Origin of the sequence: Streptomyces sp. NPDC088354 (genome assembly GCF_044753585.1) — a bacterium.
Taxonomy (GTDB): Bacteria; Actinomycetota; Actinomycetes; order Streptomycetales; family Streptomycetaceae; genus Actinacidiphila.
On the sequence record NZ_JBIVNJ010000017.1, the window covers coordinates 55346 to 110770 of the forward strand.

Here is a 55425-nt window from a genome sequence, read left to right on the forward strand (position 1 = left end):
GAACCACGTCATGCCGGCCGGCCGGGGACTCGACTGGTTCATGTCCACCCCGCCGGAGCGGACGGCGCACGTCAAGCTGAGGGTCCCGCTCAACACGCCCATGGTGGTGATGCGCACGTGGCAGGACGAGGCCGAGGTGCTCGCCGCGCTCAAGCGGTTGAGCCCGGAGCCCCCTTTCGCCACCCCGCACTGCCTGGTCGCCTTCGAGGGCGCCTCGCTGCACAGGTTCGAACCGGGAACCGCTCTGTCGCAGGTCTCGGGGCCGGGCGAACCCCTGGGCGAGGACATGCTCCGCAAGCTGGCGGAGGTCTTCGCACGCACGGCCCTCGTCGGGCGGGATCAACTGCCGGCGCTGCCGGCCGACTGGCCGGCGGACCACAAGAGCAGCGACGCCTTCCTTGACCACCTCGTCCACCACGCCGAGCACGAGGTGTACCGGCGTCACCGCCCCGAGTTCGGGGGCCTTTTCGACGCACTCGGTGTTCCGGACGATGCGCTGGCCCGTTTTCGCACGAGAGTGAGCCTGCGTACACGGGAGTTGCAGCGCAGACCGTACGCCCTGCTGCACACCGACCTCCATCGGGACAACATCGTGGTGCTGGAGGACGACGGCCTTTTCATCCTGGACTGGGAGCTCGCCACCTACGGCGACCCCCTGCACGACCTGGCCACGCACCTGGTGCGGATGCAGTACACCGACGACGAGCGCGAACTCATGAAGGGCATCTGGGAGGAGACGCTCGTCCGGCGCGGCTGTTCGGCGATGACCGCGGGGATGGACACCGACCTGCAGGCCTATCTGGATTTCGAGTACGCGCAGTCGGTCTTCGCCGATGTCGTCAGGGCGGCGGTGCGCCTCGGCACAGAGCCGGGCAGCCCGGACCTCGGGCACTCCGCCCGCATGGTCCGCCGCGCGCTGGAACGGGCGAGGGAGCCGATCGGGCTGGACGCCGTGCCCACAGAGGACGAGATCGAGAGCGCGCTGGTCGACTGGCACACGCTGCGGTACCCGGAGCGCCGCCGGAGGTGGATCTTCACGGTTTGGGCGGCCCGTAACCGGGCCGGTGCCCGCTGACACGACGGGCCGTGGGACCGACCGGGAACTGCAGGCTTCGCTGAGCCGGGTGACCTGCGTTCTGTTCGACTTCGACGGCCCTCTCGCGGACCTGTTCGCCCACCGTCCGGCCGTCCGGGTGGCCGAGACGCTCGGGCGACGGGCGCAGAAACTGGGGGTGCCCGCCGGGGTGGTCCGGGGAGTACGCGATCCCTTGCTGGTGCTGAGGAAGGCCGCCTGGCACGGTGCTGTCAACGTCATCCGTGAACTGCAGGAGCTCCTTGCCGAGGAGGAGACGAAGGCCGCGCGGTCGGCCCGCCTGACTCCGCACGCGGACGGGTTGGTGCGATCACTGGCCGCGAGTGGCCGAGAGGTGGCGGTCACCACCAATAATTCGGCCAGGGCGGCAACCGTCTTCCTGAAGGAGCGCGGCCTCTCACGGTTCTTCGGCCCGCACATCCATGGGCGGGCACCCGACCCCACGCTGTTGAAGCCCGATCCGGACTGCTTGACCCGCGCGATGACATCGACCGGCACGGAGCCGGCCGAGTGCCTGATGATCGGTGACTCGGTGAGCGATCTCGAGGCCGCGGACAAAGCGGGCGTGAGCTTCGTCGGCTACGCGCGTGCTCCGCACAAGACGGTGGCTTTGAGGAATGCGGGTGCGATCCATGTCGTGGGGTCCCTGGAGGTCCTGGTGGACATGGTGCGGCATCAGGACTCCCACTCCGTCCAGTGCGCCGGCTCGGGGTGACGGACGCCATCATGCAGTGCCGCTAACTCGTGGGGTGAAGGACATTTAACTGGACCTTGATGGTCCGGTGGCCCAGGCTCGGTCCCATGGGGATTCACGTACCGCTGATCACGCCCTTCGACGCCGACGGGCGCGTGGACGCCGCCGCGCTGGAGCGGCTCGCGCACGACGTGCTGGACGACGGGGCCGAGGGCCTGGTCGCGCTCGGGACGACGGCCGAGGTGGCGACCCTGGACGAGGCGGAGAAGGAGCTCGTCCGGGAGATCGTGGGGCGGGGCTGCCGGGAGAGAGGTGCGCGGTTCACGGTCGGGGCCGGGGGAGCCGATACGCGACGGGCGGCCGAGGAGCTGCGGGCACTCGACGCGGACGCCGCGCTCGTGACCGTACCGGCGTTCGTGCGGCCCTCGGAGGACGGCGTGGTCGCGCACTTCGAGGCGCTGGCCGAGGCGTCCGCAGCGCCGCTGGTCGTCTACAACATCCCGTACCGCACCGGGCGCACCCTGAGCGCCGACACCGTGCGCCGGATCGCGGCGATCCCCGGTGTCATCGGCTTCAAGCACGCCGTGGGCGGCATCGACCAGGACACCGTCCTCCTGGTGCGGGAGGTGCCGCTGTACGCGGGGGACGACGTCTTCGCCCCCGCCCTGCTGGCCCTGGGCGCGGCCGGGGCGATCCTGGCCTCCGCGCACCTGGCCACCGCGCAGTGGGTGGAGCTGGCCCGTCCCCACGATCCGGCACGCGGGCATGCGCTGGCGAGGCTCGCCGCCGCCTGCTTCGCGGAGCCGAACCCCACGGTGACCAAGGCGGTACTGCACGCCCAGGGACGCATTCCCACCCCCGCGGTCCGGCTGCCGCTGCTGCCTGCCGGGCGGCCGGCAGTCGAGACGGCCCTCCGGGCACTCGCCGCATCGGGGGATACTCGGGACCGTACGTACGCACTGATCGGAGAGACCGGATGAGGATCGGAATCGTCGGAGCCACCGGCCAGGTCGGCGGCGTCATGCTCAAGGTGCTGGCCGAGCGTGACTTCCCGGTGGAGCGGCTGCGGCTGTTCGCGTCGGCCCGCTCGGCGGGGCGGACGCTGCCGTGGAAGGACGGCGAGATCACCATCGAGGACGCGGCGACCGCCGACTACGCGGGTCTCGACATCGTCCTGTTCTCCGCGGGCGGCGCCACGTCCAAGGCGCTCGCCCCCAAGGTCGCCGCCGCGGGCGCGGTCGTGATCGACAACTCCTCGGCCTGGCGCATGGACCCCGAGGTCCCGCTCGTGGTGTCCGAGGTCAACCCGCACGCGATCGCCGACCGCCCCAAGGGCATCATCGCCAACCCGAACTGCACCACGATGGCCGCGATGCCGGTGCTGCGCCCGCTGCACGACGAGGCGGGGCTGACCGCGCTGGTCGCCACCACGTACCAGGCGGTCTCCGGTTCCGGACTGGCCGGTGTCGCCGAGCTCGACGGGCAGATCCGCAAGGTCGCCGACCAGGCGACGGGGCTGACCTTCGACGGCGCGGCCGTGGAGTTCCCCGAGCCCGCGGTCTACCAGCGGCCCATCGCCTTCAACGTCGTCCCGCTGGCCGGGAAGATCGTCGACGACGGACGCTTCGAGACCGACGAGGAGCAGAAGCTCCGCAACGAGTCCCGCAAGATCCTGGAGATCCCGGAGCTGAAGGTGTCCGGAACCTGTGTGCGCGTCCCGGTCTTCTCCGGGCACTCGCTGCAGGTCAACGCCCGCTTCGCGCGTCCGATCAGTGTGGAGCGCGCCTACGAGCTGCTGGCCCAGGCGCCCGGCGTGGAGCTGTCGGAGATCCCCACCCCGCAGCAGGCCGCCGGCAAGGACCCCTCCTACGTGGGGCGGATCCGCGCGGACGAGACCGTCGAGCACGGCCTCGCGCTCTTCCTGTCCAACGACAACCTCCGCAAGGGTGCCGCGCTCAACGCCGTCCAGCTCGCCGAGCTGGTCGCGGCGGAGCTGCGCGGCTGACGCCCGCGACCCCGTTGTCGCCCGATGCCCCGGCCGCGTGTGCCGGGGCATCGGGCGTTCCCGGCTCGGACGCGCTTGACCCTCACACCGTGTGAGGCCCTGCACTGGAGGGCGTCATGTTCAGCATCGGAGACTTCGCCAGGCACGGCCGTGTATCGGTCCGCATGCTGCGTCACTACGACGCCATCGGGCTGCTGCGCCCCGACCGTGTCGACCCCGCCAGCGGATACCGCTCCTACGCCGCGGGGCAGCTCGCCCGGCTCAACCGGATCATCGCGCTCAAGGACCTCGGCTTCACCCTCGAACAGGTGCGGTCGATCCTCGACGAGAAGGTCGGCGCCGACGAGTTGCGCGGCATGCTGCGGCTGCGACGCGCCGAACTCGCGGCGGCCATCGCCGCGGACGCGGCACGTCTGGCGGGTGTCGAGGCGAGGCTGCGGACCATCGAAAGCGAGGGACGGATGGCTTCCGACGACGTGGTCGTCAAGCGGGTGCCCGGCGTACGGCTGGCCGAACTCACCGCGACGGCGGCCGGGTTCGAGCCGGCGCAGATCAGCCCGGTGATCCAGCCGCTGTACGGCGAGTTGTGCCGCCGCCTGGAGGCGGCGGGGGTGCGGCCGGTGGGGCCGAGCGTGGCCCATTACGAGGACGCGCCCGAGGGCAACGGCGCGGTCGTGGTGCACGCCGGGCTCCCGGTGGACGTGGACCCCGACGCCGGGTACGACTTCGCGGTCGTGGACCTGCCCGCGATCGAGAGCGCGGCGACGATCGTGCACCGCGGGTCCATGGACGACGTCCTGCGCACCGAGCAGACGCTCGCCCGCTGGATCGACGCCCACGACCACCGCTCCACCGGCTACCCGCGCGAGTTCTACCTGGAGGCCGGCGGCCACCCCGACACCTGGGTGACGGAACTCCAGCAGCCGCTGGCCCCCGGGGACTGATCGGCCGGGCGGTCAGCCCATCGGCCGGCCCTCGCGTGCCGCGAGGTCGACCAGCTCGAAGGCCGTCCGGCCGTCCAGGGACTCGCGGACGATGTCCGCGTGCCCGGCGTGCCGGGCGGTCTCCTCGATGAGGTGGAGCAGGATCCAGCGGGTGCTGACCTTCATGCCCGGCGGGTTCCACGGTGCGTCCGGCAGCGCGACCGTCCCCTCCAGGTCGGGGAGGGCGAGCACGGCCGCCTCGGTCTCGCGGGCGATCGCGGCCCAGCGGTCCAGCCAGCCGGCGAGCGTCTCGCCGTCCAGCAGGCGGAAGCCGTTGACGTAGTCCTCCTGGCTGCCCGCCTTCTCCTCGCGGCCGAGGAGCAGGCCCTGCACCCAGACCTCCTCCATGCGGGCGACGTGCTTGACCAGCCCGGCGAGGGTCAGCTCGCTCGCGCTCGGCCGCGACGTGGCCTGCGCGTCGTCCAGTCCCAGCACCGCCCGGCGCACGCCGGCGCGCTGCGACTCCAGGTAGGCCAGCAGGGCGTCCCGCTCGTCCGTCTCGTTGCGAACCACCGTGGGCATCGTGCACCTCTTGTCCGTCGGCCGCCGGTGTCCCGGCGTTCTCTCACGTCGTCGCCTTGCGTCTTCGACGGTACGGAGCATTGCGGTCAGTTCCGGTCCGCAATGCCGTAGGTGCCTCCGGCCGGTTGCCGTCCTGAGCCGCACGACCGGGGGTCGGGGGTGCCGTACCCGTGCCGTGCGAGCCGGGCGCCGATTTTGCCGCGACGACGGCCGAACTGTTCGGGGGCGGCAGCACGGGGCATCCCGTGTGCGGCGCCCGCCGGAGGGGGTCCGGCGGGCGCCGCCCCCGGTCCCCGCTGCGGACGGAGCCCGCGCCCGGACCGGAGTCACCAGGAGCCGGCGGTCACGGTGCGATCGGGTCGTCCACCGGGGCGGGGGCGAGGCCGGCGGCCACCAGGCCGGCGAAGACCGCCTTGCCGAGGGTCTGCACCGCGGACTGGGGGCGGACCATGACCGTGAACTCCTTGATCCGGCCGGCCTCGTCGAAGTGGAGGAGGTCGATGCCGTGGATGTCCTTGCCGTCGACGGTGGCGCGGAAGAGCAGGATCTCCGAGGGCGCGTCGCCGCCGTCGCCGCTGGTGGCGGAGGTGCCGTCGAAGCGGCCGACGTAGCGGAAGTCCTCGAAGGTGCGGAGCAGGACGCCGAAGAGGCCGAGCACCATGGGCTTGCCCTCGAAGGGCGTGAACGTGACCGGGCTGTAGAACCGGATGTCGTCGGTGAACAGATCGTCGAGCCCGGCGAGGTCGCGGGTCTCCACAGCGGTGCGGAAACGGTCCGTGGTGGTGGTCGACATGGGCCTGCCGCCTTCCGGGGGCCGCGGCCCCAGTCATGGGGTTGATCAGTCAGTTTTATGACTATCACGCCCACGGCGCCGCCGGACAGACCCTGGGCCGTCCGGCCCGTGACGGCGGGCGTCACATCCCCTTAACGAGACTTTTGCAAGCACTCTGCTTGCAAAAGTTAGCACCGCGGGGCATGCTCTAAGACATGGCTTCACTGAACGTCGGCAACCTCGGTGAGTATCTGCGGGAGCAGCGCCGCAACGCGAAGCTCTCGCTGCGCCAGCTCGCCGACGCAGCGGGGGTGTCCAACCCGTACCTCAGCCAGATCGAGCGCGGGCTGCGCAAGCCCAGTGCCGACATCCTGCAGCAACTGGCGAAGGCGCTGCGCATCTCCGCCGAGACCCTGTACGTGCAGGCGGGGATCCTCGACGAGCGGGACCAGGGCGACGGCCGGGAGGTCCGTACCGCCATCCTGGCCGACACGGCGATCAACGAGAAGCAGAAGCAGGTCCTGCTCCAGATCTACGAGTCGTTCCGCAGGGAGAGCGCCGCGGTGGAGGAAGCTCGGGACGAGCAGTACGCCGCGCCGCGCGAGCGCGCGGTGAAGAAGGCGGCGCAAACGGCTGCCGCCGTGCTGAAGCCGAAGGCGACCGCCGGACCGGACGACGGGGGCGGCGGCGACGCCGCGGCCGCCGAGTGACCGGCGGACTCAACAGACGTACACGCCACCATCCTCATACGGGAGAAACCCTCATGGCGATCACCGACGACCTCGTCAAGACCCTCAAGGACCCGACCCCGCTCTACGCACTGGCAGGCACCGCCGACCTCGCGGCCGAGAAGCTGAAGGAGGTCCCGCCGCTGATCGAGAAGATCCGCAGCGAGGCCCCGGACCGGATCGAGAAGATCCGCGGCACCGACCCCAAGGCCGTGCAGGAGAAGGTGACCGCGCAGGCCAAGGGCGCGCAGAACAGGGCGCAGGCCAAGGTCAACGAGCTCTTCGGCAGCCTTGACACCGATCTGCGCAAGCTGCGCGACTCCGCGCAGGACTTCGCGCTCCAGCAGGTGGGCCGCGCCGCCGAGTACGCGGTCCGCGCCAAGGAGACCTACGACGGCCTGGCCGAGCGCGGCAAGGACGCGGTCGCGACCTGGCGCGGCGAGGCCGCCGACCAGGTCGAGGACATCGCGGTCGCCATCGAGGGCGAGCCGGAGCCGCGTCCGGCGGCGCAGCCCGCCCCGGCGCCCGCTCCCGCGCAGAACTCCGTGCCCGCCCCGGCCCCGGCCCCGGCCGACGACCGGTCCGCCTCGGCCAAGAAGCCGGCCCAGGCGAAGAAGCCGGCCCCCGGCGCCGCCCGGAAGAGCACGCCGGGCAAGCCGGCCTCCTGAGGCCCGCGCACACCCGCGCGCCTTCCCGCGCGCACTACGGGCCGGGCACGCATCGCGTGCCCGGCCCGCTCCTGTGAGCCCACGGCCCTGCGGCCCTACGGCGCTTCGCGCAGGAGGGCGCCCCCGGCTCGCCCGGCCGGGTACGGTGGGAGCCGACGACGGAGGTGGACGGCAATGCTGGTTACGGGTTTCCTGGGTGTCCTGGGCCTGGTGTCCTGGGCGCTCTTCCTGCTCGCGCTCTTCGCCCTGATCGACGCCGCGATCCATCGCCAGGACGCCTACCGCGCGGCCGACAAGAACACCAAGGCGTTCTGGCTGATCGTCCTCGCGATCGCCGCCGTGGTGATGAAGATCTTCTCGATCCTGTCGTTCCTGCCGGTCATCGGTCTGATCGCGGTGATCGTGTACATGGTGGACGTGCGGCCGAAGCTCCGCGAGGTCGCGGGCAAGGGCGGCCCCCGGCGTCGCGGCGGCAGCAGCAGCGACGGCCCGTACGGACCCTTCAACCGCTGAGCCCGCCGGGGCCGTTGACGCTCCCCGTGAACCGGCGCCGGATCAGGCGCCGGATTCCAGCAGCAGCAGCGCGACGTCGTCCGTCAGCTCCCCGCCGTTGAGTTCCCGCACCTCGGTGACGGCGGCGTCCAGCAGTTCCTCGCCGGCGAGCCCGGCGGACAACTGCCGCCCGATGAGTTCGACCATGCCCTCCTGCCCGAGTCGCTGCGGGCCCTGGCCGATCCGGCCCTCGATGAGCCCGTCCGTGTAGAGCATCAGGCTCCACGACTCGCCGAGCTCGATACGCGCCCGTTCCCAGCCCGACGTGCCGGGCAGCAGGCCGAGCGCCGGACCGCCGTGCTCGTAGGGCAGCAGCTGCGGCGCCATCCCGGACAGCGAGACCAGCGGGGCGGGGTGGCCGGCCAGATAGAGGTCGGCGGAGCGCCCGTCCGCGGCGATGTCGACCTGGCAGAGGGTCGCGAAGATCTCCTCGTCGGGCCGCTCGTGCTCCAGCACCTGCTGCAGCGTGCAGAGCAGGAGGTCTCCGCAGAGCCCGGCGAAGGTCAGCGCACGCCAGGCGATGCGCAGTTCCACGCCGAGAGCGGCCTCGTCCGGGCCGTGGCCGCAGACGTCGCCGATCATGGCGTGCACGGTGCCGTCGGGGGTGCGCACGGTGTCGTAGAAGTCGCCGCCGAGCAGGGCGCGGCTGCGGCCGGGCCGGTAGCGGGCCGCGAAGCGCAGGTCGGCGCCCTGCAGCAGCGGGGTCGGCAGCAGGCCGCGCTCCAGCCGGGAGTTCTCCTGCGCGAGCAGCCGGGTCTCGGTGAGCTGGCGCTGGGCGACGTCGGCCCGCTTGCGTTCCACCGCGTAGCGGATGGCCCGGGTCAGGTGGGACGGCTCCAGGTCGGGCGGGGTGAGCTGGTCCTGGGCACCGACGCGGACCGCCTCGGCGGCGCGCTCGGCGTCGGTGTCGGTGCCTGTGGTCAGGACGAGTACGGCGGTCCGCGGCGCCAGCCGCAGCAGCTGCCGCAGGCCGTCGAGGCCCGCGGCGGTGTCCGGGCCGAGCTCCAGCAGGATGCAGTTGACGTCGTCGCGCAGCAGCAGCCGCTCGGCCTCGGTCAGGTTGCGGGCGCGGCGGATGCGGACGCGGGTCCCCGAGACGTCCAGCAGGTCGGGGACGGTGAAGGTGCCGGAGGGGTCCTCACCGATGACGAGCAGCGTCAGGGCAGGGGAGGTCCGGCCCTCGGCGGGCAGCACTTCCTGGCGCGGCCCCGGCACGGTGGCGAACCGGTCGGTTCGCCGTTCGGTCGCGGGCATCGGCGACATCGGACCATTCCTTCCCTCCCCCCGAGGGCAACGTCCCGGAGCGGTGTTGCCACCGTCGGCTCCGAGCACACTGAAGGGCGACCATAGCGGTACCGCGTGTCCGCGGGGGAGGGCCTGCCGGTGAACCGCCCGTGTCATATGCGCCTGCGAGCTGGGGATTTCGGCGTTCGGGGGGCATTTCGGACATGAGCAACGTCACGTCCGGACGGATGTGCAGTGGCGCCCGTCACGCGGCGGTGGCCGTGCGCCGCAGGTCACCCGCGTTCGTGCGGTGGCGGCATGTTGTCCACAGGGCTGTGGACAACATGCCGCCACCGCTCTCCCGCGAAGCGGGGCCGAGACGGCGCCCTGTTCCGCGGCCGCGGCCGGGCCGACCGGCGGCCCGGTTCCTTCGACGGTGCCCGTCGGTGCTGTCACCCCCGGGCATCGTGCCTCGGGGCGGTGCTGCGCAGGCCGGGCGGCGTGGTGCCCGCAGGGCCCGCGATCAGCCGCCGGCAGGTGCCAACGCCTCCCAGCGCACGGTGACTTCGCCCTGCCGCCAGCGCGCCGCGGTGTCCGTCACCGGCCAGCCGCCCGGACCGGCCAGGCTCCCGACCGTCCGGATCCAGCGCTGTCGCGCGCCCAGCGAGGCGAAGGGCGCGGCCGCCGCCCACGCCCGGTCGAAGTCGGTGAGGAAGGCGTGCACCGGCTCGCCCGGCACATTGCGGTGGATCAGCACTTTCGGCAGTCGTTCGGCCAGGTCGGAGGGGTGTTCCAGGGATCCCAGCCGGGTCGCGAACGTCACCGTGCGCGGGCCTTCGGGGCCTATCGCCACCCACACGTGGCGGCGGCCGATCTCGTCGCAGGTGCCCTCCACCAGCAGCCCGTCCGGGGCGAGCCGGGAACGCAGCCGGTCCCACACCTCCGCGACCCGCTGCTCGTCGTACTGCCGCAGTACGTTCGCCGCCCTGATCAGCACGGGCCTGCGGTCGCCGGGCAGCGGTACCTCGAAGCCGCCGTGCGCGAAGGACAGGCCCTCGCGGGCGTACGGCGCCGCGGCCTCGACCCGCCCGGGGTCGATCTCGATGCCGACGACCTCGGCGTCCGCGCGCGCCGTCCGCAACCGTTGCAGCAGTTCCAGCGCCGTCCACGGCGCCGCGCCGTACCCCAGGTCCACGGCGAGCGGGTCCGCCGCGCGGCGCAGCGCGGGCCCGTGCGCCGCCACGATCCACCGGTCCATGCGGCGCAGCCGGTTCGGATTGGTCGTCCCCCGCGTCACTTCCCCGACCGGCCGCCTCGCTCGCATACGCCGAGCCTATGCGAGCCCCGCGGAGCCGCCGACGGCGTGGACGCGTGCGGCGGCGCCGACCGGGCAGCATCCCCGGTGGCCTCCAGGGTCGCCGGCGCGTGCCGGGACGCCTGCGGTCCGCCCCGGTCGCCGGCCGGGTCACGCTTTGGCAAAGAGGAAATGGATCTCGGCTACTGACCGGTTGTAGAGGTTCGGGGCCGGTCCGCGCGCAGGCGGCGGCCCGCCCTGAGAGCAGCGAGGAGGCACGGCGACGTGAGCCAGTACGTGGCGAGGGTCCTGACCGGTGGTGCGCACCGCCGGCTGCGCCGGCACGGTGTCGGCGGGCGCCGGCCGCGGCGCGTGGCGATGCTCAGCGTGCACACGTCGCCGCTCCACCAGCCGGGCACCGGCGACGCGGGCGGCATGAACGTCTACATCGTGGAGCTGGCCAAGCGGCTCGCCGAGGGCTCCGGCATCGAAGTGGAGATCTTCACCCGGGCCACCACCGCCGCGCTGCCGCCGGCGGTGGAGCTCGCGCCGGGCGTCCTGGTGCGGCATGTGGACGCCGGCCCCTACGAGGGACTGGCCAAGGAGGACCTGCCCGCCCAGTTCTGCGCGTTCACGCACGGCGTGATGCTCGCCGAGGCCCGCCACCGCCAGGGCCACTACGACCTCGTGCACTCCCACTACTGGCTGTCCGGACACGTCGGCTGGCTCGCCGCCGAGCGCTGGGGCGTTCCGCTGGTGCACGCGATGCACACGATGGCGAAGGTCAAGAACGCCTGCCTGGCCGAGGGCGACATGCCCGAGCCCGCCGCCCGTGTGATCGGCGAGACGCAGATCGTCACGGCGGCCGACCGGCTGATCGCCAACACGGCCGAGGAGTCGGACGAACTGATCCGGCACTACGAAGCCGACCCGCTCAAGGTCGCCGTCGTCCACCCCGGCGTCAACCTGGACCGCTTCCGCCCCGACCCGACGGGCGGCTCCGGCGGCCGCGCCGCCGCGCGGGCCCGGCTGGGGCTGCCGCAGGACGCGGTGATCCCGCTGTTCGCCGGGCGGATACAGCCGCTCAAGGCGCCGGACGTCCTGCTGCGGGCGGTGGCGATCCTGCTCGCCGAGGATCCGTCGCTGCGCGACCGGCTGGTGGTCCCGGTCGTCGGCGGGCCGAGCGGCAGCGGCCTGGCGAAGCCGGAGCGGCTGCACAAGCTGGCGGCCCGGCTGGGCATCTCCGATCTCGTGCGGTTCCAGCCGCCGGTCGGCCAGGACCGGCTCGCCGACTGGTACCGGGCCGCGTCGGTGCTGGTCATGCCCTCGTACAGCGAGTCCTTCGGCCTGGTGGCCATCGAGGCACAGGCCTGCGGCACGCCGGTGGTGGCGGCCCGGGTCGGCGGTCTGCCGGTGGCCGTGAAGGACGGGGAGACCGGCTTCCTCGTGCCCGGCCACGACCCGGGCGACTACGCCCGCGCGCTGCGCCGCTTCGTCGAGCACCCCCACCTGGTCGACACGATGGGCGAGGCAGCGGCCCGCCACGCGGAGTGCTTCGGGTGGGGCACGGCGGCGGCCAGGACCGCCGAGGTCTACGCGGGTGCGATGGCCGAGCGGCGGCGTCGCCTACGATCGCCGCATGGGTGAGCGGGAGCAGGCGGCGGCACGGTCGGCGGTCGAGCAGGCGCTGAGGGAGGCCGAGCTCGACTGGGAGACCGGCGTGTCCGGTGAGTACGTCGTCAAGCTGCCCGGCACGCGCAAGCTGTCCACCACCGTGGCGCTGGCCGTGGGCCGGCACACCCTCTCCGTCAACGCCTTCGTCGTACGCCGTCCCGACGAGAACCACGAGGCGTTCTACCGCTGGCTGCTGGAGCGCAACACCCGTATGTACGGGGTGAGTTACGCCATCGACGGGCTTGGTGACGTCTATCTCGCGGGCCGTCTGCCGCTGGTGGCGGTCGTCCCCGAGGAGGTCGACCGGCTGCTCGGCGCGGTGCTGGAGCACGCGGACGGCAGCTTCAACACCCTTCTGGAACTGGGCTTTGCGACCGCGATCCGCAAGGAGCACGCCTGGCGGACGGCGCGCGGGGAGTCGACGCGCAACCTGGAGGCGTTCGCCCATCTGACAGGCGAGGCCGATCAGTAGGCGTCCCGGACCGCGGGTCCGCCCGGTCGTGCGGCCACCCGGAGGTGGCCGCACGGGTGGCGCGACGGGAGGAGCGCGCCGCTCAGCGCCGCACGGCGCGCCGTCGCTCGCGGGTGTCGCGGACGGCGTGCACGACGAGCGCGAGTGCTCCTGTCCCGAACACCTCCTGCGCCAGCAGGCCACCTGCCGCGTACGGCACTTCCGCCAGCCATCCGACCGGGACGAACGAGAGCACGGACCCGGCGATCAGCAGGGCCGCCAGGGCCAGGCCGTACCGGGTGCGGGACATCGCCAGGGCCGCGGGCACGGCGAGGACCAGCGGGGTGAAGCAGACGAAGAGAAGCAGCGGATCGGCCCGCGCCTCCGTGGTGGTGTACGGCCCGGAGACGGTGTCGAAGACCGTCACCGCCCCCACCAGCATTGGTACCCCCAGCGCGAGGGCGACCAGCGCCATGGCCCGGCGGGCGCGGCTCGTGACGGGCGGCAGGTCGGGTGGGGCGAGGAGCACCAGGAGGGCGGCCAGCGCCAGCCCGGCCAGCGTCGTCCGGTTCTGCGCGAGCCCTTCCGCGCCGTCGGTCCAGCGGACCAGCGGCCAGGACGCGACGGCGCCGAGCAGCGCGGCGCCCGCGGCGACACGAGCGCTCGCCCAGCGGCCGGCGAGCGCGCACCCGAGGACGGCCGGCCAGGGGACATAGGCGAGCGGGGTGCAGGCGCGCTCGCCGTCCCAGGGCAGCGGGGGTATCCGCCAGACGACGAGCAGCGTCAGGCACAGCGAGGCGGCGACGGGAACGACGAAGGCCGGCAGTGCCGCCAGGAGGCGGCCGCCGGGGCGGGCGGAGTCCAGTCCGGTGCGCATGCGCAGGGCGTGGCCGAGGACGGCGGCGCCTTCGAGAGTCCCCGCACGTCGGCCCCGGTCGGACGTGACCCGGGCGATGTGCCCGCTGATCTCGGCGGCGTACGCCCGGCGGTAGGCGGGCGGATACGCGCGGGTGGTCCAGTGCGGCGGGGACGTGGTCATGCGCCTGCTCCGTCCGGTCGGGCGAGGCCGATCCCCAGGCGCCGCGCCGCCTCGTCGGCGGTGGTGCGCAGCCGCTCGGCCTCGGTGGCGAGCAGGGCGCGGCCCGCGTCGGTGAGGGCGTAGGTGCGGCGCATACGGCTGTCGATGACCTCCTCGCGCTCGACACGGACCACCCCCTCCTTCAGCAGGCGGTCCAGCGCGCCGTACAGCGTGCCGGCCCGGAGGCGGACCCGTCCCCGGGAGATCGTCTCGACCTCCTGCATCAGGGCATAGCCGTGACGGGGGGCATCCGCGAGTGCGGTGAGGAGCAGGAGCGTCGGCTCCCGCAGCGGTTGGGAGGACATACGTCGAGCATATACCGGCTGACGGTATATGGCGGTAGGAAGAGTCGCCGCGGTCACCGATCAGCCCTGACGGGCCGGGGGAGGCGCTCTCGGTGCCTTGCGCTCAGTGGTCGGCCGTCGGCCCCGGCACCCGGTCCAGGGCCGGAGGCGCCTCGACAACGGGCTCGGCCCGCAGAGTGCGTTCCCGCAGCAGCAGCCAGTACCCGGCGCCCGCCACCGTGCCGACCACCGCGCACGCCCCCCAGGCCACGCCGCCGCCCCAGCGGTCCAGTGCCACGCCGCCCAGCAGCGGCCCGGCGAAGGACGCGGCCGGCCAGGCGATGGAGTACATGCCCTGGTAGCGGCCGCGGGCGTGCGCCGGGGACAGGTCGGCGACCAGCGACATCGACGCGGGCGCGTGCAGGATCTCGCCGATCGTCCACACCGCCACGGTGAAGGCGTAGAAGGCCACCGACCCGGCGAAGGCGGTCAGCCCGAAGCCCCAGCCCATCAGCACGGTGCCCGCGGTGAGCAGCGCCGCCCGGCTGCGGCCCTCGACCATGCGGGTCAACGGGATCTGGAGCAGCACGATGAGCAGCCCGTTGAGGCCGATGACCAGGCCGTACTGGCTCGCGCTGAAGCCCTGCCGCCCCATGTCGACCGACAGCGTGGTCGAGCCCTGCTGGGTGACGGTGCCGAGAAGGAAGGTCAGCGCGACGAACGCCATGAAGCGGCGGTCGCGCAGCACGATGCCGAGCCCGGCCCGCGACGTCCTGCCCGCCGCGGCCGAGGCGGGGCCGCTCTCGGGCATGGTCTCCGGGACCTTCGCCCAGATCACCAGGGCGCACAGCAGCGTCATCACGGCGCCGCCGAGGAACAGCCAGAAGTAGCCCTGCGACGCGATGAGCCCGGCTGCCGCGGAAGACACACCGAACCCGATGTTGATGGCCCAGTAGTTGAGCGAGAACGCCCGCACCCGGTCCTTCGCGGGCACCATGTCCGCCATCATCGCCTGCACCGCGGGCCGCGAGGCGCTGCTCGCCACGCCGAGCACGGTCGCCACCGACGCGATCGCCACCTGCCCGTTCACGTACGCCAGCGCCGCCGTCCCGGCCGCGGCGCCGAGCTGCGCCAGCAGCATCGTCGAGCGCCGCCCGACCCGGTCGGTGAGCACACCGCCGACGACCGCGCCGACCGCGCCGCCCAGGCCGTACAGCGAGGCCACCAAACCGGCATAGGTCGCGGAGTAGCCGCGGTCCAGGGTCAGGTACAGGGCGAGGAAGGTCACCACGAAGGCGCCGAGCCGGTTGATCAGCGTGCTCGTCCACAGCCACCAGAAGGTCCGGGGAAGCCCCGACACGGTCTCCCGTACGGCTCGTACGACAGCGGGCACGGCGGCGACTCCTCGCGACGGGTAAGCGTAATAGGCCAAGGCGGCCTGCGCAGCTTACATGTGCCCTCCGCGGGGGGCCAAGGGGTTTTCTCCTAGACTCCAGGCATGGCTGATGCTCCGTACAAGCTGATCCTCCTCCGCCACGGCGAGAGCGAATGGAACGCGAAGAACCTCTTCACCGGATGGGTTGACGTCAACCTCAACGAGAAGGGCGAGAAGGAGGCGGTCCGGGGCGGCGAGCTGCTCGCGGACGCCGGTCTGCTCCCCGACGTCGTCCACACCTCCCTCCAGAAGCGCGCGATCCGCACCGCGCAGCTGGCCCTCGAGGCCGCCGACCGGCACTGGATCCCCGTCCACCGCAGCTGGCGCCTCAACGAGCGCCACTACGGCGCGCTGCAGGGCAAGGACAAGGCGCAGACCCTCGCCGAGTTCGGCGAGGAGCAGTTCATGCTCTGGCGCCGCTCGTACGACACCCCGCCGCCGCCGATCGCCGACGACAGCGAGTTCTCGCAGGCCGACGACGCGCGCTACGCCTCCATCCCGCCGGAGCTGCGCCCGCGCACGGAATGCCTCAAGGACGTCGTCCACCGCATGCTGCCGTACTGGTACGACGGCATCGTCCCGGACCTCCTGGCCGGCCGCACCGTCCTCGTCGCCGCCCACGGCAACAGCCTGCGTGCCCTGGTCAAGCACCTCGACGGCATCTCCGACGCCGACATCGCGGGCCTGAACATCCCCACCGGCATCCCGCTCGCCTACGAGCTCGACGCCGACTTCCGCCCCGTCACCCCGGGCGGCCGCTACCTCGACCCCGAGGCGGCCGCGGCGGCGATCGAGGCCGTGAAGAACCAGGGCAAGAAGAAGTAACTTCCGTAATCATGCCCCTCACCTGCACGTTTGGTGCGGGTGAGGGGACGTTTTTGTGCCGTGGGCCCACGCCGGGCCCTGCGTACCCTCCGGGCCTCGGAGCGTGAGGCAGGGAACCGTGGATCGCGGCGAGTGCGTCAGGTGACCGTGACGACTTCTCAGCCGTTCTTGCGAAACGCGAACCTCGACGACGTGGACAGGATCACTGACCTGCACACTCTGGCCCGCACGGCGTACTACCAAGCAGGCGGACTGTCGGACGGCGGACTCGCGTCCCCTGAGGCGCGAACCAGTCGTCGGGAGGGATGGACGCATGTTGTCCAATCAGACGACAGGGCTGTGCTCTGCGCGGAACGGGCTGGCGAAATGGTGGGCATCGCAGCGATGGGCCCTCCATACGATGCAGACGTCGATGCCGCATCTGTGGGTCAGCTCTACCAGATTCACGTCCGACCCGGCCTCTGGGGACAAGGAATTGGCGGTTGCCTTCATGCCGCTTTTGTGCAGTTCCTTCGTGACGGGGCACTGACCGCGGGCGTGCTGGAAGCATGGGAGCGCAATAGCCGAGCCCAGAGCTTTTACGCCCGGCGTGGATGGAAACCGGACGGGTGTCAGCGGCCTGGGCCCGGTGACGCGAATTACGTTCGCATGCGCCTCAGCCTTGATCCTGAGGTCAGCCCTGCGACGGGTCCTGTGGGCTGAGTCATGCTGAGCGCCTTGCGGGCGCGGTCAGTTGATGCCAGTTCCGGAGTGCTTCGTATCTATCCACGGCCGTCCGACATCGTGGCCGACCTGGAATGCAGCCCGCGCTACGGACTCCGTGGACGGTGTCCGACGAGCTCCTTGCCCTACGTCGGGCGCACCTGCAACTGCCGTGCGTGACCTGCGGGAACGTCAACTACCCGGCCCTGGGGAAACTTCACGTGGGTCATCCACCGCGAAGGCGGTCTCTTCGGTGAAGCGGGCCACGGCGGCCCGCACGTCGTTCTGCATGGCCTCACCGCCGATCAGGCGGCTGACCCGGACCATGACGCGCAGTGCGGTCGCCCAGGTGTCTGCCTGAGTGCTGAGCCAGTCGCGGGAGGAAGCGGGGCGGTTGCGCAGGAGCGCGTGGTACAGCAGGTGGCTCTCGAGGGACAGTCGCCAGGCGGCTTCGGCGTCGGTCTCCGGGTCGACAGCCGCGGCGAGAACGGAGAGAGAGCGGGCGTGCGCGGGAGCGTTCGCCTGGTCGGACACGCGGGCGGAGGCGGAGTAGGACTCCGCCCGGGTCAGCACCCGGCGCAGCACGGCAACGCCGACCACTCCGGTCGCCGCGCCCGCTGTGCGGAGCACCTCGTCGAGGGAACGGGGGTGCGGCTGTGTGAGGGTGCGCTGCTCCCGCTCCACGGCCGTCGTGGACATCTCGGCGGCGCGGGCCAGGAAGGGCTGGGCCTGTGCGGCGCGTCCGGCCGCGCGCAGATGCACGCCCTTGCGGGCCAGCGCCTTCGCGAGGTCGCCCCAGCCCTGCTCGACGACGTGCAGCACCATGTCGTCGACGGCCAGTGCCGAGGGCCAGTTCCCCTTGGCCGCTTCCAATGCGGAGGCGGTGTCCGCGGCCATGCCGATCATGTATCCGAGGTGGGCGGACGGGTCGGTGTTCACGGCGGCGAAGCCCTCGTTGTATCGGGCCAGGGCCTGTCCGGCGCAGGCCAGCGCCTGGTCGGTGTCGCCGTGGACCCGGTGGACGACCGCGGCCTGGCTCAGGACCCGCGCCAGGTCGAGGGAGCGCGGCGGCCCCTCCGCATGGACACCTCGCCGGGCGTACGCGGTCAGGGCCCGGTCGATGTCCGTCAGCGCCGACACAGGGTGCGCGGCGAGGCCGTGGGCACCGGCCCTGCGCGCCTGGACGTCAGCAACGAGCAGGTCCACATCTGGGGCCGCGGACATGACGTAGTGGTGCTCGCTGTCCTCCAGCACCTTGGCCGCCTCGTCCGGCTCTCCACTGGCCACGAGAGAGGAGCCCAGGGAATACAGCACGGCGGCGAGCTTCTCGTGCACCGCGACAGCACCCGGATGCCGTCGGAGCCGGCCTCGCAGTGTCCCCACGGCCCGCCGGTGCGCGGCAAGCGCCTCTGTGATCCGCCCCGACTGCTGCGCCGCCAGGCCCTTCCAGAATTGCTGGTCGGCCTTGCTCTCCCACCGTGCCATCGCGGCCCTCCCAGCGATCACTGCGGGGCAACTGCCCCCTCACAGCAGTTTCACGCGTCGTTCAGGTGTGCGGGCGTACAACGTGGCAATCACTGCCGGGCGTTGCTCCGCACGGTCTTCGGTGTGGCTCCCGATCAAGGAAGAACACCTGATGAGCCACCTGGATGCCCCTGTCGAGGCGGTTGAACCTGCGCACATGCGCGGCTCGGGGGCGTTGTCATCCCGGGTGCGCCCTGAACCCCCACATGTCGCCGGGGAACGCCATTGCCAGGGCCTGAGGGTTCCGGTGATCATGGGGGCATTCACGGGCCCGGCGCTGCGTGCGCGGCGGCCCTTGCGCGATCGGAAGGGGGGCGGCCTCATGGTGTGGGAGGCAGGAGCGGGCATCCTCGTCGGGGTACTGCTGATCATGCTCGGCACTCTGGCGCTGTGGACGGCGTGGATCCTTCCCCGGGTCCGGCATCGTGTCACCAGCCCTCGCCTCTACGGCCTGGGTGCCGTGGCGGCGGGTGCGTACCCCGTGGTGCAGGGTCTCGTCGCCTCCCACGTCCTGCCCGGCGCCGCCTGGGAGGTCGAGCTCTTCAGCGGCATCGGCCCTGCCATCGCCGTCGTCCTCTTCATCGCGGCCGGCCGGCACGTGCCGTCGCGCCGGCCCCCGGCCACAGCGATCCCGCGGGTGCTCAGCGGCGGGCCGGAAAGCGGTTGACGCCGGGTCCGGGGCGCCGGTTTGCTGCGGGGATGTCTCAGCTTCGGATCGAGCGGCCGCAGGACGACGCCGCGCTTGAGGACTGGCGGCGCGTGCACAACGAGATCATCCCGACAGCCGTGCTGTCCCTGGACGCCGTGCGGGAGCGGGCCGGCCGCAATCACCTGCAGGTGGCGTACCTCGGGGACGTGGCCGTGGGGTGCACGACGGTACGGCCGCCCGAGGGGGAGGAGGCCGTGGCCACGGTGATCGCGCGGGTGCTGCCGGGGTACCGGGGGCGCGGGTTCGGGGCGGAGCTGTACGCGCGGGGCCTGGGAAAGGCGCGGGAGATGGGCGCCGGGGCGGTGGAGACGGTGGTGCTTGCCTCGAACGAGGGCGGGCTGCGCTTCGCGGAGCGGCACGGTTTCGTGGAGGTCGAGCGGTACGTGCTGCCGGGGGACACCGTCCCGTTCGTGACGCTGCGACTGCCCTGACGCTCCCCGCGGCCACTGAGCCGATGAGTTCACCGCGCTCGGGCAGTCGGTACGTGTGACAGTGCTCACGCGCGCTGCGCGCAAGGGAGGTACCGATGACCACCGAGGGTTTCACCACGTGCCTGTGGTTCGACGGGCAGGCCGAGGAGGCGGCGAACTACTACGTCTCGGTCTTCAAGAACTCGGCGATCGGCACGATCGGCCGCTACAACGAGGCGGGACCCGGCCCCGCGGGCTGCGTGCTGGCGGTGGAGTTCACGGCCAACGGCCAGAAGTTCGTCGCGCTGAACGGCGGGCCGCAGTTCACCTTCGACGAGGCGATCTCGTTCCAGATCCGCTGCGCCGACCAGGCGGAGGTGGACTACTACTGGGACAAGCTCACCGAGGGCGGTGAGGAGGGCCCCTGCGGGTGGCTGAAGGACCGGTACGGGGTCTCGTGGCAGGTCTTCCCGCAGGTGCTGCTGGACATGATCGCCGACCCGGACCCGGAGAAGGCCCGCAGGGCCACCGAGGCGATGCTCTCCATGAAGAAGATGGACCTCGCCGCGCTGCGGCGGGCGTACGCCGGGGAGTGAGCGAGGCCGGGCCGAGGCCCCGTCCGGAACGACCGGACGGGGCCTCGGCCACGGGGAGTGCGCACGGACGGGGTCAGCAGTTGCACCCGCCGCAGCGGCAGGGCGCTCCGGACTGGCAGCCGCACCCGCAGCCCGCTCCGCAGCCGCACGCTCCGAGGAGCGGCAGCTCGCGGACACCGGGGGAGTGCGGGGTTCCCTCCGCGGACGACTGGTCGCGGGCGGTGGACGATGTGGGGGATTCGGGCATCAGTACCCTCCTGGTCCGGTGAACGGCTGCGTGCATGCCTTCCACCAGTGAAGGGCCTTCCCCACGGGCGCATCAACGGCGCGCGGAAGCGTTCCGCGCGTCCGTTATGTCACCGTCCCGCGGCCGTGTCACCGTCCCGCGGCCGTGTCACCGCCCCGCGGCGCGGGCCTCCCGCTTCCGCGACTAGTCCGCCGGCATCGGGACGGGCGGCGGGGTCAGCTCGTCGGGGTGCTCGCCCGTGACGAGGTAGACCACGCGCTTGGCCACCGAGACCGCGTGGTCGGCGAAGCGCTCGTAGTAGCGGCCGACCAGGGTCACGTCGACCGCGGTCTCTATGCCGTGCGACCAGCGGTCGTCCAGCAGGTGCTGGAAGAGCGTCCGGTGCAGCTCGTCCATGCGGTCGTCGTCCTGCTCCAGCTGGAGCGCCTCGTCGACGTCCTTGGTGACGATGACCTCGGCGGCCTTGGCCATCAGGCGCTGTGCCAGCTGGCCCATCTCCAGGATGGTGCTGTGCAGGTCGCTCGGCACCGCGCTCTGCGGGAAGCGCAGTCGTGCGAGTTTCGCCACATGGCGCGCCAGGTCCCCGGAGCGCTCCAGGTCGGCGCTCATGCGCAGCGACGTGACGACGATCCGCAGGTCGGTGGCGACCGGCTGCTGGCGGGCGAGCAGGGTGATCGCCCGGTTCTCCAGCTCGCGCTGGAGGTCGTCGATCTTCTCGTCGGCGGCGATCACGCTCTCCGCCAGTTTGAGGTCGGCATCGAGCAACGCCGTGGTCGCCCGGCCGATCGCGGAGCCGGCCAGCCGGGCCATCTCGACCAGGCCGTCACCGATCGAGTCGAGTTCCTCGTGGTATGCGTCGCGCATCGCGTTCCTTCCGTTCCCGATCAAACAAAGAGGATTGTCCTCCACGCCGGCACACTCATACGCTCGCCCCCGCACGCGTATCGCCCGAGCCCCGGGAATGAATCGACCCTGACACCACGGTGAACTCTTGGCAACGCACGTTCGATAAGAAGCTCCGACGGCTGTGGGTCACTCATTCCGTCCGCCTAACCTGGGTGTATGGACGTGAACGCGGCAGTTGCCGCAGCCAGTGCGATCGCCGGTCTCTGCACCGGTGTGATCGCTGTGCTCGCGTTCCGCTGGAGCGAGCGGGAACAGGCCCGCCCCACGCGCGCATCCCTGCGGCAGGACGCCGCAGCCGTACTTCCGCCGGGTGTGGACACGGTTCTCTCCGTGCTGCGCTCGTCGGCCGTCGTCCTCGACGAGGGCGACACGGTGGTCAAGGCCAGCTCCGCGGCGTACGCCCTGGGACTGGTGCGGGGCGGCAGGCTCGCCGTCGACCAGATGCTGCAGATGGCCCGAGAGACCCGGCGGGATGGCGAAATACGGCAGGTGGAACTGGACCTGCCACGCCGCGGTGCCGGACGGGGCGAAGGCCTCGCGGTGTCCGCGCGGGTGGCACCGCTGGGCTCGCGCCTGGTGCTGCTGCTCGTCGAGGACCTCACGGAGGCCCGGCGGATCGAGGCGGTGCGGCGCGACTTCGTCGCGAACGTCAGCCATGAGCTGAAGACGCCGGTCGGCGCGCTGTCCCTGCTCTCCGAAGCGGTGATGGACGCCAGCGACGACCCGGAGGCGGTGATGCGCTTCGCGGGCCGCATGCAGATCGAGGCCGCCCGGCTGACCAGCCTGGTCCAGGAGATCATCGACCTCTCCCGGGTGCAGGACGACAACCCCCTCGACGACGCGGAGTCCGTCGCCGTCGACGACCTCGTCGCCGAGGCGGTGGACCGCTGCCGGCACCCCGCCAACGCCAAGCAGATCACCATGGCCACCGGCGGCGCCCCCGAGCTGTTCATCTGGGGCAACCGCAGCCAGTTGGCGGCCGCGCTCGGCAACCTCGTCGAGAACGCGGTCAACTACAGCCCGGCCCGCACCCGCGTGGGCATCGCGGGCCGCCGGATCTCCGCGCCGGGCGGGGACCTGATCGAGATCTCCGTGACCGACCAGGGAATCGGCCTCTCAGAAAAGGACCGGGACCGCGTCTTCGAGCGGTTCTACCGGGTGGACCCGGCGCGTTCGCGCGCGACCGGTGGCACCGGGCTCGGTCTGTCCATCGTCAAGCACGTGGCCGCCTCGCACGGCGGGGAGGTCACGGTGTGGAGTGCTGAAGGCCAGGGCTCCACTTTCACCCTACGGCTGCCGGAGGCCGCGACATCCCGGGATTCCCGGGACCGCTCCGCCGCCGCCGTGCCGTCGGAGGACTCCGAAACCTCCTCCGCTCTCTACGAGTCGTTCCCTGATCACATCCCCGCTCCGGAGGTCCTCCCGTGACCCGAGTACTCGTCGTCGAGGACGAAGAGTCCTTCAGTGATGCCCTGTCCTACATGCTCCGCAAGGAGGGCTTCGAGGTCGCCATCTCGGCGACCGGCCCCGACGCCCTGGACGAGTTCGAGCGCAACGGCGCCGACCTCGTCCTGCTCGACCTGATGCTGCCGGGCCTGCCCGGTACCGAGGTCTGCCGCCAGCTGCGGCTGAAGTCCAACGTCCCGGTGATCATGGTGACCGCCAAGGACAGTGAGATCGACAAGGTTGTCGGTCTCGAAATAGGAGCCGACGACTACGTCACCAAGCCCTTCTCCTCCCGCGAGCTGGTGGCCCGCATCCGCGCCGTCCTGCGCCGGCGCGGCGAGCCGGAGGAGATCTCCCCGTCCGCGCTGGAGGCCGGCCCGGTCCGCATGGACGTCGACCGCCACGTCGTCACCGTCGGCGGCGGCAAGGTCGACCTGCCACTGAAGGAGTTCGACCTCCTGGAGATGCTGCTGCGCAACGCCGGCCGCGTCCTGACCCGCATGCAGCTGATCGACCGTGTCTGGGGCGCCGACTACGTCGGTGACACCAAGACCCTGGACGTGCACGTCAAGCGCCTGCGCGCCAAGATCGAGCCGGACCCGGGCGCGCCGCGCTACCTGGTGACGGTGCGCGGCCTGGGCTACAAGTTCGAGCCGTAAGCCGCGCGTACCACCGGAACCGGGGAGACCACCGGAACCGCGGGGCGTCCGCAACGCCGGAAGGGGCCCCGGGAGCACATCGCTCCCGGGGCCCCTTCCGCGGTGTCAGCCGTGCCAGCGGGTCACGGGGTCGGCGACCCGGTGGCGGACTCGCCGGCAGTGGAGGACGGGCTGCCGGAGGGCTTGGCCGTCCCGCTGGGGCTGGTGGACGCACTCGGGCTCGCGGCGGCCTCGCTGGGGCCGAACGAGGCGTAGTAGCCCGTCGCCGGCAGCGCCAGGGTCTGCAGCTTGACCTCGCCGGTCTTGCTGAAGTCGAAGACGACCTGCTGGAAGTCGCCGTTGTTCTTGCTCTCGGTGCCGCCCGCGAAGGTGGCGGCGGGGTTGCCGTCCCCGCCGATCAGCACGGAGCCGTGGCCGGGGACCTTGATCGGGCCGGACAGCTCGGCCTGCTGCCCGCCGACGGTCACGGACTCGAGCGTCTGCTCGTCGGCGCCGTTGTTGAACACCTTGGCGGAGATCGCGGACGAGCCGCTCGACCCGGTGGCCTGGGTCAGGACCACGGCGTTCTGGACCTCGATGTCGCCCACGCTGGTGGCCGCGTGGTCGGGCCGGACCTGCAGCGTGTCGGCGTGGTTCCCGGCCGCGCACGCGGCGAGCGGGACCAGCGACAGCGCGAGGACGGTGGCGAGGGCGCCACGTCGAAGCCAGGGGGCGCCCCCGGCCGGAGGTTGGGGGAGGCTCACGGCGGCGGCATCTCCTTGGGCAGGGTACGGAGGTACAGGTGTACGGACGTACGGGACTTACGACTTACCAAGTGCGGGCTTAGGTTACCGAGCCCGCCTCCCGGGCCCGCACCCGGCCACCCTTCGGCGGGGCGGCCTCACCCTCCCGGGTGTCCCCCGGGGCCCCTGCGACCTCCGCGGGACCCCTCCGGGCGTCCCGTTCCGGCCCCGCGGGTACTCCGCGGGAATCCATTCCGGCATTACGCCGAACGATTCCCGACATCCCGGCATGATCGATTTACCGTTGATCCCCCGGACGGAAATCCGGCGGTGCGCAAAAATGGATCACCGCGGTCCGTGGCGGCCGAACGGAGTAGCGGCAGACCCCCCGCAAGGGAGGGACAAACCCGGATGTTGTGCCCCATGATCAGGGTCTGTGTGTGGTGTGACAGGCGTGTTTCAGCCTCCCCTGATACCCGCTCCGACCTGCGAATACCGCCTTCCGCCCGCCCCGCGCAGCACGTCCCGGGCGCCCTTGTCAAGCCCCGAGATATGCCCTGACCTGCGAAAACGCCATTCAGAACCGGCCGTTTCCGTGTTACCCTGGATAGCCACGGAAGGGGTACCTGTCACATGACGTTCAAGGTTGGCGACACCGTGGTCTATCCCCATCACGGGGCCGCGCTGATCGAGGCCATCGAAACTCGCCAGATCAAAGGCGTGGACAAGACCTACTTGGTGCTCAAGGTCGCCCAGGGCGACTTGACGGTACGCGTGCCCGCGGACAATGCGGAGTTCGTCGGCGTGCGCGACGTGGTCGGTCAGGAAGGGCTGGACCGGGTCTTCGAGGTGCTGCGGGCACCGTACACCGAGGAACCGACCAACTGGTCCCGCCGCTACAAGGCAAATCTGGAGAAGCTCGCCTCCGGCGACGTCATCAAGGTCGCGGAAGTCGTGCGCGACCTGTGGCGGCGCGAGCGGGAGCGGGGCCTGTCGGCCGGCGAGAAGCGCATGCTCGCCAAGGCCCGTCAGATCCTGGTGAGTGAGCTCGCGCTCGCGGAGAACACGAATGAGGACAAGGCCGAGACCCTTCTCGACGAGGTTCTCGCGTCCTGACGCGGATTCCCGCGGTGCCCGGTGCGTCCCGTACGCCGGGCACTGCGGCGTACCCGCGGGCCTTCACGGGCCCGGGAGGTCCGCCGCCCCTCACGGCCGGCCGTCCGGTGGGCGGCGCGTCGGCATGACCGGGTGACCTGTGGAGCGGGGTGCGGGACGGTTCCCCCGTGCCGTGCGCGGCCCGATCCGGGCATCGTTCAGCGCACCGGCGCTCGTTTCGTGGTGCTCAGCGTTCGCTCGTGCGTCGACTCCCCCTGCATACTGAGTGCCGGGCCCGGGCAGTTGGCCCTGTCGGTGTCACGGAAGGGTCCGACAGGTGCTTCGTGCCCGGCACGTTGAGGCGATACCCAATTCGGCCAAGGACACAAACCTGACTACCGCCGCAGTCATTCCCGCCGCCGGACGCGGAGTCCGGCTCGGCCCCGGTGCGCCCAAGGCGCTGCGCACCCTGGGTGGCGTCCCCATCCTCGTGCACGCCGTGCGTGCCATGACCCGTGCCCGCGCGGTGTCGCTGGTCGTCGTCGTGGCGCCCGAGGACGGCGTCGCCGAGGTCAGGGCGCTGCTGGACAGCCACGGGCTGCCCGAGGCCAAGGACATAAGGATCGTTCCCGGCGGTGACACCCGCCAGGAATCGGTGCGGCTGGGGCTGGCCGTCCTCCCGGACGAGGTCGATGTCGTGCTGGTGCACGACGCGGCCCGCCCGCTGGTGCCGGTCGACATGGTCGAGGCCGTGGCCGCCGCCGTCCGCGACGGCGCCGCGGCCGTGGTGCCGGGCCTGCCGCTCGCCGACACCGTCAAGCAGATCGATCCCGCCACCGGCGCCGTCGTCGGCACCCCCGAGCGCGCCCTGCTGCGCGCCGTGCAGACCCCGCAGGGCTTCGACCGCGTCACGCTGGCCAAGGCGCACGCCACGGTCACCGGCGAGGTCACGGACGACGCCTCCATGGTCGAGCGGCTGGGCGTCCCGGTGCTGGTCGTCCCGGGCCACGAAGAGGCCTTCAAGGTCACGCGCCCGCTGGACCTGGTGCTCGCCGAGGCCGTGCTGGCACGACGGAGGGCCGCCGATGAGTACTGACCGGACGCCCGGCCTGATCCCCCAGGTCGGCATCGGCACGGACATCCACGCCTTCGAGGCGGGCCGCGAGCTGTGGGTCGCCGGACTGCTGTGGGAGGGCGAGGGCGACGGACTGGCGGGTCACTCCGACGCCGACGTCGTCGCGCACGCCGCGTGCAACGCGCTCTTCTCCGCGGCAGGCCTGGGCGACCTCGGCGCGCACTTCGGCACCGGGCGCCCGCAGTGGTCGGGGGCTTCCGGTGTGACCTTGCTCACGGAGACCGCCCGGATCGTCCGCGAGGCCGGCTTCGGCATCGGCAACGTCGCCGTCCAGGTGATCGGTCCCCGGCCCAAGGTGGGCAAGCGCCGCGCCGAGGCCGAGGCCGTGCTGACCGGCGCGGTCGGCGCCCCGGTGTCGGTGTCGGGTGCCACCACCGACGGCCTCGGCTTCACCGGCCGCGGCGAGGGGCTGGCCGCCGTGGCCACGGCGCTGGTCTACCGGGTCTAGGGCGCTCCGGCACACGTACGGGTGACGCCCGGTGTCACAACCCCGTGAAGCCGGTGCGAGGCCGTCCGCCGCAGGGGTCCCGGGCCACTACCCTTGATGCGTGACTATTCGCCTGTACGACACCAACGCGCGCCAGGTCCGTGACTTCACCCCGCTCACGCCGGGCTGCGTCTCGATCTACCTGTGCGGCGCGACCGTGCAGGCGGCCCCGCACATCGGCCACATCCGGTCGGGGCTCAACTTCGACATCATGCGGCGGTGGTTCGCCCACCGCGGCTACGACGTGACGTTCGTCCGCAACGTCACGGACATCGACGACAAGATCATCGCCAAGTCGGTCACCGAGAACCGCCCCTGGTGGTCGATCGGTTACGACAACGAGCGGGCGTTCAACGCCGGTTACGACGCGCTCGGCTGCCTGCCGCCCACGTACGAGCCGCGCGCCACCGGGCACGTCCCCGAGATGATCGAGATGATGCGCGGCCTGATCGAGCGCGGGCACGCCTACGCGTCCGAGGGCAACGTCTACTTCGACGTGCGCTCCTTCCCCGGCTACCTCGGGCTGTCCAACCAGGAACTGGACAACCTGCGCCAGCCCGAGAGCGACGGCGAGACCGGCAAGCGGGACCCGCGCGACTTCGCGATGTGGAAGGCCGTCAAGCCCGGCGAGCCGTCCTGGGAGACCCCGTGGGGGCGCGGCCGTCCCGGCTGGCACCTGGAGTGCTCGGCGATGGCCCACAAGTACCTGGGCCCCGCCTTCGACATCCACGGCGGCGGTATCGACCTGATCTTCCCGCACCACGAGAACGAGATCGCCCAGTCCAAGGCCTACGGCGACGACTTCGCCGCCTACTGGGTGCACAACGCCTGGGTCACCATGAGCGGCGAGAAGATGAGCAAGTCGCTCGGCAACTCGGTGCTCGTCAGCGAGATGACCAAGCGCTGGCGGCCCATCGTGCTGCGCTACTACCTCGGCACCCCGCACTACCGCTCGATGATCGAGTACAGCGAGGAAGCGCTGCGGGAGGCGGAGTCGGCGTTCGCTCGGATCGAGGGCTTCGTCCAGCGCGTCGTGGAGATGGCCGGTCCGGTGGAGCCGGCCGCCGAGGTGCCGCCCGCGTTCGCCGAGGCGATGGACGACGACCTGGGCGTGCCGCAGGCGCTGGCGATCGTCCACACCACCGTCCGCCAGGGCAACTCGGCGCTGACCGCGGACGACAAGGAGACCGCGGTCGCCCGCCTCGCCGAGGTCCGTGCGATGCTGGGCGTCCTCGGTCTGGACCCGCTCCACGAGCACTGGTCCGGCGGCGAGCGCGGCGAGGACCTGCACGGGGTCGTGGACTCCCTGGTCCGCCTGGTGCTGGAGCAGCGGCAGGGGGCGCGGGCCCGCAAGGACTACGCGACCGCCGACGCCATCCGCGACCAGCTCCAGCAGTCCGGCCTGGAGATCGAGGACACGCCCTCCGGCCCGCGCTGGTCGCTCGGCTCGCGGTAGGCGCCGCGCCCGGCCTCCGGGCCATCATTGATACGTACGTTCACGCAGGAGCAGCCGTACGCGGCTGTGTAGCAGGAAACAGGTGACCCATGGCCGGCAACAGCCAGCGCAGGAACCGCCGTACCGCCAACAAGAAGGGCGCGACGGTCGGCAGCGGCGGGCAGCGGCGCAGGGGCCTGGAGGGCAAGGGCCCCACCCCGCCCGCCGAGGCGCGCAAGGGGCACGCCAAACAGCGTGCCGCCAACGCGAAGGTGAAGCGCGCGGCCTCCGCGCAGTCCCGCCGCCCCTCGGGACGCGGCGCGAAGTCCACGTCAGAACTGGTCGCGGGGCGCAACCCGGTGGTCGAGGCGCTGCGCGCCGACATCCCGGCCACGGCGGTCTACGTCCAGCAGTTCATCGACAACGACGAGCGGGTGCGCGAGGCCGTCAAGCTCGCCACCGAGCGCGGTGTCCCGCTGATGGAGGCGCCCCGCCCGGAGCTGGACCGCATCACCAACGGCCTGAACCACCAGGGCCTGGTGCTGCAGATCCCGCCCTACGAGTACGCCCACCCCGAGGACCTGGCCGCGGCGGCCTTCGACGCGGGCGAGGACCCGCTGATCGTGGCGCTGGACGGGGTCACCGACCCGCGCAACCTGGGCGCGGTCGTGCGTTCGGTGGCCGCCTTCGGCGGGCACGGGGTCGTCGTCCCCGAGCGCCGCGCGGCCGGCATGACCGCGGGCGCCTGGAAGACCTCGGCCGGCACCGCCGCCCGGGTCGCCGTCGCCCGTGCGACCAATCTGACCCGCACCCTGGAGGCGTACCAGAAGGCCGGGCTCACGGTCGTGGGCCTCGCCGCCGACGGGGAGGTCGAGCTGCACGAACTGGAGCTGCTCGGCGGCCCGGTCGTCATCGTCGCCGGTTCCGAGGGCAAGGGGCTGTCCCGGCTCGTGGGCGAGACCTGCGACGTGCGGGTGCGCATCCCGATGCCGGGCGGCGCGGAGTCGCTGAACGCGGGTGTCGCGGCGGGCATCGTGCTCTACGAGGCGGCGCGCCGCCGGGCGTGACCGTTTCGATTCGGGACAAAACCGCTGGTTGACGGGCCTCGGACAGAAGAGGCCCGTCACACAGTGTCCTTATCGGGTGTCACTCGGTTAGATGAGTGTGGACACCAGAACACCCCGCACTCCTCCGGGGGGACGGGCCGCGGCACCCGACGAGCCCGTGCTCACCATGCACAAGATCGCGTCCGACCCGGCCCAGGTCATCGTCAATCACGCGAGCTTCCGCGTGCAGCTCGGCGCGTCGTCCGCGCGTGCGATGGCGAGGACCGCGCGCGTCCCGGTCATTCCCACGTCCGTGCGTCCCTCCGCCGCCGCGCAGCGCCGCGGCGCGCCGCTGGTCTGGTCCGGGCGCAGCCGCCCCGGCGACGCGGCCGCCACACAACTGCTCTCCGCCGTGAGGCAGAGCAACTCCGACAGCCTCGACGCCGGCGCCACGACCCAGGTGCTGCCGCGGATCGAGGAGCACCCGCAGCCCCTCGTCGGCGCGCCCCGCCGTCCCCCGGCGCCCGACGAGATGCTCGGTGGCCTGCGGCCCGCGCGCGGCGCCTTCGACGGCCACGACGACGCCGAGGACACCGGCGAGTTCGCCTACGCGGCGCACTACGACGTGGACGACGAGGCGCAGTTCGGCCCGGACGACGACGAACAGGACTTCGGGCACGGCCGCTCGCGCCGGGCCGACCGGGGCGAGCCGATCCGGCACGCCTGGTACCCCGGGCGCCGGATGAACCTCGGCATCGTGCTGCTGCCGCTCCGGATCTTCCTGGGCTTCATCTCCATCTACGCCGGCATGGGCAAGCTCTGCGACCCCGTCTACTTCGACGGCGGCAAGCGCGGCTCCATGGTCACCTGGCTCAACTCGCTGGACCCGTGGGCGGCGGCCGAACCGCTGCGCGAGCTCGCGCTCGCGCACCCCATCGGGGCCGGGCTGACGGTGGCCTTCCTCCAGGTGATCGCCGGTGTGCTGACGGTCTTCGGGCTCTGGCAGCGGTTCGCGGCGTCGATCGGCGCCCTGCTGTCGGCCGCGCTGCTGGTCACCGTGAGCTGGCGGACCGTCCCGGCGTACGACGCGCCCGACATCGTCTACCTGGCCGCATGGAGCCCGCTGATCATCGCGGGCGCGCCGGTCTACTCCGCCGACGGACGGCTGGCCTCCGAGGCCTGGCGCCGGCTCGGCCCGCGCGCCCCGCTGTGGGAGCTGCGGCGCCGCGTGCTGCGGCGCGGCGCGGTGCTCGCCACCGTGCTGGCCGGCGTCGCGCTGGTGGTCGGTGCCACGCTGGGCACCGCGGTGCGGTCGACCTCGCCGCACTCCCAACTGCCCGGCCCGACCGACCTGCCGACCAACAACCTCGACGGCTCCCCGCTGCCCGAGGTGCCCGGGGAGGGCTCGGCCAAGCCGTCCGCGGCGCCCTCGGCCTCCCGGTCCGGCAAGGCGTCGCCCTCGCCGTCCAGTTCGCCGTCCACGCCGAGCGCTCCGTCCTCGGCGCCGACCGTCAGCCGCTCAGCGTCCGGCGCGAACGGTACGGGCTCGGCGGGCGGCGGCACCGGCAGCAGCCCGACGCACACCGTGCCGTCCACCCAGCCGCGGCCGACCCAGCCGAGCAACCCTCCGACCTCCACCGGCAGTGGCGGCTCGACCGGCGGTGGCAGCGGCGGCGGTTCCTCCGACAGCGGTGGTGCCCTCGGCGGCCTGCTCGGCAGCGGTGAGACCTCCGGATGGCTGCTGGGCGCCCCGGCGCACCGTCCGGGGTCCGGAAAGGTCGCATAACGCCCTGTACGCCCACGAGGCGGCCGGAGGAGCGCGGGTGCTCCTCCGGCCGCCTCGTCGTTGTGCCGGGCGCTCTCAGGCCCGGGAGGCGAGCTCCTTGGCGGCCTCGGTGAGGTCCTTCTCGGTGTCGATGGCCCGCCAGTAGGCGCCCTGGGGCAGCGAGAAGCCCGCCAGCCGCCGTTCCCGGGCGAGTTGGGGGAAGGTCGTGCGCTCGTGGTCGCCGCGGTCCGGCAGCAGCTCCGTGAAGCCGGGGGCGAAGACGTAGACGCCCGCGTTGATGAGGAAGGGCGAGGGCGGCGACTCGACGAAGTCCAGGACGTGGCCGAACTCGTCGGTCTCCACGGCGCCCCACGGGATGCGGGGGCGGGCCAGCGCGAGGGTGGCGACCGCAGCGCGCTCGACGTGGAAGTCGGCCATCTCGCGGAGGGAGAACCGCGTCCAGATGTCGCCGTTCGTGGCGTACCAGGCCTGCTCGGGCCGGGGGAGGGAGGCGGCGGCGAACTTCAGGGCGCCACCGCGTCCGAGGGGCTCGCGCTCGACCACGGTCGTGATGCGCAGCGGCAGATCCGCCGCCGCGCCGGCGAGCCAGTCCCGGAGGACCTCAGCGAGGTGGCCGCACGAGATCACGGCGTCGGTGACGCCCTCGGCGGCCAGCCAGGCGAGTTGATGGCCGATGATCGGTGTCCCGGTTCCCGGGATCTCGATCATCGGCTTCGGGCGGGTGTCGGTGTACGGGCGCAGGCGGGAGCCCTGTCCTCCGGCGAGGAGGACGGCCTGGGTCACCACCTGGGAGGTCGTGGGCGCGCCGGTCATGGACGCACCCTACGGGACCGGGGTGTCGGGTCATCCGACGGAGGCGACGCCCGTGGCGAAGGCGGTGTCGCAGACCGGCCGCGACCAGGACTGCGCGCGCTGCACGGAGCCGTACTTGGCCACCGCGGCACGCCCCAGCGACTTGGCGAGGGAACCGCAGTACTGGGCCAGCGACGGGCGGGCGGCCATCTCGCGCTGCAGCGAGGTGAGGGCGACGCCCGGGTTCTTCGCCTGCAGCTCGGTGAGGAGCTTGCGGCGCAGCACCTCCTGCGGCGCCGACCGGCCGGACGAGGTGGCCTCCTTGTCGTGCGAGGCGGTGAGGACCTGCGACTCGGAGGCCGAAGTGGCCCACGGGACGCGGGTGACCGCGAGGGTGCCGGACAGTACGAGGACGACCGGGAGGACGAGGGCGAGTGACTTGCCGATACGGCGGGCTACCTGGTTCACGGCAGTGATGGTAGCGAGGAGTAATGATTTGGCGACATTTAGCCACTCTGACGAGTGATGAATGCCTCTTGATCGACTACGGGGGCATTGACGAACACGCTCGAAACGCGGCTGTGTGCCCGCAAATGGGGCGGTCTCGCGGGGTCGCTCCGGCAGGGGGAACGACCGTGGCCCGGCCCCCCTTGCGCGGGGGCCGGGCCACGGTGCGTACCGTCTGCGCGTCAGTCGCTGAGGCGCTCACCGGTGGAGGTGGAGAAGACGTGCGTCTCGCCGGCGCGCGGCACGACGCGGAGCACGGAGCCCTTCTCGGGCACCTGGCGGCCGCCGACGCGGATGACCAGGTCCTTGTGCTCGTCGCCGACCTGGGCCGAGCCGTAGACGAAACCGTCCGCGCCCAGCTCCTCGACGACGTTCACGGTGACGGCCAGGCCGGCCGGCTCGTCCTTCGAGAGCGACGAGCTGTCGCCGTCGACGATGTCGAAGTGCTCCGGGCGGACGCCGACGGTGACCGTGCGGTCGCCCTTGTCGGCCGCGGCCTGCAGCGCGTCGCGCTCGACCGGCACCACCGAGTTGCCGAACTTCACGCCGCCGTCGGTGATCGGCACCTCGACCAGGTTCATCGCCGGGGAGCCGATGAAGCCCGCGACGAAGAGGTTGGCCGGCCGGTCGTACATGTGGCGCGGGGTGTCGACCTGCTGCAGCAGACCGTCCTTGAGGACGGCGACGCGGTCGCCCATGGTCATGGCCTCGGTCTGGTCGTGGGTGACGTAGACCGTGGTGGTGCCGAGGCGGCGCTGCAGGGAGGCGATCTGCGTACGGGTCTGGACACGCAGCTTGGCGTCCAGGTTGGACAGCGGCTCGTCCATGAGGAAGACCTGCGGCTCACGCACGATCGCGCGGCCCATCGCCACACGCTGGCGCTGACCGCCCGAGAGCGCCTTGGGCTTGCGGCCCAGGTACTCGGTGAGGTCCAGGATCTTGGCCGCCTCCTCCACCCGCTTGCGGATGTCGGCCTTGTTGACGCCCGCGATCTTCAGGGCGAAGCCCATGTTGTCCGCGACGGTCATGTGCGGGTAGAGCGCGTAGTTCTGGAACACCATGGCGATGTCCCGGTCCTTGGGCGGCAGGTGGGTGACGTCCCGGTCGCCGATCCGGATGGCGCCGTCGTTGACGTCCTCCAGGCCGGCCAGCATGCGCAGCGAGGTCGACTTGCCGCAGCCCGAGGGGCCGACGAGGACGAGGAATTCGCCGTCCGCGATGTCGATCTGCAGCGCGTCGACAGCGGGGCGCTCGGACCCGGGGTAGATCCGGGTCGCCTTGTCAAAAGTGACAGTGGCCATGGTGCACTGGTCCCTTCACCGGCAGGAACGTGCCGGACGATCCGAGTAAAGGAGATGAGGTCTAGTCCACGGGGGAGTGGACTTTCCGTGACGCTACCCCCCGCGCCTCACTTTGTCAGCACCCCCCTGCCGCCCAATTCCCCGACCCTCCCCCCTCCCCGCCTGGGTACACTTCTCCCTGACCCCACCCACCGGTCACCCCGGCGGGCGCGGGACGCCTGCCGCCTTAGCTCAGCTGGTAGAGCACCGCTCTTGTAAAGCGAAGGTCGTCGGTTCGAACCCGACAGGCGGCTCTACGCCTGACCAGGCACAACGCCCCGAACCGTGATCGGTTCGGGGCGTTCGGCATCCATGGGTGACATCAACGAGGGCTGTCACGACCGAGACGGGCGCTCGAGCAGCCGGTCCATGTGACTGATGGCCTCACGCTGTGTGTCCGATGTCACGTGCGTGTGGACGTCCGTCGTGATGCTGATCTGGCGGTGACCCAGGATCCCCATCACCGCGCGGGGAGCCACGCCGACAGCGGTGAGGAGCGTGGCGCGCCGTGCCGGGCGTCGTGCAGGCGCATGGGCCGGAGGCTCGCCGAAACAGCGGGCCGGGAGGGGCCGGGCGGGGTTACTCGGATCGACCGGGCCTCCCGTCTGCGACAGGTCAGCGGCAGAGGGCGGGCCTCGCCCGGCCGCTCTTGGTGGCGTCCTCGTACGTTCCGGGTCATGGCGTCCAGGGCGACAGCTCCCGGGCGACGACCTTGCGCGGCTCCACGAGCGAGGCGACGTTCCGGGTCGCCAGTTCCTCTCGGCAGGCCGCGGTGAGCTTCCTTGGCCTTGGCAGGAGTCGACCGGTGGGACGCCTTGGCGGCGAAGGTCCCCACGTCATGGGGCCCCGGAGACTCCAGCCGCCTGAAGCCGGGGAACGGCACCCGGTGGAGGCGTACGTGCATGGCGTACTTGCCGGCCGTAGACCGCCGACCGGGTGGGCACCGGGTGCCGGACTCGACCGTGGCCAGGGGTTCACGGCGCTTGACGGGGAGTCACTCACCAGACGGTTGTGGTGGGCACCCCGACGATGCGCGGGATCGGCCGACGTCACCCCGCACGCTCGTGCCACGGTCGTTCCCTATGTGTGGGGGGAGAGACCCCGGCAACCGGGGAGCGCGACGTGCCGTCTGCGTGCCATTCAAGGCGGTAGACGCCCGACAACGGCGGTCACTCACAGGCGCCGGGACAACAACGAGCCCCCGACCGAGTGCGGGATTTGAACCTACGTGACATCGCTGCCACGACGGTTGCCGAGATCGTTCATCAGCTGGACCCACCCATGGAGACTCGGTCGCCCACGCGGTAACTTTTCGGCGGAGGGGTGTCATGACAGCGTGGATCATGTTGACCTGTGGATGCCTGATGGCCGCCACGGGAACGTCGACCTTGAACGGTTGGCGAGCGGCGCAGTACCGGCAGTACCGGATGGCTGGCTGGGGTGCGATCGCCATGGGCGGCGGCCTGGCCTTGGAGGGAGTACCGAGGCTGGTCGGGTGGTCCTATCAAGTGGGTGCGGATCTCACCACCGTAGCCATGGTTCTGATCATGCTCGGCGCGGTACTTCAGCTCCTCGGCAGGCCCGTGAGAGCCAAAAGTCCTGCTCATGGGGATGCGGACGCACGTCAAGGGCAGCCCGGTTCCTGACATCATCATCTGACACCAACGACGCCGTACAGCGATCGACCGAGCGGGACTCGGGCGGACCGGACGCTGGCGGTCCGAGGGACGTCGTCTCCATGGGCTGCCCGGTGTCACCCGGTGCGGACACACACCGAACGCCCCGAACCCATCGTGGCTCGGGGCGATGTGCCTGTTGAGGCGTCGATCCGCCTGTCGGGTTCGAACCGACCACCTTCGCTTTACACGTTCGGGCCCAGGACGTGCCGGCTGCGGAAATCCACCGCCTTGGGCTGCACGGGGCGGAGCGGGGTCGGAGAGGCCGGCGGGAACGCGGGCGGGAGGGGGGCGGCGTGAACGGCAAGCGGCCGGTGGACGATCAGGAAGCGGCTCGGCACCTGACGTACTGCGCCGTCCTGAAGATCCGGGCCATGGCCAGGCGGCGCAGGACTCCGGGCAGTTGGCCGGACGACGACTACGTGGCCCGGATCGCCTGGCTGGCGGACCTGGTCCACAACGTCGCCGGAGGTGTCGGGCCGACCCGTCGGTGGCCGCCGTGGCGGAGGCGGCGGCACCGCCCGTTGGTGTGGACCTGGCGGACCGCGGACCCGGCCGGGCGCCGGTGGATCGTGAGCACCCTGGACGATGCGGGCCTCACATGGTCGCCGCCCCCCGGCGAGGGTGAGGACGGCGCCGGCTCCCGCGGGCTCTGAAGCGGCGGAACGCCCCGGACCGTGGATCGGTCCGGGGCGTTCCGGGGCCGGGCCCCACGGCCGCCTCCCGGGACCGGTGGGCCGGAAAGGGCGGAACCGTGCGGGTCAGTACGTCACTTGACGGTGATCTGAACCGTGCCCGTGACGCCGCCGCTGGTCACCGTGATGGTGGCCGTGCCGGCGCGGTGGGCACGCAGGTGGCCGGTGGTGGGGTCCACCTCGGCGACCTTGGTGTTGCTGGAGGACCAGACGTGGGACGCCGGGTCCGCGATGGGCATGCTGAGCGGGGCGATGTTGTCGCCGCCGATCAGGGCACCGGTCGCGGTCAGGGCCGCCTCGTCGTTGCGCTCCATCGGCGCGGTCGGCGCCGTGATGGCGATGGACGCCAGAGCGGGCTCGACGGAGTACTGCAGGTTGCCGTCGGAGCCGACGCGGATCAGGCCGAAGTGGTAGAAGCCACCCTGGTCCGCCGGGGCGTACGCGGGCATGCCCAGGTCCGCGAAGGCGAACTGGGGGATGCCGCCCTGAGCGGTGGTCGCGCTCCGGCCCTCGGGGTCGAGGATCTGCTCGGAGAAGCCGCGGGCGTGGCCGTACATCATGATCACGTGCTGGTTCGGGTGCGACTGCTGGAACCTCTGGACCAGCCGCATGTACATGCGCGCCTCCCAGCGGTCCGTGAACTGGCTGTTCGCGGCCGGGTGGGGGTCGTAGGCGGGCATGTGGGTGACGACCAGCACGTCCTTGGCCGTGGCGTCCGTCAACTGCTGGACGAGCCACGGGTACTGGGCGCCGGTCGGGTCCTGGAACGGGTCCGAGCTCTGCAGACTGCCGTGCGAGTTGTCGGTGACGATCAGCCGTGCCTCGCCCTGGGTGTAGGCGTAGTGCGTGTCACCGAAGGTGTCGCTGTAGTTGCCGTTCTCGGAGTCGGCGCCCTGGGTGATCTCGTGGTTGCCGACGATGTCGCGCTCGGGGACACCGAGGGCGTCCATCTTGGACTTCGCGTACTGCAGGTCGGCGAGCTTGCCGTCATCGGGCATGTCGCCCAGGAACTGGGCGGCGTCCGGGTGGGCCTGCGGGCTCAGGGTGGGCAGTCGCCCGGCGATGGAGTCCATCACGTTGCTGCTGACCGAACCGGGGTCGGAGGCGAGCATGTGCGCGTCGTCACCGGTGAGCAGGGTGGTGCCGCTCTTGGCGAAGTCGTCCGCGTTCTCCTCGAACTTCAGCCAGGACGGGTTGTCCGGGATCGCCTTGTAGTCGGGCACCGTGACCGGACGCGGCGAGTACAGGGCCTGCAGCCCGGAGACGTTGAGCGCGCCGCTGTAGGAGGTGCTCGGGCTGATCGCCAGGAAGTCGATGAAGCTGATCGTCAGCGGGAACTGCATGCCGGCGGGCAGCTGCGCGACCGCCAGGTGCCAGTCCTTCCAGGTGACGAAGGTCGGGTACAGCGTCGTCGACGTGCCGTTGACGTTGATGTACTTCTCTGCGAGCTCGATGCCGTTGCCGTCACCCTTGATCCACACGCCGATGCCGGTGGGGACCTGACCGCCGTTGGTGTCGGTCTTCAGGGTGACGTTGGGCGACAGCACCAGCTGCTTGACGCCGGAACCGGCCGGCATCGAGTAGTCCAGGCGCAGCGAGCCGGTCTCGGTGGAGCCCGGCGGGACGACGCCCGGGTCGGCCGACAGGGTGGCCGGCTTGCCGGTGGTGTTGTTGCTGAGCCGCCAGACGCCCGTGCTGGTCATCGGGTCGATGACCTTGCTGACGCTGCCGACGGCGATCGAGGCGGTGGCGGTCCGGCCGCCGACCTCGGCGGTCACCTCGGCGAGTCCGCCGTTGCCGGCGTCCGCGGTGAACACACCGTGCGCGTCGACGGTGCCGAGCGAGGACGGGGTGACCGTCCACTCGGCCGCGTCGGCGGAGATGTCCGTGGTGCGGCCGCTCTTGACGGTGCCCGTCAGGGTCAACTGCTGGGTGCCGCCGTTGCCCATGTCGACGGTGTCCGGCGAGAGGGACAGGTCCTTGAGCTCGGCGGCGACCTCCAGCTTCTCGGAGGTGCTGCGGCCGTCGCTGGTGGCGATGACCTCGCCCTCACCGCTGCTGTGCGCGGTGAGCCTGCCGTTCTCGTACGAGGCGAGGGAGGCGGGCTCGACGCGGACGTCCACGGTGCCGTCGGCCGGGTTGCCGACCTTGTCCGTGGCGTACACCGACAGCGGGATGGTGCTGCCGGGGACGGTGGTGATGCGGTCGCCGCCGTTCACGACGACCTTGTGGGCCTCGGCGGGCTCCTTCTCGGTCGAGTAGAAGAAGATGCCGTTGGCGACCGGGCGCTCGGTGTTGCCGGGCTGGTCGGACGGGGTGTTGACGACGGTGGCCTGCTCGGCGCCGGGGGCGCGGACGGCCATGGTGGTCGAGCCGCCGCCGTCGAAGAGCATCGCGGTGTCCGCGCCGTGGGCGACCATGTAGCCGGCCGCCTGCTCCGGGGTCACGCCGAAGGCGCGGGTGGCGCCGCCCTGGCCGTCGACCGCGACGACGATGGCGTGCCTGCCGTCCTCGGTGATGCCGACGGCGGTCTCCGGGTTGGCGCCGCTCGGCGGGGTGCCGGTCGGGTCCTTGTAGACCTTGCCGTCCTTCACCAGCGTGGTCACGCCGCTGACCAGCTGCGTGACATCGTTGTCCGGGGACAGTCGCGTGGTGATGCCGACCGTGTCACCGGTGTGCAGGTTCGCCGACAGCCAGGTGCCGCCGGCGCCGCCGCCGAGCAGGCCCAGCTGGTCCTTGCCGAGCTGTGGCAGGGAGGTGACGGCGCTGCTGACGCTGTCGACGGTGAAGCCACCGGCGGTCGCGTGGCCGAGCACCAGGGTGCCGCCGGTCAGGCCGGTGGCGGCGCCGAGGTCGGGGGTGACCTCGGTGATGCCGCCGGTCGTGAGGTCGCCCACGGTGTTGACCGAGGTGAGCGCGCGGGTGGCGGCACCGTCGGTGATCGTCCCGGAGAAGGTCTCCGGGCCCATCACCATCGAGCCGTCGGGGCGGATGCCCAGCTGGGAGGCGAAGCCCGGCTTGGGGCTCTTCAGCATCCGGCCGTCGGCCACCACGCCGCCGAGCGGACGGCCGCTCGCGTGGATCTCGAAGTAGTCGCCGTTGACGCCGGCCACCGCGTGGGTGCGGTTCGCCATCGACGAGACCGTCTCGTCCGCCGGGTCGGTGACGGTGTCACCCGCCTCGACGACGCCGACCCGGAGGTTCGGGTCGCCGAGGTCGGCGCTCAGCACCTGGACCTGCTGGCGCCCGCCCACGGTGTCGTAGGTCTCGCTGTAGTGCTCCAGACCCTGGGTCACCGTCTCGCTCGGGGTGCGGCTGTAGTCCACCACGAGCGGCCAGTTCTCCGGCGTCTGCGGCAGCCAGTCCTGGCCGGCGGCCCGGTCCGGCGCGGCCCCGTCCCCGGACGTTCCGGAGGCGGTGGCGGCGCCGGTGACCGAACCGGCCAGTGCCAGCGTCAGCGCGGTCACCACCGCGGTGCGGCGTGCGCCGGCTCCCACGGATCTCTTCCCGCGAAGTGTCATTGCGTGTCCTTATGAAGATCCTGCCGGTCGAACACCGGCTCGGAGTACACACGACACCCGGATGGCGAAGGAGAGATGGCCGCTTGCGGGTTTTCAGGTGACCCACAGAAGTGGCATGTCTATGGATTCGGTCAAATATCGGCCGGATCGAAGCGTGCGGGCGCCCCCGTACCACACGGTGCGGTACGAGGGCGCCGGTCCGTGACGGGGGGCCGGGCCTACCAGGTGGAGGGCGCCGGCGGGACGACCACCGGCGGGCGGTCGTCGCAGGTGATGGTGTTGGGCAGCTCCCAGGAGGCGAGCCAGGGCCCGGTCGTTCCGCCGCCGTCGTTGCCGCCGAGGTCTCCGAGCGAGAACTCCGAACCGGTGGCCGGGAAGTTGAACGAACCGCAGTTGTTCACCCCGACCGCGCCCACGTTGCGGGCGTCGACGTTCTCGAAGGACGCGGAGCCCGCGGCCCGCGCGCTCACCACGGAGGTGCCGGTGCCGTCGACCCGGATGTCCTTGAAGTGCACGTTGCTGATGGAATAGGCGTCCTTCACCGGGAAGTCGGAGACCAGCATGATCGCGTTGTAGGTGTTGTCGAGGAAGTGGTCGCCGGTCACGCGGATGTCGGCGTCGATGGTCTTCTCCAGCGCGTAGAACCAGATCGCCCCGAGCCCGATGTTCCAGTTCAGCTCGTAAGTGCCCGCCCGCACCGTGGTGTTGTCGGTGATCCACAGATGCCCGGCGAACGGCTGGGCGCCGAAGCGGGAACCCACCTGCAGGGCGCTGCCCTCGCGGATCGGGTCGGCGATCAGGTTGCCGGAGACCGTGTTGTCCGTGCCGCCGTAGACGGCGATGCCGTTGGCGAGCACGGGGGTCTGCACCGTGTTGTGGTCGAAGGTGTTGCGGGCGTTCGCGGTCTTCTCCGACCACATGGCCAGCCCGTCGTCGCCGGAGTTGCGGACGAAGTTGTCGCTGACCACCGAATCGGTCACGCCGGTGTGGAAGTTGAGGCCGTCGGCGATCTGGTCGGTGATCACGTTGCCGGTGATCCGCAGGTTCGACATCGGGCCGTCGAACCACATGCCCACCTTGGTGTGGTGGATGTACAGGTCCTTGATCGTGGAGTCGGAGAGCGCCCCGCCGATGCCGTTCACCTGGTCGGTGTCGATGCGCTCACGGACGTCGCCCTCGATCGCGAAGCCCGACAGGTGGACGTCGTGGCTGCCGCCGGCGGAGGCGTCCTTGCCGTAGAAGCCGACCCCGGTGTGCACCGAACCGTCCGGCGCCGGGGTGCCGAGGGCCACCTCCTTGCCCTTGATGACGGTCCACCAGTTGCCGGCGCCCTCGATCGTCACGTCGTCCACGACGATGTGACGGTTGACCTGGTACGTGCCCGGCGGGATGTACACCTTCAGGTGTGCGCGCCGCGCGAAGGCGATGGCCTTGTCGATGGCGCCCGCGGAGTCCCGGCGCCCGGTCGGGTCGGCGCCGAAGGCGAGCACGTTCGCGGCGACGAGGGCGACCCGTGGGGCGGCCACCAGCTCCGTGTCCAGCAGGTCGATCGTGGTCGTCACGGCGCCGGCCCTGGCGGGGACGGTGAGCCTGATCTTCTCGCCCGCCTTGTACGTCCGGCCCAGCGGCAGCCGCTGCTCGTCGTAGAAGTGGTTCGGCCGGAACGGCTTGTCGATCACCGGCGCCGGGGTGGTGGCGTTCGGTACGCAGCCGCACTCGGTGATCCACCAGTCGTCGTGCAGGAGGCCGGCCCGGGGGTCGTTGGAGAACGGGTACTGGTTGTAGAGCCAGGCGTACTGCGAGGTGAGCGTCATGGTCCGGCGGCCCTGCCCGCCGGCCGTCACGTCGAGCGGCGCGGTGATGCCGCCGCCGCCCGGCGCGTCCGGGATGCTGTACCGCACGGTGATCGCGTTGGCGGCGCTGGGCAGTGTGAACTCCACGTACTGGCCGCGCTGCAGGGTCACCGCCTTCCGCCCGGACGCCTCCGCGGGGAGGGAGTACGCGCTGCGGCCGGGGCCGATGACCGTGCCGTTCGTCGCGGCGTTCTCCGCCTCCTGCTCGGCGAACCCCGGGTCGGCGCCGCGTCCGGCGACCAGCGCCGGATCCAGTGCCGCCCGCGTCACCACCGGGCCGGCGGCCTTCGCCGCGGTGGTGCCCGCCTGCGCGGTCCCGCCGAGGCCGAGCCCGATCCCGGCCGCCGCCGCGACCACTGCGACCGTTCTTCGCCAGGTGTTCCTGCTCCTGCTGCTCCCTGCCATCCCCAGCTCGTTTCTCTCGTAGGCGCGACCGCCCTGGACGTGCGAGGCGGAGCGGACGTCGTGAGGTGAGGCGACAGTAAGGACCCGGCGGACGGCTCCACAAGGCTCCTGCGCGATGTTTTCGGCCCACTGATGGTGAAGTGCGGACCCTTGTTCATTTCTTGCGCGGCTTACGTGAATCGTTGCGCACGGGCAGGGGCCGGCTCAGCGGCCGCAGAAGGGCCCACCGGCGCCGAAGGCGAAGGCGGCGAAGCGGTGTCCCATGCGCCGGTAGCCGGCCGCGTTGGGGTGCAGGGCGTCCGGCAGGTCGGCCACGTCGTCCGGGCCGAACAGCTCACGGCCGTCCAGGTAGTGGAGCCGGCGGTCGCCCGCGGCGGCCCGTTCGGCGACGATGCGGGCCAGCTCCGCCCGGATGACGGTCAGGGTCAGCGCGCCCCCGGGCACGTCGCCGGGATCGCCGAGCGCGACGACGGACGGGACGGCGGCGGAGACGCCGGGCGCGGTCGGCCCCGGGGTGGTCTCCACCGCGGGGCAGCTGATGGGGGAGACCACCAGCAGAGGGGTGCCGGGGTGGCCCTCGCGGACGGTGTCCAGGAAGCCGTGCACCGCGGGCCCGAACGAACGCAGCCGGAAGGCGGCCTGGTTGACGATGTTGATGCCCAGCTTGAGGCTGATCAGGTCGGCCGGCAGGTCCCGGATCGTGCGGGCGACGTACGGGTCGAGCATGGCGTTGCCGCCGAGGCCCAGGTTCACCACCTCGGCGCCGGCGAGGCTCGCGGCCAGGGCCGGCCAGGTGCCGGTGGGGGAGTCGGCGGTGGCGCAGTGGCTGATGGAGCTGCCGTGGTGGACCCAGCGCGGGCGCCCGGTCGGCCGGGGCGGCAGCACCTCGGCGTCGGCCCGGAGCCCGACCACTTCGGTACGGGTCTGCTGGGGCAGCCACAGTTCGAGGTCCTTCTCGCCCTCCGGCAGCCCCTCGAAGCGCACCCGGCCGGGCACCCCCCGCTGCCGGCGCGCGGGCGGCGCGAAGAGGTCCGGCTTGTGCAGGACGTGACCGCACGGGGCGGGCCGCGTCGCCGCGTACACGCCGTCCACGGTCAGGTCGACCGCCCCCGCGGGCAGCGGCTCCGGACTCCCGTCGAGCTGCACCACCGAGGTCAGCAGCTCCAGTTCGACGGCACGGGCCGCGGTGCGGAACGCCAGCCGCACCCCGGACGGCAGCGCGGTGACCTCGTCCATGAAGGCGTCCGGGTACTGCGGGCGAGTCCAGGCGGGCAGGCGGCGCGGCAGCAGGCCGGCCTCCGTGCGCTCCAGGTCGAGGGCGCCCCGGAACTCCACGGGCCCGCCGTCGAGCGGGATCTCCCGGAGGGCGCGCAGCACGGTTGTCACGTTTTCTCCCTGCCCGCGACCTGTACCCGGTACACGGGGCCCGGCGGAGGGCGGGTCGCCGGGCCCCTGGGTACCGGGTTGGTCAGGGGATCAGGACGACCTTGCCCGCGGTGCCCCGGCTCTCCAGCGCGGTGTGGGCCGCCGCCGCGTCCGCGAGCGGGAAGCGGTGGACCGCCGGCCGCAGGCGTCCGGCCGCCGCCTCGGCCAGGGCCGCCTCCTCCAGGGCGCGCAGGCCGCCGGGGCCGCCGGGGCCGCCGGCCCGCGCCATGGCCGGGCCGAGGACGACAGCGGAGGTGATGCCGCGTACGGCCCGTTCCTCGTCGGACAGGTCCAGTGCCCCGCCGGAGGCCCACCCGTAGACCACGTGCCGCCCGCCCCGGCCGAGCAGGTCCACCGCCCCGCGCCCGAGGTCCCCGGAGACCGCGTCGAAGACGACGGTGGCGGCCCGCCCGTCCAGGGCGGCCCGGGCGGCGGCCGTCCAGCCGTCGGCCGTGTAGTCGACGGCCGCGTCGGCGCCGAGCTCCCGTACCCGTGCGGCCTTCGCCGGACCGCCGGCGAGGCCGAGCACGGTGGCCCCGGCGTTCCGGGCGGCCTGGACGAGCAGGGTGCCGATGCCGCCGGCCGCCGCGGTCACCACGGCGACGTCGGCGGGGCCGACCGGGGCCTGGCGCAGGATGCCCATCGCCGTACGGCCGGTGCCGACCATGGCGACGGCCTCGGCGAAGCCCAGCCCGTCCGGCAGCACGTGGGGCGTGTCGACGGAGGTCACGGCGCGTTCGGCGTAGCCGCCGGGCACCATGCCCAGGTGGGCGACGACACGCCGGCCGAGCCACTCGCGGCCGACGCCCTCCCCGACGCCGTCGACGGTGCCGGCGACCTCGCGGCCGGGGACCGTCGGCAGGGCGGGCAGCGGGTACGGGCCGTCGAAGTCGCCCGAGCGCAGCGCGGTGTCGATCATGTGAACCCCGGCGGCGGCGACCGCGATCCGCACCTGACCGGGGCCGGGCTCGGGGTCCTCGGTCCTCTCGTACCTCAGGTTGGCGGCCGGGCCGAACGCGTGGAGAACGATGGCGTGCACGAGGTGCCCCCTACGGAGATGCGCGGAAACGTGAGCGGGCGGCCGGACCGGGTCCGCACCGCCCACTGTTCGTCCTCAACCGGGGTTGAGGTCAACCGCGTCACGCCAGGATCTTCGCCTTGGCCTTCTGGTACTCCTCCTCGCTGATGTGGCCGTTGCTCTTGAGGTCGGCGAGCTTGGCGAGCTGGTCGACCGGGCTCCCGGCCGCGCCGTGCGCACCCGCGGCCGCCGCCCCGGAACCGCTCCCGGCGGCGTCGCGGACGTACTGCTTGAAGGCGGCGTCCGCCTCCTTGACCTGCTTCTGGTCCCTTTCGGCCATGCTCTTGCCGCGGGCGATCACGTAGACCAGCACGCCGAGGAAGGGCAGGAAGATGAGGACGATGATCCAGCCGGCCTTGGCCCACCCGTTCAGCGAGTGGTCACGGAAGAGGTCGCCGATGATCCGGAAGAGCAGGAAGAACCACAGCACCCAGCAGAAGATCAGGAGCATGGTCCAGAACAGGTTCAGCAACGGGTAGTCGTCCATGCCCCCAAGTGGACGGCGGCCAAATGGGCCCCGCACGCCGGACGGGGCCGTCCGGGCGATACCGCCGTCCGGGTCACACGCGGGGGAAGCGGGCCTGCAGGTCCCAGATCGCCGGGTTGGCGTCCAGGCCGTCGTGCAGGTCGGTGAGGTCGGCGATCAGGTCGTGCAGGAAGTCGCGGGCCTCGCGGCGCAGCTCCGTGTGGGCGAAGGCCAGCGGCGGCTCGTCCGGCGCCCAGTCGGCGGTGACGTCCACCCAGCCGAAACGGCGCTCGAAGCGCAGGCGGTCGGTGGACTCGGTGAAGTCCAGCTCCGCGCGCTGGGGGCGGGCCGCGCGGCCGCCGAGCGGGTCGCGGTCCAGGTGCTCGACGATGGCGCACAGCGCCCACGCGAAGTCCAGGACCGGTACCCATCCCCAGGCTGTGGACAGTTCGCGGTCGGCCTTGACGTCCGCCAGGTAGACGTCCCCGCAGAACAGGTCGTGGCGCAGCGCCCGCACGTCCGCGGTGCGGTAGTCGGTCTGCGGGGGGTCGGGGAAGCGGCGGGAGAGCGAGTAGCCGAGGTCGATCACCCGCCGATGGTACGTGGCGTCCCCGGCGGCAGATCCTTGTGCAGGACGGCGCAGGGGCGGCCCATCTGGCGGTCCTCGCGGTGGTCCACGACCCGGTAGCCGAGCGCGGTCCAGAACGCGAGCGCTCCGGGGTTGCCGTCGAGCACCGCCAGGCGCACGCCGTCCCGCCCGGCGGCCCGCAGCCGCGCCTCGACGCGTCCGGCGAGCTCCCGGCCCAGCCCCGCCCGCTGCCGCCCGCCGTGCACCATCAGCAGGCCGATCCAGGGGTACGGATCGAGGGGTCCGGGTGCTCGGCCAGGGTGACGGCGATGCCGGCCAGGCTGCCGTCGGCGCTGTCGCGGGTGAGCAGCACCTCCACGGCGGGGTGCGTCAGTTCGGCGTTGAGGGCCGAGGCGACCTGCTCCGGGGTGACGCGGTCGGGGTCAGGGAAGTCCCCGGTCACCCGGTGGAAGGCGGCGTTGGAGGCGTACAGCGCCGTCAGCTCGCCCAGCAGACCGGGCGGCAGGGCGCCGTCCCGCGGGACCAGGACTTCGAGGGGGCCGAGGGACTCGAACAGGGGCATGCCCCGCACGCTCGTCGCGTGCGGGGCACGGGGCGCCCGAATTGACGGGCGGCTCGGGAGCCCGCGGCTCGGGAGCCTGCCGCTCAGAGACCGACGCCGAAGTCGGTGGCGATACCGGCCAGGCCCGAGGCGTAGCCCTGGCCGACGGCGCGGAACTTCCACTCGGCACCGCTGCGGTAGAGCTCGCCGAAGACCATGGCGGTCTCGGTGGCCGCGTCCTCGCTCAGGTCGTAGCGGGCGATCTCGGTGCCGCCCGCCTGGTTGACGATGCGGATGTAGGCGTTGCGGACCTGGCCGAAGTTCTGGGTGCGCGTCTCGGCGTCGTAGATGGAGACGGGGAAGACGATGCGGTCGACGTCGGCCGGCAGCCCGGCCAGGTTGACGTTGATCGCCTCGTCGTCGCCCACGCCCTCGCCGGTGCGGTTGTCGCCGGTGTGGACGATGGTCTGGTCGGGCGTCTGCTTGTTGTTGAAGAAGACGAAGTGGCCCTCGGAGTAGACCTTGCCGCTCGGGTTGAGGGCGATCGCGCTCGCGTCGAGGTCGAAGTCGGTTCCGGTGGTCGTGCGGACGTCCCAGCCCAGGCCGACCGTGACGGCCGTCAGGCCCGGAGCTTCCTTGGTGAGCGAGACGTTGCCGCCCTTGGACAGGCTTACAGCCATGGGAGTCCCCTCCGTGATGTCGGTCGTACGTGCCGACGATGACGCTACCTTCACAGGGGTGAACGCGGTCAGGGGCGCGCACGGTTCCTTGACGGCGCGAAAACCCTGTGACGTGGGCGCCCCCGGCCGGGATCATGGGGGGCATGTCCGGATCGCTGCCGCTCGTCGTCCGCGGCTCGGTCTCCGTCCCGGAGGCCGAGCTCCAGTGGCGTTTCTCCAGGTCGTCCGGGCCGGGCGGCCAGCATGTGAACACCTCCGACAGCCAGGTGGAGCTGCGCTTCGACCTGGCCGCCACGGAGTGCCTGCCGCCGGTGTGGAAGGAACGAGCCCTGGAGCGCCTCGCGTCCCGCCTGGTGGGCGGTGTGGTGGTGGTACGGGCCTCGGAGCACCGCTCGCAGTGGCGGAACCGGGAGACGGCGCTGACGCGTCTCGCGGCGCTGCTCGCGGAGGCCACCGCGCCGCCGCCGAGGGTGCGCCGGCCGACGAAGATCCCGCGCGGGATCAACGAGCGGCGACTGCGGGAGAAGAAGCAGCGCGGCGAGACCAAGCGCGGGCGCGACCCGCGGGGCTGGAACTGAGCCGTGCGGGCCGGGTGGCACCGGGCCCGTGCGGGGCGCCGGCGTCAGCTCAGGTGCCGGTAGCGGCCGCGGAAGTACACCAGGGGCGCCCCGTCGGCGCTGGGCGTGCGGGCGGTCAGCACCCGTCCGACGACCAGGGTGTGGTCGCCCGCCGTCACGCGCTGCTCGGTCTCGCACTCCAGGACCGCCAGGCCGCCGCCGAGGACGGGGGCGCCGGACGCCTCGCCGCGGTAGTAGGCCACGTCCTCGAACAGCAGGCGGTCGCTGATGCGGCCGCGCATCGCGAAGCGCCCGGCGATGTGCCGCTGGCTCTCGCTGAGCAGGGAGACGGCCCACCGCGGGCAGCGCTCCAGCACGTCGTCCATCCGGGAGTCCTCGCGCAGGCTCACCAGCACCATGGGCGGGTCCAGGGAGACCGAGATGAAGGCGGTCGCGGTCATGCCGACGTCCTCGCCGTTCGGGCCGTCCTCGGGGTCGTGGGCGGTCACGAGGACGACACCCGCGGCGAGTCGGCTCAGGGCGGCGCGGAAGGCTTCGCCGTCCACGACCGGGAGCTCTGGCTCAGGACCGTCGGGCACGGTCCCAGGATGCGGGATGCGGGGCGGGGAGGTGGTTGACTGTGGCACGCCACGACGCTAGCCGTACCGGCGCCGCACCCGCATCGGACTTCGGATCGAGCCTGGTCCTAGGACCTCCCCCCGCACCCCGGTTCCGCTGTCCTACCCCCGCTCACCTGGCCGCTTGTGTTCAATGGGTGAAGGCAATCCCCTGGCGAGCCCTACGCTGCGTGATCGGAACACGACAATCATCTGTGACTTGAGTCACAGGTGGCATGAATTGTTGACCCTGTGTACCGGTCGTGGTGCTCGCTGTGATTCAGTTGCGGTGGGAATCGGACCACAACGGACCACAAGCAGTCTCAGGAGTTGTCGTCGAGGGCCCGGGAGAGCGCATGGACACCGAGTCGGAGCCGTATGTCCGTCTCGCGACCCTGCGCCAGGTGCACCAGGTGGTGGCGGACCTCAACACCGGGCGCAGCCTCGCCGACACCCTGCAGGCGGTCGCCGACGGGGTGGTCAAGGGCCTGGGCTTCGAGCTGGCCGTGGTCAACCTGGTCCGCCCGGACGGCGACCTGGTGGTCGCCGCCGTCGCGGGAAGCGCCGCCGCCGAGGCCCTGATGGCCGGACGCGTGGGCTCGCGCGCCTCCTGGGAGCGCCGGCTGACCATGGGCGAGCGCTGGGGCAACCTGCGCTTCATACCCCACCACGAGGGCTGGGTGCTGGACGGTGACGACGTCCCCGGCTGGCCGGGCGACGGACCGCTGCCCCGCTTCCCCGACGAGTGGCATCCCGAGGACCGGCTGATCGCCCCGATGTACGCCAACCCCTCCGGGGCCGGCGAACTGATCGGCGTGATCTCCGTGGACCGCCCGGTCGGCGGCCGCCGTCCCGGCCCCTGGGGCCGCGAGGCGCTGCAGATGTACGCCTTCCAGGCCGCCATCGCGATCAGCAACGCGCGTCTACGGGCAAATATGCAGCGCGCGCTGGTCCGTCTGGAACGCGAGCAGCAGGCGCTGCGGGCCAGCGAGGAGAGCTTCCGGCAGGCCTTCGAGTACGCCCCCAGCGGCATGGCCATCGCCGAGATGGGCGGGGACCAGCACGGCAAGCTGGTGCGGACCAACGACGCGCTGTGCCGGCTGCTCGGGCGTCCCGCGGCCCTGCTGCGCCGCCACTCCTTCTCCGACCTGGTCCACCCCGAGGACGTCGGCGTCCTGCTGCGCACCAGCGCCGAGGGCGGCCGCGCCGAACTGCGGCTGCAGCGCCGCGACGGCTCCTACCTGTGGGTGAGCCTGCGCAACTCCGTCGTCGCCGACACCGCCGACGGACCGCGCTTCCTGCTCACCCACGTCGAGGACATCGAGGAGCGCAAGGGCCGCGAACTGGCCCTCGCCCACCGCGCCAGCCACGACTCGCTCACCGGCCTGCCCAACAGCGCCGAACTGCGCGCCCGGCTGTCCGGACGCATCTGCTCCCGGCCGCAGGCCCCGGACGCCGACGGCCACACCGCGGCGGACGCGGGCGGCGACGAGTTCGCGTACAGCTACGGCTTCGACCCGATCGAGGGCGGCGTGCCCCCGCTGGCCGGCTACGACCACCACACGCACACCCTCCCGCCCGCCGACGACCCCGAGGGCGGCAAGGGCCTCGCGGTGCTCTTCTGCGACCTGGACGGCTTCAAGTCGATCAACGACCGGTTCGGCCACCACACCGGCGACGCGGTCCTCATCGAGGTCGCCCGCCGGCTCACCAGCGCCGTGCGGGACGGTGACACCGTTGCCAGACTCGGCGGCGACGAGTTCGTCGTCCTCGCCGACGGCCTGGGCCGCGAGGACGCCGAGGACCTCGCCGTGCGGCTGCGGAACGCGATCATCCCCCCGATCCGCTTCGAGGGGCGCGCGGTCCGGGTCGGGGCGAGCTTCGGCATCGGCTGGGCGGGCTGCGGCATGACCGCCGACGAGGTGCTGCACTCCGCCGACCAGCGCATGTACATCGAGAAGCGCTCCCGCAACGGCACGCGCAGCCACCGCCGCGCGGGCTGAACGGCCGCGTCCACCGCCCCCGGCTCGTCCTCCGGAACAGGGCCCACGTCCAACCTGCGGAGTACCCGGGATCGCTCTGCCGGTTGACTCCCGCACGCATCCACCGTGCCTACGCTGGGTTACGTGCAGCGCCTCTACGACTTCCTCCGCCGGCACCCGACCTGGGTCGACACCTTCTGGGCCGTCGCCCTGCTCGGGCTGTCGTGCCTGTGGATGGCGACGGGGGACCTCGGCACGGACTCGCGGGCGACGGCCGCCGCGCTGTGCGTGGCGCTGTCCCTGGTGGTGGCGCTGCGCCGCAGGGCGCCGGAGCGGATGCTGCTGGTGGCGATCGCGGTCGGCGTCCTGCAGCTGGTCGCCGACGTCCGGATCAATCCGGGCGACTTCGCCCTGCTCGTGATCATCTACACCGTCGCCGCGAACGGCGCCCTGTGGGCCTCCCGGCTGGCGCTCGTCGGCGGCCTCCTGGCCTCCCCCATAGCGTCGGTGCGCTGGCCCAGCGCGCAGCAGAGCGGCTGGAGCCAGGTCGTCGGGGCGTTCTTCCTGGCCATCCCCTTCGCCCTGGCCTGGGTCATCGGCGACAGCCTGCGCACCCGCCGCGCCTACTACGCGGAGCTGGAGGAGCGGGCGGCCCGCCTCCAGCGCGAACGCGAGGCCCAGTCCAAGGCCGCGGTGGCGGCCGAGCGCGCCCGGATCGCCCGCGAGCTGCACGATGTCGTCGCGCACAACGTGTCGGTCATGGTGGTCCAGGCCGACGGCGCCGCCTATGTGCTGGACGCCTCGCCCGAGCAGGCCAAGCAGGCCCTGGAGACCATCTCCAGCACCGGCCGCCAGGCGCTCACCGAGATGCGCCGGCTGCTGGGCCTGCTGCGCGCCGGGGACGCCGTCGGCGGGGAGTACGTGCCGCAGCCCGGCGTCGACCAGCTCGGCGACCTCGTCGAGCAGGTGCGCGGCGCGGGGCTGCCGGTGGTCTTCGAGGTGGAGGGCGACTCCCGCCCGCTGGCCAGCGGCGTGGAGCTCACCGCGTACCGGATCGTCCAGGAGGCCCTGACCAACACCCGCAAGCACGGCGGCCCCGACGTGCGGGCCAATGTGCGGCTCACCTTCCGCGACAGCGAACTGGCCCTGCTGATCGAGGACGACGGGCGCGGCGCCCAGCAGGACCTGTACGAGTCGGGCGGCGAGGACGGGCAGGGCCAGGGCCTGATCGGCATGCGTGAGCGGGTCGGCATGGTCGCCGGCACCCTCGACGCCGGCCCGCGGCCCGGCGGCGGCTTCCGGATCAGCGCCGTACTGCCCGTGAAGGCCGCGCGGTAGCGGCGATGTGACCGATGTGACCGACGTGACGCCGTGCCGGGAACGGCCGGCACGGACCGGACAGCGCACGACCAGACACAGGGAAAGAGGCACCGGTACCCATGGCGATCCGCGTGATGCTCGTCGACGACCAGGTGCTGCTGCGCACCGGCTTCCGCATGGTGCTGCAGGCGCAGCCGGACATGGAGGTCGTCGCCGAGGCGGGTGACGGCGCGGAGGCGGTGGAGACGCTGCGCACCGCCGCGGTGGACGTCGTGCTGATGGACGTCCGCATGCCGAAGCTCGACGGGGTGGAGGCGACCCGGCTGATCTGCGCGGCCCCGGACGGCACCGGGGCCCGCGGCCGGGAGCCCGGCGACGGCCCCCGGGTGCTGATCCTGACCACCTTCGACCTCGACGAGTACGCCTTCTCCGCGCTCAAGGCGGGCGCCAGCGGCTTCATGCTCAAGGACGTCCCGCCGGACGAGCTGCTGGCCGCCATCCGCGCCGTCCACAGCGGCGACGCGGTCGTGGCGCCCAGCACCACCCGCCGGCTGCTGGACCGCTTCACGCCCCTGCTGCCGAGCGTGTCCCAGCCCAGCCACAAGGAGCTGGACCGGCTGACCGACCGCGAGCGGGAGGTGCTGCTGCTGGTCGCCCAGGGCCTGTCCAACGGGGAGATCGCCGCGAAACTGGTGCTGAGCGAGGCGACCGTGAAGACCCACGTCGGCCGCATCCTCACCAAGCTCGGCCTGCGCGACCGCGTCCAGGCCGTGGTGCTGGCCTACGAGACCGGCCTCGTCCGGGCCGGCGGCGGCGCGGCCTAGCCGGGCCTGTACGTCGCCGTCGAGGACGGTGGCCGGTTCCAGAGGACCGTGCCGGGCGGCACGGCGGTTCGACGGGCGGCCACATCGTTGGGCAAAGACGCGGGGCGATGAGACGCGGCACCGGCGCGCACCGACCGCGCCCTCGCGCGTACGAACGGCTGGGGCCCCGCGGCCGCGCGGGAGTCCGTGGGCGGGCTCGTGGCACTGCCGGCCGACCGCGCGGTCACCGGGGGACACCCCAGACCGTTCCGGGGGCCTTGGCGGACGTCGAGCGTCGTCCCGGCGACGCGGAGTCGCGGGTCGCCGGGCTCGACGGCGAGCACGCCGCGGCGGCCGTCGCCGGGTTCCCGGGCGGGCGGGTGGCCCGCCCGGTCGCTCCGCACATCCCCGCCAATCTGCCGCCCGGCGGCCACCGACCGTGCCCTCGGCCTCTCCCGCAGAGCGCCCGCACCCTGGGCTGCCGGGGCGTCCAGGAGCGGGCTACGACTCCTTGCGGACCTCGCGCACGTAGCCGAGGAAGTCGTCCACGGCCCCGGCGACGTCGTCCGCGTCCCACTCCAGGGCGGAGGCGGCGACCGTCACCTCGGTCATCGACGTCCCCGGCGCCTCGCCCGCGGACCAGCGTCCGAAGAGCGCGTTGCGGGTCTCCTCCGCCTGCCGCACGCCCGCCTCGTTGAGCACCTCGGGCGCCTCGAGCAGCCACACCTGGAACTGGTGGGTGTGCGGCACGTCCGGGTGCACCCGGGCCCACCCGGCCTGCGTCAGGCTCCGGCGCAGGGCCGCGGCGACCGTCTTGGCGTGGGCCACGTACTCCGGCAGCCGGGGCAGTTCGCGGTCCAGCCCGTCCAGCGCCGCCAGGACGGTCGGCCACTGCTGGAAGAGCAGGCCGCCGTAGCGGTGGCGCCAGGCGCGGGCCTCGGCGGCCAGTGCGGACGGCGCGGCCAGGGCGGCGCCCGCGACTCCGCCGAGGGATTTGTAGAACGACACGTAGACGCTGTCGGCGAGCCCCGCGATCTCCTCCAGCGGCTTCCCGAAGTGCGGCGGGCACTCCCACAGCCGGGCGCCGTCGAAGTGGACGACCGCGTCGCGCTCACGCGCGGCCTCCACGGTCGCCGTCAGGTCCTCCCAGGAGGGCAGGACGAAACCGGCGTCGCGCAGCGGCAGTTCCAGCATGAGCGTGCCGAAGGGCTCGTCCAGTTCGCGTATCTCCTGGGCGTCCGGCAGCCGTCGCGCGGTGGTCGGGTGCACGGTCCGCAGCCCGCTGAGCGCCGACAGCGCCCCGCGCTCGTGCCGTTCGGGGTGGGCCAGCGGGTGCAGGGCGACGGTGGGGTTGCCGGTGCGGCCCGCCCAGCAGCGCAGCGCGACCTGCTGTGCCATGGTGCCGGTCGGGAACCAGACCGCCTCCTCGGTGCCGAGCAGCCGGGCCACCCGCTGCTCCACCTCGGCCACGATGCCGTCCCCGTACATGTCGGTGGGGCCGTCCAGCCCGTCCCTGGCCGCCAGCCGGGCCAGCCGGTCCCGCATCGTCGGGTACGTGCCGTGCGACAGCACCCGGTCGCAGGCGTTGACGGCGGCGATCCGCCGCGCCTTCTCGTCGTCCGCAGAGGTCATGCCCCGATCCTGCCGTGCCGGAGGGCGCCGGGGAACATTCGCGTAGCATTGACGAGAACGTCCGGTACCCCCGCGAGGACTGGAACGGAAGGCAAGCCAGCGTGAACGCATCGCACTCCCCGGGGCCCCTGCCCCCCGACGTGGAGGCCCGCCCCGCGCGGCTCACGGTCGGCGTCGTCGGCGCGGGCCGGGTCGGTCCCACGCTCGCCGCCGCGCTGCGGATGGCCGGGCACCGCCCCGTCGCCGCGTCCGGTGTCTCCGACGCCTCCCGCCGCCGGGCCGCCGCCCTGCTGCCCGACGTGCCGCTCGTGGAGCCCGCCGAGGTGCTGGCCCGCGCCGAGCTGGTGCTGCTCACCGTCCCCGACGACGCGCTGCCGGACCTGGTGACCGGGCTCGCCGAGACCGGTGCCGTACGGCAGGGCCAGCTGCTGGTGCACACCTCAGGCCGGTACGGCACCGGTGTCCTGGCCCCGGCGCTGCGCGCGGGCGCGCTGCCGCTCGCGCTGCACCCGGCGATGACCTTCACCGGTACCTCCGTCGACGTGCAGCGGCTGGCCGGCTGCTCCTTCGGCGTCACGGCCCCGCAGGAGCTGCGGATGGCCGCCGAGGCGCTGGTCATCGAGATGGGCGGTGAGCCGGAGTGGATCGAGGAGTCCGCCCGGCCGCTCTACCACGCGGGCCTGGCCATCGGAGCCAACCACCTGGTCACCCTCGTCGCGCAGTCCATGGAACTGCTGCGCGCCTCCGGGGTCGCCGAGCCCGGCCGCATGCTCGGCCCGCTGCTCGGCGCCGCCCTCGACAACGCCCTGCGCTCCGGCGACGCCGCACTGACCGGCCCCGTGGCCCGCGGCGACGCCGGCACGGTCGCCGCCCATCTGTCCGAACTGCGCGAGCACGCGCCGGAGATGGCGGCCTCCTACCTCGCGATGGCCCGCGCCACCGCGGACCGCGCCCTGGCGGGCGGACTGCTGAAAGCCGAGTTCGCCGAGGCGCTGCTCGGCGTACTCGCCGACGGGGCCGCGGGAACCGGCGGCGGAGAACGGGGAGAGCGATGACCGAACTGGTCCACACCGCGCGCGAGCTGAGGGCGGCCGTCGAGGGCCGCTCCGGCGCGACCGGCGTCGTCATGACGATGGGCGCCCTGCACGAGGGCCACGCCACCTTGATCCGCACCGCCCGCGGGCGGGTCGGCGAGGGCACCGTGGTGGTCACCGTCTTCGTCAATCCGCTGCAGTTCGGCCCGAACGAGGACTTCGACCGCTACCCGCGCACCCTCGACGCCGACCTCAAGGTCGCCGAACAGGCGGGCGCCGACGTGGTGTTCGCCCCCTCCGTCGAGGAGGTCTACCCCGGCGGGCAGCCCCAGGTGCGCGTCGGGGCAGGGCCGATGGGCGAGCGGTACGAGGGCGCCTCCCGCCCGGGCCACTTCGACGGGATGCTCACCGTCGTCGCCAAGCTGCTCCACCTGACCCGGCCCGACGTCGCGTTCTACGGCCAGAAGGACGCCCAGCAGCTCGCGCTGATCCGGCGCATGGCCACCGACCTGAACTTCCCCGTCGAGATCGTCGGCGTCCCCACCGTGCGCGAGCCGGACGGCCTGGCCCTGTCCAGCCGCAACCGCTACCTCTCCGAGGGGGAGCGCCGCACCGCCCTGGCCCTGTCCCGCGCCCTGTTCGCCGGCCGTGACGCGGCCGGGCAGGGGCCGGAGGCCGTACGGGCCGCCGCCAGGGAAGTGCTGGACGGCGCCGAGGGCGTGGGC

54 protein-coding genes and 1 tRNA gene (2 of these 55 only partly in view) are annotated in these 55425 nt (G+C 72.3%); 31 read left to right on the forward strand and 24 right to left on the reverse strand.

The features are described from left to right. The 5 genes from ACIP98_RS23945 to ACIP98_RS23965 all read left to right on the forward strand — a co-directional run. On the forward strand, positions 1-1075 hold the 3' portion of the coding sequence (locus ACIP98_RS23945) for an aminoglycoside phosphotransferase family protein (protein ID WP_319663510.1). It extends 95 nt beyond the left edge of the window; the window shows 1075 of its 1170 coding nt (coding positions 96-1170); its start codon lies off the left edge, out of view; its stop codon occupies positions 1073-1075. Then, on the forward strand, positions 1065-1808 hold the full coding sequence (locus tag ACIP98_RS23950) for an HAD family hydrolase (protein WP_401977849.1): 744 nt from the start codon (positions 1065-1067) through the stop codon (positions 1806-1808). Before ACIP98_RS23945 ends, ACIP98_RS23950 begins: the two co-directional genes overlap by 11 nt. Before the next feature lie 86 nt (positions 1809-1894). Beyond that, the gene (locus ACIP98_RS23955; protein ID WP_401977850.1) at positions 1895-2767 is read left to right on the forward strand and encodes a dihydrodipicolinate synthase family protein; all 873 of its coding nucleotides are present in this window, start codon (positions 1895-1897) and stop codon (positions 2765-2767) included. Continuing rightward, the gene (locus ACIP98_RS23960; RefSeq protein WP_319663514.1) at positions 2764-3792 is read left to right on the forward strand and encodes an aspartate-semialdehyde dehydrogenase; all 1029 of its coding nucleotides are present in this window, start codon (positions 2764-2766) and stop codon (positions 3790-3792) included. Before ACIP98_RS23955 ends, ACIP98_RS23960 begins: the two co-directional genes overlap by 4 nt. 116 nt (positions 3793-3908) lie before the next feature. Then, entirely contained in the window at positions 3909-4736 is an 828-nt protein-coding gene (locus ACIP98_RS23965) for a MerR family transcriptional regulator (protein WP_401977852.1), read from the forward strand. 12 nt (positions 4737-4748) lie between these two features. Here the strand turns inward: ACIP98_RS23965 and ACIP98_RS23970 are convergent, their stop codons facing one another. Continuing rightward, positions 4749-5297 (reverse strand): DinB family protein, encoded by a 549-nt coding sequence (locus ACIP98_RS23970; RefSeq protein WP_319663516.1) that lies wholly within the window; start codon positions 5295-5297, stop codon positions 4749-4751. A 343-nt stretch (positions 5298-5640) separates the two neighbouring features. Then, complete coding sequence (locus ACIP98_RS23975) at positions 5641-6090, reverse strand: nuclear transport factor 2 family protein (protein WP_319663517.1); 450 nt, start codon at positions 6088-6090, stop codon at positions 5641-5643. 194 nt (positions 6091-6284) lie between these two features. Here ACIP98_RS23975 and ACIP98_RS23980 point away from each other — a divergent pair, with 194 nt between their 5' ends. From ACIP98_RS23980 to ACIP98_RS23990, 3 genes are all read left to right on the forward strand, one after another. Next, positions 6285-6779, forward strand: a complete 495-nt coding sequence (locus ACIP98_RS23980; protein ID WP_401977854.1) for a helix-turn-helix domain-containing protein — start codon at positions 6285-6287, stop codon at positions 6777-6779. A gap of 53 nt (positions 6780-6832) precedes the next feature. Then, a complete protein-coding gene (locus tag ACIP98_RS23985) occupies positions 6833-7465 on the forward strand; it encodes a hypothetical protein (RefSeq protein ID WP_401977856.1) in 633 nt (210 codons plus the stop codon). A 174-nt stretch (positions 7466-7639) separates the two neighbouring features. Then, positions 7640-7978 carry a DUF2516 family protein gene (locus ACIP98_RS23990; protein WP_319663520.1) on the forward strand — a complete coding sequence of 113 codons (339 nt, stop codon included), beginning with the start codon at positions 7640-7642 and terminating at the stop codon, positions 7976-7978. Between the two features lie 42 nt (positions 7979-8020). On the opposite strand, the gene ACIP98_RS23995 is transcribed toward ACIP98_RS23990, so the two are convergent. Next, on the reverse strand, positions 8021-9271 hold the full coding sequence (locus ACIP98_RS23995; RefSeq protein ID WP_401977918.1) for a PP2C family protein-serine/threonine phosphatase: 1251 nt from the start codon (positions 9269-9271) through the stop codon (positions 8021-8023). Between the two features lie 493 nt (positions 9272-9764). After that, entirely contained in the window at positions 9765-10565 is an 801-nt protein-coding gene (locus ACIP98_RS24000) for a class I SAM-dependent methyltransferase (RefSeq protein WP_319663522.1), read from the reverse strand. 255 nt (positions 10566-10820) lie between these two features. On the opposite strand from ACIP98_RS24000, the gene mshA reads away from it, so the two are divergent. Together mshA and ACIP98_RS24010 are read left to right on the forward strand one after the other, a co-directional pair. Next, a complete protein-coding gene (gene mshA / locus ACIP98_RS24005) occupies positions 10821-12182 on the forward strand; it encodes a D-inositol-3-phosphate glycosyltransferase (RefSeq protein WP_319663523.1) in 1362 nt (453 codons plus the stop codon). Continuing rightward, complete coding sequence (locus ACIP98_RS24010; RefSeq protein ID WP_319663524.1) at positions 12175-12681, forward strand: YbjN domain-containing protein; 507 nt, start codon at positions 12175-12177, stop codon at positions 12679-12681. The genes mshA and ACIP98_RS24010 overlap by 8 nt, the downstream gene beginning before the upstream one ends. A gap of 82 nt (positions 12682-12763) precedes the next feature. Here the strand turns inward: ACIP98_RS24010 and ACIP98_RS24015 are convergent, their stop codons facing one another. The 3 genes from ACIP98_RS24015 to ACIP98_RS24025 all read right to left on the reverse strand — a co-directional run bounded on the left by ACIP98_RS24015 (position 12764) and on the right by ACIP98_RS24025 (position 15415). Then, positions 12764-13699, reverse strand: a complete 936-nt coding sequence (locus tag ACIP98_RS24015; protein WP_401977858.1) for a hypothetical protein — start codon at positions 13697-13699, stop codon at positions 12764-12766. After that, positions 13696-14043, reverse strand: coding sequence for a PadR family transcriptional regulator (locus ACIP98_RS24020; protein WP_319663527.1), 348 nt, complete (start codon positions 14041-14043; stop codon positions 13696-13698). The genes ACIP98_RS24015 and ACIP98_RS24020 overlap by 4 nt, the downstream gene beginning before the upstream one ends. 103 nt (positions 14044-14146) lie before the next feature. Beyond that, positions 14147-15415, reverse strand: a complete 1269-nt coding sequence (locus ACIP98_RS24025; RefSeq protein WP_401977860.1) for an MDR family MFS transporter — start codon at positions 15413-15415, stop codon at positions 14147-14149. A 105-nt stretch (positions 15416-15520) separates the two neighbouring features. Between ACIP98_RS24025 and ACIP98_RS24030 the strand changes: the two genes are divergently transcribed. After that, positions 15521-16282, forward strand: coding sequence for a phosphoglyceromutase (locus ACIP98_RS24030; protein WP_319663529.1), 762 nt, complete (start codon positions 15521-15523; stop codon positions 16280-16282). Positions 16283-16474: 192 nt separating this feature from the next. Continuing rightward, entirely contained in the window at positions 16475-16984 is a 510-nt protein-coding gene (locus ACIP98_RS24035; RefSeq protein WP_319663614.1) for a GNAT family N-acetyltransferase, read from the forward strand. Between the two features lie 192 nt (positions 16985-17176). Here ACIP98_RS24035 and ACIP98_RS24040 read toward each other — a convergent pair whose 3' ends face one another. Next, a complete protein-coding gene (locus tag ACIP98_RS24040) occupies positions 17177-18469 on the reverse strand; it encodes a tol-pal system YbgF family protein (RefSeq protein ID WP_401977861.1) in 1293 nt (430 codons plus the stop codon). Between the two features lie 361 nt (positions 18470-18830). On the opposite strand from ACIP98_RS24040, the gene ACIP98_RS24045 reads away from it, so the two are divergent. From ACIP98_RS24045 to ACIP98_RS24055, 3 genes are all read left to right on the forward strand, one after another. Next, positions 18831-19175 (forward strand): hypothetical protein, encoded by a 345-nt coding sequence (locus tag ACIP98_RS24045; protein WP_319663531.1) that lies wholly within the window; start codon positions 18831-18833, stop codon positions 19173-19175. Positions 19176-19207: 32 nt separating this feature from the next. Beyond that, positions 19208-19648 (forward strand): GNAT family N-acetyltransferase, encoded by a 441-nt coding sequence (locus ACIP98_RS24050; protein ID WP_319663532.1) that lies wholly within the window; start codon positions 19208-19210, stop codon positions 19646-19648. A gap of 95 nt (positions 19649-19743) precedes the next feature. Beyond that, positions 19744-20223, forward strand: coding sequence for a VOC family protein (locus ACIP98_RS24055; protein WP_401977862.1), 480 nt, complete (start codon positions 19744-19746; stop codon positions 20221-20223). Between the two features lie 430 nt (positions 20224-20653). Here ACIP98_RS24055 and phoU read toward each other — a convergent pair whose 3' ends face one another. Next, positions 20654-21334 (reverse strand): phosphate signaling complex protein PhoU, encoded by a 681-nt coding sequence (phoU, locus tag ACIP98_RS24060; RefSeq protein WP_319663534.1) that lies wholly within the window; start codon positions 21332-21334, stop codon positions 20654-20656. Positions 21335-21532: 198 nt separating this feature from the next. Here phoU and ACIP98_RS24065 point away from each other — a divergent pair, with 198 nt between their 5' ends. Then, complete coding sequence (locus tag ACIP98_RS24065; RefSeq protein WP_401977864.1) at positions 21533-22804, forward strand: sensor histidine kinase; 1272 nt, start codon at positions 21533-21535, stop codon at positions 22802-22804. Beyond that, on the forward strand, positions 22801-23481 hold the full coding sequence (locus ACIP98_RS24070) for a response regulator transcription factor (protein ID WP_319663536.1): 681 nt from the start codon (positions 22801-22803) through the stop codon (positions 23479-23481). The genes ACIP98_RS24065 and ACIP98_RS24070 overlap by 4 nt, the downstream gene beginning before the upstream one ends. Before the next feature lie 122 nt (positions 23482-23603). Here the strand turns inward: ACIP98_RS24070 and ACIP98_RS24075 are convergent, their stop codons facing one another. After that, the gene (locus tag ACIP98_RS24075) at positions 23604-24224 is read right to left on the reverse strand and encodes a DUF461 domain-containing protein (protein ID WP_319663537.1); all 621 of its coding nucleotides are present in this window, start codon (positions 24222-24224) and stop codon (positions 23604-23606) included. Positions 24225-24836: 612 nt separating this feature from the next. Here ACIP98_RS24075 and ACIP98_RS24080 point away from each other — a divergent pair. From ACIP98_RS24080 to ACIP98_RS24105, 6 genes are all read left to right on the forward strand, one after another. Next, complete coding sequence (locus tag ACIP98_RS24080; RefSeq protein WP_018559600.1) at positions 24837-25319, forward strand: CarD family transcriptional regulator; 483 nt, start codon at positions 24837-24839, stop codon at positions 25317-25319. Positions 25320-25662: 343 nt separating this feature from the next. After that, a complete protein-coding gene (ispD, locus tag ACIP98_RS24085) occupies positions 25663-26394 on the forward strand; it encodes a 2-C-methyl-D-erythritol 4-phosphate cytidylyltransferase (protein WP_319663615.1) in 732 nt (243 codons plus the stop codon). Continuing rightward, complete coding sequence (gene ispF, locus ACIP98_RS24090; RefSeq protein ID WP_319663539.1) at positions 26384-26881, forward strand: 2-C-methyl-D-erythritol 2,4-cyclodiphosphate synthase; 498 nt, start codon at positions 26384-26386, stop codon at positions 26879-26881. Before ispD ends, ispF begins: the two co-directional genes overlap by 11 nt. 100 nt (positions 26882-26981) lie before the next feature. After that, positions 26982-28376: a cysteine--tRNA ligase gene (gene cysS / locus ACIP98_RS24095; protein ID WP_319663540.1), complete on the forward strand. Its 1395-nt coding sequence runs from the start codon at positions 26982-26984 to the stop codon at positions 28374-28376. Between the two features lie 89 nt (positions 28377-28465). Beyond that, positions 28466-29422, forward strand: a complete 957-nt coding sequence (gene rlmB, locus ACIP98_RS24100) for a 23S rRNA (guanosine(2251)-2'-O)-methyltransferase RlmB (RefSeq protein WP_319663541.1) — start codon at positions 28466-28468, stop codon at positions 29420-29422. Positions 29423-29513: 91 nt separating this feature from the next. Next, the gene (locus ACIP98_RS24105) at positions 29514-31187 is read left to right on the forward strand and encodes a DoxX family protein (protein WP_401977866.1); all 1674 of its coding nucleotides are present in this window, start codon (positions 29514-29516) and stop codon (positions 31185-31187) included. A gap of 75 nt (positions 31188-31262) precedes the next feature. On the opposite strand, the gene ACIP98_RS24110 is transcribed toward ACIP98_RS24105, so the two are convergent. The 3 genes from ACIP98_RS24110 to ACIP98_RS24120 all read right to left on the reverse strand — a co-directional run bounded on the left by ACIP98_RS24110 (position 31263) and on the right by ACIP98_RS24120 (position 33787). Next, positions 31263-32000: a nucleotidyltransferase family protein gene (locus tag ACIP98_RS24110; protein ID WP_319663543.1), complete on the reverse strand. Its 738-nt coding sequence runs from the start codon at positions 31998-32000 to the stop codon at positions 31263-31265. A 30-nt stretch (positions 32001-32030) separates the two neighbouring features. Then, positions 32031-32447 carry a hypothetical protein gene (locus ACIP98_RS24115; protein ID WP_401977867.1) on the reverse strand — a complete coding sequence of 139 codons (417 nt, stop codon included), beginning with the start codon at positions 32445-32447 and terminating at the stop codon, positions 32031-32033. 221 nt (positions 32448-32668) lie between these two features. Further along, complete coding sequence (locus tag ACIP98_RS24120; protein WP_319663545.1) at positions 32669-33787, reverse strand: sn-glycerol-3-phosphate ABC transporter ATP-binding protein UgpC; 1119 nt, start codon at positions 33785-33787, stop codon at positions 32669-32671. 220 nt (positions 33788-34007) lie between these two features. Between ACIP98_RS24120 and ACIP98_RS24125 the strand changes: the two genes are divergently transcribed. Next, a tRNA-Thr gene (locus ACIP98_RS24125) sits at positions 34008-34080 on the forward strand. A gap of 1718 nt (positions 34081-35798) precedes the next feature. Beyond that, entirely contained in the window at positions 35799-36158 is a 360-nt protein-coding gene (locus tag ACIP98_RS24130) for a hypothetical protein (protein WP_401977869.1), read from the forward strand. A 113-nt stretch (positions 36159-36271) separates the two neighbouring features. On the opposite strand, the gene ACIP98_RS24135 is transcribed toward ACIP98_RS24130, so the two are convergent. The 9 genes from ACIP98_RS24135 to ACIP98_RS24175 form a co-directional block, all read right to left on the reverse strand. Next, entirely contained in the window at positions 36272-39694 is a 3423-nt protein-coding gene (locus ACIP98_RS24135; protein WP_401977871.1) for a phosphodiester glycosidase family protein, read from the reverse strand. A 242-nt stretch (positions 39695-39936) separates the two neighbouring features. Then, positions 39937-41976 carry a glycosyl hydrolase family 28-related protein gene (locus ACIP98_RS24140; protein ID WP_401977872.1) on the reverse strand — a complete coding sequence of 680 codons (2040 nt, stop codon included), beginning with the start codon at positions 41974-41976 and terminating at the stop codon, positions 39937-39939. Positions 41977-42180: 204 nt separating this feature from the next. Next, complete coding sequence (locus ACIP98_RS24145) at positions 42181-43353, reverse strand: GDSL-type esterase/lipase family protein (RefSeq protein ID WP_401977920.1); 1173 nt, start codon at positions 43351-43353, stop codon at positions 42181-42183. Positions 43354-43444: 91 nt separating this feature from the next. Continuing rightward, positions 43445-44440, reverse strand: coding sequence for a zinc-binding dehydrogenase (locus tag ACIP98_RS24150; RefSeq protein WP_401977873.1), 996 nt, complete (start codon positions 44438-44440; stop codon positions 43445-43447). Positions 44441-44540: 100 nt separating this feature from the next. After that, positions 44541-44966, reverse strand: coding sequence for an SHOCT domain-containing protein (locus ACIP98_RS24155; RefSeq protein WP_319663552.1), 426 nt, complete (start codon positions 44964-44966; stop codon positions 44541-44543). A gap of 73 nt (positions 44967-45039) precedes the next feature. Next, positions 45040-45534 carry a hypothetical protein gene (locus ACIP98_RS24160; RefSeq protein ID WP_319663553.1) on the reverse strand — a complete coding sequence of 165 codons (495 nt, stop codon included), beginning with the start codon at positions 45532-45534 and terminating at the stop codon, positions 45040-45042. Then, positions 45531-45782 (reverse strand): GNAT family N-acetyltransferase, encoded by a 252-nt coding sequence (locus tag ACIP98_RS24165; RefSeq protein WP_319663554.1) that lies wholly within the window; start codon positions 45780-45782, stop codon positions 45531-45533. Before ACIP98_RS24165 ends, ACIP98_RS24160 begins: the two co-directional genes overlap by 4 nt. Next, on the reverse strand, positions 45782-46096 hold the full coding sequence (locus tag ACIP98_RS24170) for a hypothetical protein (protein WP_319663556.1): 315 nt from the start codon (positions 46094-46096) through the stop codon (positions 45782-45784). The genes ACIP98_RS24165 and ACIP98_RS24170 overlap by 1 nt, the downstream gene beginning before the upstream one ends. Positions 46097-46179: 83 nt before the next feature. Beyond that, positions 46180-46755: a TerD family protein gene (locus ACIP98_RS24175; RefSeq protein WP_319663557.1), complete on the reverse strand. Its 576-nt coding sequence runs from the start codon at positions 46753-46755 to the stop codon at positions 46180-46182. Positions 46756-46889: 134 nt separating this feature from the next. Here ACIP98_RS24175 and arfB point away from each other — a divergent pair, with 134 nt between their 5' ends. Then, positions 46890-47333: an alternative ribosome rescue aminoacyl-tRNA hydrolase ArfB gene (gene arfB / locus ACIP98_RS24180; RefSeq protein ID WP_319663558.1), complete on the forward strand. Its 444-nt coding sequence runs from the start codon at positions 46890-46892 to the stop codon at positions 47331-47333. A gap of 44 nt (positions 47334-47377) precedes the next feature. Here arfB and ACIP98_RS24185 read toward each other — a convergent pair whose 3' ends face one another. After that, entirely contained in the window at positions 47378-47911 is a 534-nt protein-coding gene (locus ACIP98_RS24185) for a flavin reductase family protein (RefSeq protein ID WP_401977875.1), read from the reverse strand. A gap of 374 nt (positions 47912-48285) precedes the next feature. On the opposite strand from ACIP98_RS24185, the gene cdgB reads away from it, so the two are divergent. From cdgB to ACIP98_RS24200, 3 genes are all read left to right on the forward strand, one after another. After that, positions 48286-49932 carry a diguanylate cyclase CdgB gene (cdgB, locus tag ACIP98_RS24190; RefSeq protein ID WP_319663559.1) on the forward strand — a complete coding sequence of 549 codons (1647 nt, stop codon included), beginning with the start codon at positions 48286-48288 and terminating at the stop codon, positions 49930-49932. Positions 49933-50055: 123 nt separating this feature from the next. Next, positions 50056-51249 carry a sensor histidine kinase gene (locus ACIP98_RS24195; RefSeq protein ID WP_401977922.1) on the forward strand — a complete coding sequence of 398 codons (1194 nt, stop codon included), beginning with the start codon at positions 50056-50058 and terminating at the stop codon, positions 51247-51249. Between the two features lie 101 nt (positions 51250-51350). Beyond that, on the forward strand, positions 51351-52055 hold the full coding sequence (locus tag ACIP98_RS24200) for a response regulator transcription factor (protein WP_319663560.1): 705 nt from the start codon (positions 51351-51353) through the stop codon (positions 52053-52055). A gap of 480 nt (positions 52056-52535) precedes the next feature. Here ACIP98_RS24200 and ACIP98_RS24205 read toward each other — a convergent pair whose 3' ends face one another. Beyond that, positions 52536-53666, reverse strand: a complete 1131-nt coding sequence (locus tag ACIP98_RS24205) for an aminotransferase class I/II-fold pyridoxal phosphate-dependent enzyme (protein ID WP_319663561.1) — start codon at positions 53664-53666, stop codon at positions 52536-52538. A gap of 101 nt (positions 53667-53767) precedes the next feature. Here ACIP98_RS24205 and ACIP98_RS24210 point away from each other — a divergent pair, with 101 nt between their 5' ends. Both ACIP98_RS24210 and panC read left to right on the forward strand, forming a co-directional pair. Then, positions 53768-54721: a Rossmann-like and DUF2520 domain-containing protein gene (locus ACIP98_RS24210; RefSeq protein WP_401977877.1), complete on the forward strand. Its 954-nt coding sequence runs from the start codon at positions 53768-53770 to the stop codon at positions 54719-54721. Further along, a protein-coding gene (gene panC / locus ACIP98_RS24215) for a pantoate--beta-alanine ligase (RefSeq protein ID WP_401977878.1) crosses the window boundary here: on the forward strand, positions 54718-55425 show its 5' portion. The gene runs 147 nt beyond the window's last position; 708 of the gene's 855 nt are visible here — the first part of the coding sequence; it begins with the start codon at positions 54718-54720; its stop codon lies off the right edge, out of view. Before ACIP98_RS24210 ends, panC begins: the two co-directional genes overlap by 4 nt.

Bases quoted from the DNA above. Each gene is read 5' to 3' on its own strand.
- ACIP98_RS24120 (WP_319663545.1), bottom strand. From the start codon at position 33,787: ATGGCCACTGTCACTTTTGACAAGGCGACCCGGATCTACCCCGGGTCC.
- ACIP98_RS24155 (WP_319663552.1), bottom strand. From the start codon at position 44,966: ATGGACGACTACCCGTTGCTGAACCTGTTCTGGACCATGCTCCTGATC.
- ACIP98_RS23955 (WP_401977850.1), top strand. From the start codon at position 1,895: ATGGGGATTCACGTACCGCTGATCACGCCCTTCGACGCCGACGGGCGC.
- ACIP98_RS23990 (WP_319663520.1), top strand. From the start codon at position 7,640: ATGCTGGTTACGGGTTTCCTGGGTGTCCTGGGCCTGGTGTCCTGGGCG.
- ACIP98_RS24110 (WP_319663543.1), bottom strand. From the start codon at position 32,000: ATGACCGGCGCGCCCACGACCTCCCAGGTGGTGACCCAGGCCGTCCTC.
- ACIP98_RS24040 (WP_401977861.1), bottom strand. From the start codon at position 18,469: ATGGCACGGTGGGAGAGCAAGGCCGACCAGCAATTCTGGAAGGGCCTG.
- ACIP98_RS24000 (WP_319663522.1), bottom strand. From the start codon at position 10,565: ATGCGAGCGAGGCGGCCGGTCGGGGAAGTGACGCGGGGGACGACCAAT.
- ACIP98_RS23985 (WP_401977856.1), top strand. From the start codon at position 6,833: ATGGCGATCACCGACGACCTCGTCAAGACCCTCAAGGACCCGACCCCG.
- ACIP98_RS23980 (WP_401977854.1), top strand. From the start codon at position 6,285: ATGGCTTCACTGAACGTCGGCAACCTCGGTGAGTATCTGCGGGAGCAG.
- rlmB (WP_319663541.1), top strand. From the start codon at position 28,466: ATGGCCGGCAACAGCCAGCGCAGGAACCGCCGTACCGCCAACAAGAAG.
- ACIP98_RS24015 (WP_401977858.1), bottom strand. From the start codon at position 13,699: ATGACCACGTCCCCGCCGCACTGGACCACCCGCGCGTATCCGCCCGCC.
- ACIP98_RS24030 (WP_319663529.1), top strand. From the start codon at position 15,521: ATGGCTGATGCTCCGTACAAGCTGATCCTCCTCCGCCACGGCGAGAGC.
- ispF (WP_319663539.1), top strand. From the start codon at position 26,384: ATGAGTACTGACCGGACGCCCGGCCTGATCCCCCAGGTCGGCATCGGC.
- ACIP98_RS24205 (WP_319663561.1), bottom strand. From the start codon at position 53,666: ATGACCTCTGCGGACGACGAGAAGGCGCGGCGGATCGCCGCCGTCAAC.
- ACIP98_RS24045 (WP_319663531.1), top strand. From the start codon at position 18,831: ATGGTGTGGGAGGCAGGAGCGGGCATCCTCGTCGGGGTACTGCTGATC.
- ACIP98_RS23965 (WP_401977852.1), top strand. From the start codon at position 3,909: ATGTTCAGCATCGGAGACTTCGCCAGGCACGGCCGTGTATCGGTCCGC.
- ACIP98_RS24175 (WP_319663557.1), bottom strand. From the start codon at position 46,755: ATGGCTGTAAGCCTGTCCAAGGGCGGCAACGTCTCGCTCACCAAGGAA.
- ACIP98_RS24105 (WP_401977866.1), top strand. From the start codon at position 29,514: ATGAGTGTGGACACCAGAACACCCCGCACTCCTCCGGGGGGACGGGCC.
- ACIP98_RS24065 (WP_401977864.1), top strand. From the start codon at position 21,533: ATGGACGTGAACGCGGCAGTTGCCGCAGCCAGTGCGATCGCCGGTCTC.
- ACIP98_RS23975 (WP_319663517.1), bottom strand. From the start codon at position 6,090: ATGTCGACCACCACCACGGACCGTTTCCGCACCGCTGTGGAGACCCGC.
- ACIP98_RS24050 (WP_319663532.1), top strand. From the start codon at position 19,208: ATGTCTCAGCTTCGGATCGAGCGGCCGCAGGACGACGCCGCGCTTGAG.
- ACIP98_RS24200 (WP_319663560.1), top strand. From the start codon at position 51,351: ATGGCGATCCGCGTGATGCTCGTCGACGACCAGGTGCTGCTGCGCACC.
- ACIP98_RS24010 (WP_319663524.1), top strand. From the start codon at position 12,175: ATGGGTGAGCGGGAGCAGGCGGCGGCACGGTCGGCGGTCGAGCAGGCG.
- ACIP98_RS24140 (WP_401977872.1), bottom strand. From the start codon at position 41,976: ATGGCAGGGAGCAGCAGGAGCAGGAACACCTGGCGAAGAACGGTCGCA.
- ACIP98_RS24020 (WP_319663527.1), bottom strand. From the start codon at position 14,043: ATGTCCTCCCAACCGCTGCGGGAGCCGACGCTCCTGCTCCTCACCGCA.
- phoU (WP_319663534.1), bottom strand. From the start codon at position 21,334: ATGCGCGACGCATACCACGAGGAACTCGACTCGATCGGTGACGGCCTG.
- ACIP98_RS23970 (WP_319663516.1), bottom strand. From the start codon at position 5,297: ATGCCCACGGTGGTTCGCAACGAGACGGACGAGCGGGACGCCCTGCTG.
- ACIP98_RS24170 (WP_319663556.1), bottom strand. From the start codon at position 46,096: ATGCCCCTGTTCGAGTCCCTCGGCCCCCTCGAAGTCCTGGTCCCGCGG.
- arfB (WP_319663558.1), top strand. From the start codon at position 46,890: ATGGGGGGCATGTCCGGATCGCTGCCGCTCGTCGTCCGCGGCTCGGTC.
- ACIP98_RS24165 (WP_319663554.1), bottom strand. From the start codon at position 45,782: ATGGTGCACGGCGGGCGGCAGCGGGCGGGGCTGGGCCGGGAGCTCGCC.
- cdgB (WP_319663559.1), top strand. From the start codon at position 48,286: ATGGACACCGAGTCGGAGCCGTATGTCCGTCTCGCGACCCTGCGCCAG.
- ACIP98_RS24080 (WP_018559600.1), top strand. From the start codon at position 24,837: ATGACGTTCAAGGTTGGCGACACCGTGGTCTATCCCCATCACGGGGCC.
- ACIP98_RS23995 (WP_401977918.1), bottom strand. From the start codon at position 9,271: ATGCCCGCGACCGAACGGCGAACCGACCGGTTCGCCACCGTGCCGGGG.
- ACIP98_RS23960 (WP_319663514.1), top strand. From the start codon at position 2,764: ATGAGGATCGGAATCGTCGGAGCCACCGGCCAGGTCGGCGGCGTCATG.
- ACIP98_RS24055 (WP_401977862.1), top strand. From the start codon at position 19,744: ATGACCACCGAGGGTTTCACCACGTGCCTGTGGTTCGACGGGCAGGCC.